The following is a 52145-nucleotide window of genomic DNA, read 5'->3' on the forward strand; positions in this document are numbered from 1 at the left end:
CCACCCCCGAGCAACTCAGCCTGTTCGAGGCCCTCGACCTGCGGTCGCCGTAGGGCTGTAGTGGCATTTTTTGCAGCCCGGGTGTCGGGAAATCAATCACTTGCGCGGTTAAGTGCGGAACTTGGGGGGCAGGAGGCGGCGTCCCCGATCAGGGCCACCCTGCCTTTGAGCCAGCTGTCCATGCGGATCTGGCTGATGCTGTCGAAGTAGACCGTGTCGGTCAGCGCCAGAGAGCCGAGGATGGCATCGGACTCCCAGCCGGTGCCGGTCATGGCGCCGGCCAAGGCGGCCACGCGACCCTCGTGGTTCTCAGGGATTGCACCGCCGAGATACTCGTTGCGCACCAGCACGAAGAACAGCGTGCGGTCGTCGCGCAGCGGGCAGCGGGCGATGTAGCGTCCGGGTGCGGTGTAGGCGACGTAGATGCCCTCCTCGCGCGGGCGATAGCCGCTCACCTCCCACGAGGCGACGTGGGCGCCCAGCGGATACTCGAACTGCGACTGCGGGCCGAAGGCGAGCTGGCGCACTCGCGAGTGCAGGCCGTCGGCGCCGATCACCAGATCCGCCTCGCGCGCGAGCGCGCGCTCGAACTCGACGCGCACGCTCGCGCCCTCGTCGTGGAGCGCGCGGATGCTATCGCCGAACAGGGTCTCGACCTGGTCATCCAGCGCGGAGTACAGCGTGGCAGCGATGTCCGAGCGCGCCAGCGATGCCATGCGCCCCTTGGCCAGTTTCAGCAGCACGCTGGCCGGATAGCCGCCACGGGTGCGCCCGTGGCGATCGACCATGCGCAGCTCGCTGCCGACGTGCTGCAGCGCCAGCAGCTTGGGCAGCAAGCCCATGCGCTCGACTGCGTCGTAGCCGATGCCCCAGAGATTCACCACGAATCCGCCTTCGCGCAGGCGTGGCGCGTGCTCCACCAGCAGCACCTCATGGCCGAGTCGGCGCAGCCAGAATGCCAGTGCGCTACCGGCAATGCCGGCGCCGTTGATGACGATCCTCATCGGGCTTCCTTTCGCGTGTGGGGCCGCGCCTGCGGCTGCGCGATTCTCGCAGCTTCGACATCTCGATCCTTTGCAGAATCGGGTGTGGAACGACAACGCCACTTGATCGTGCGGGTGGCAAAGCTACCTCACGGGGCAGCAGCCCTCGCCGCGCGGTTCGCACACCTGATGCAGCACGGTGATGACGCGAAGCGGCAACCGTGGTCGCTTGTCAGGGCTGCTCCCTCAGCGCTGCTTCTCTGTCGACGGGTGCTGAGCATCGATCTGCAGTGGATGGGTGAAGCGGGATTCAGGCTGCGGCTGGTGGACGCGTTGCGGTTGTGTGTGCTGGATCGCGGCATTTCGCTTCAGGAAGTCTGTTTCGGGCAGGGCAAGGCATCTCGACTCTGGCTCTGCCGGTTGCTGAGCGGGTGGTGCTGCACTGCGAAGTGGCGTAACGGCTCGGATGGTTCAAGGGTGTTCTGTGGGCCTGTATGCCGGAGTGATTGCGCGAGGTGCCGATGTGCGCTCCTTCGCTCAGTCGGCCTGCGGGTGTGATCATGCGGCGAGGGCGATGCGACTCAGGCGGTTCTGCTTGCGGGGCGTGGTGTTTGCCGCGTGCGTCGTTGCGAATGGCGCGCTTTGGTTCTGCGCGATTCTGGGGGCGTAGGCTTCGGTCGCCCCCACTTCCCAACCCCTCTCCCACCAGGGGAGAGGGGCTCTACTGCCAGCGGTGGCGGAGGTTCGGGCGAGATCGCCCTCGCTCCCCGATGCGCCTGTCGTGGGAGGGAAGGGCGCTAGCGCACGTGACGGCGGAGACTGAGGTTCTGGCGATTCGGTCGCTCGCAGCCGTTGCTGGGGCGCCGCGAGCTGCGTGGTGCCGCGGTGTCACTCGCAGCCAGACAGACCCAGCGCGCTGCGCACTTCGCGCCAGTCGAACGCCGCCACGCCCTGGTCGTCGTGCACCGCGTAGAACACGCCTTCGGGGAAGCGTTCGCTCGCAGTCTGGTGCAGCCACACGCCGTCGGTGTTGGCGACGGTGTTGCCGGCGAAGCTGCCACGGTGTTCGAGGCTGCTGCGGTCGAAGATGTGGAACAGCGAGCGGTCTTTGAACTGGTCGGTAGCGATCCACCAGCCGCTGCCGTTGGCGCAGGCGTAGAGGGCGATGCCTTCGGCCTGGGCTTTGAACAGGTCGGCGCCGAGGTCTTTGCCGGTGTAGGCGTGGTCCATGCCGTAGACCTTGATGCGGGTGCCGTCGGCCTGGTCTTCTTCGGAGATCAGCAGGCGGCCGTGGGTGGCGTCGCCCCAGAGGGATTCGGGGATGCGGATGGCGCCGGCGGCATCGGTCGCGCCGAAGCTGCCGAGGTGCTGGGCCTCGATGGCGTCGGCGCTGGCGATGAAGCGGTAGCGCTGGAAGCGCTGGCCGAGTTCGGTCAGCGGCGGCACTGCATCTTCGTCGCTCGGGTCCATGTAGGCATCGCTGACCAGCACCTCGAAGCCGCCGTCGACGCGCTGCAGCCACAGGCCGTAGGGCTGTTTCAGCTGCTCGCTGCCGAAGCTGCCCAGCGGCTTCATGTCGGGCAGGCGCAGCACCTGCACGCGGCGATTGTCGCGTTCCACGGCCAGCACCAGATCATCGATCACGAATACGCCGTTCGGACGGTCGAACTGGCCGGGGCCGGGGCCTTGTTCGCCGACGGTACGCATCGCCGCACCGGTGTCGCCGCGGTAAAGCACCAGCCGGTGAGTGCCTTTGGCGGTGGCGATCAGCCACAGGCTGCCGTCGGGCGCGGTCCAGCTGGCCGGCGAGTCGATGTTGTCGTCCGGCGTCATCGGGGTCAGGAAGGCTTCGTTGACGGTGGTATAGCTCAGCCCGGCTGCGCTCAGCAACGGATCGACTTCGGCCTGCTCATCCGGCTCGCGCGCCTCTTCTTTCACTGCGGTCGGTGCCGGTGCTGCGGTGGCCGCGGGCGGGGCAGGGCTGGCGGCGGGCGGCGGTGCGGAGCTGTTGCAGGCGCTGAGCATGGCGATGCTCAAGGCGAGTGCGGTCGCGCGAGGGGCAAGGGTCTTGGCGGTGGTCCGTAGGTGTGGCGAGGGTGCGGATTCTGCCGATAGCGAATCGCGAAAAGCTGACGCGCAGCAAACCCGTCGCATGTCTGTCATGCGTTTGCCATCGTAGCTGCGTAAACAGGCGGGCTACCTGTTCATGCCCTGGAGTCTCCCGTGATCCGTCGCGCCCGCCTCAGCCGTTCCATCGCCGTCGTGCTTGCTTCTTCTGTTCTGCTGTCGGGCGGTTTGGCCTCTGCCCAGACGACGACAGAGGGCTCCTCGGCCATCCAGCTCGACGAGATCGTGGTCAAGGGCGCGATCGTGTATCGCGACCGCGCCGCGGATGCCGCCACGCTCAGCTACGACCTTGAGTAGTTCCAGCGCTTCGAGCCGCTGACGGTCGGCGACATGTTGAAGCGCGTGCCCAGCGTGGCCTTTCTGGGCGACGTGCTGGAGTACGACGGCGTGCGCCTGCGCGGGCTGGATGCCGCCTATACGCAGATCCTGATCAATGGCGAGCGGGTGCCGGGGGCGGGCTTTGATCGCAGTTTCTTTGTTGATCGCATTCCGGCCGAGCTGGTCGAGCGGATCGAGATCGTGCGTTCGGCCTCGGCGGATCGCAGCGGCGATGCGGTCGCCGGCTCGCTCAACATCGTGCTGCGCGATGGTTACTCGTTGGACGGCGGCTATCTGCGCGTCGGCGGCCTGCAGTACGACGATGAGCTGGAGCCGCTGGCCGGCGCGGTGTGGGGTGGCGAAGCCCTGGGGGGGCGGCTGCTGGCGGGCTTCAATGTGCAGGGGCGACGCAGCCCGAAAGAGAAGTTCAGCCAGCGCTTCGACGCGCCCGGCGGCGAACTCGACAACACCGAAGTGCAGACCGACGTGCGCAGCGGTGAGGACTACGCCTTCAACACCGACTACCTGGTCGATGTCGGCGCCGGGCAGCTGAACCTGAGCGCGTTCTTCGTGCGGACTGACCGCGTGCAGGATGAAGACTCGCTGGAGTATGCCCGCGGCGTCGCGACGCCGCCGAACCTGCTCACCGTCAATGACAACGATCTCGACATCCGCACCGACAACTGGTCGCTGGGCGCCAAGTACGCGCTGCCGATGGCCGGTGGCGAAACCCGCCTGCGCGTGAGCGCGGCGGGCATCGACGATGCCCAGTCGGAGTTCGAATACGAAACCGAGTATCTGCGTGACGCGCTGCCCTTCCCCGACGCCGATCGTTTCACCGGCGACCTGGCCGAACTCGATATCGAAGATCGCGAATACTCCGGTGAGCTGCGGCACGCGCGCGCCACGGCCACCGGCGAGCTGCGCTTCGGCATGGAGTACACCCGCAAGCAGCGCGAGACCTCGGTGTTGGAGGTGCGCAATCGTTTCAACATCCCGAATGCGCCGGCGCCGACGCCGCCGATTCCGGGCAACTTCGGCCCACTGGAGCCGGTGCCGGGCGGCCTGAACACGCTGGATGAGGACCGCATCGAGCCCTTCGTGCGCATCGATGGCCAAAGCGGCCGCGTCGAATGGGAGACCGGCCTGCGCTATCAGTACACCGACCTGTCGATTGAGGATTTCACCGTCGATGCCGAGGATCAGCGCGCCGACACTGACTACGGCATCCTGCTGCCGTCGGCGCACCTGCGCTTCAACCTCGATGAAAGCCAGCGCATCACGGCCTCGGTGGCGCGCACCCTGCGCCGGCCCGACTTCAACCAGCTGTCGCCGGCCCTGCTGACCGCTGAGCTCGGCGACAACGATCTGCTCGGCAATCCAGAGCTGGAGCCCGAGAAGGCCTGGGGCATCGACCTCGGCTGGGAGCGTCGGATCGGGCGCGGTGGCGTGGTCGGCATCAATGCCTTCTATCGCGATATCGCGGATCTGATCGAGATCGCCAACACCGGGCTGGAGGGCGACGAAGGCCCGGGCACGTTTGTTCTGCAGCCGCGCAACAGCGGCGATGGTGAGGTCTGGGGCGTCGAGCTGGATCTGTCGACGCCGCTGACCGCCTTCGGTCTGGACGACACCGGCGTGTTTTTCAATTACTCCTGGCTCGACAGCGAGATCGACGATGTGTTCGGCAGCCGGCGCTTCAATGATCAGTCGGACTTCGTGTTCAACGTCGGCTTCATCCAGGAGCTGTCCTCGCTCGGCGCCTCGTTCGGCGTGACCTACCGCGAGCAGGGCGATGCCTACGGCCGGATCATCGGAGAGGAAGTGCGTACCGTGTATGACGGCGACCTGGAAGCCTTCGTTGAGAAGCGCTTCGGCGAGGCCTGGGTACTGCGCCTGTCGGGCTCGAACCTGCTGGATGCCAGCAAGGACGAGATCTTCGACAAGTTCACCACCATCGAGTCGCAGCTGGAGCGCGACTATGACGAGTACGAGCTTGAGTCCGAAACGGCCGGCCGCGTGTTTCAGGCGGTGCTGCGCTATCAGTTCTAAGCCCGCGGGCTGACGCGCCTACCAAGGCCCCGGTCATTCAGACCGGGGCCTTTTGTTTGGCGCCGCTTGTGACGCCGTGTCATATATCGCTTCATCCGCATGAAGGGATTGACAGTCCAGTTGGTCGCGGGCAGACTGCCGGCCAGCCATCGAGACCGGCAGAGGGACAGGCCCTTTGAAGCCGGGGCAACCTGCACGCGCAGAACGCGCTCAGCAGGTGCCAAATCCTGCGGTGGATGCACCACGCGCTTCGCGTGCTGCATCCGTCGGAAGATGGGCATGTCGCGCCGGGCCTTGCCTGCCGTCATGAACCGCTCCGCGCCGCAGGAAATCACGCTGGTTGCCACCGTCGATTTCTCTGGAGCGTTGCGATGTCACTGGCCACCGTCACCGAAGCCCGCGCCGAGGCGCACAGCGAGCCCGACTGTAGTGGGTTTGAACATCTTCCGGGCTTGCCAACCGGCGGCCGTGACACCTTCGAGTTCGAGCTCGACTTGCGCCACGCAGGCCCTCGCCGTGTGCAGCTGCGGGTGGAGTGGGTCGGTTCGCCGAAGCTGCCGGCGGTGTGGGTGGCTGGCGGCATCTCCGCGCATCGGCATGCCTGTGCGAACACGCTGGATACCAGCATCGGCTGGTGGCAGGAGCTGATCGGCGCCGGGCAAAGCCTGGACCCGAGCAAGTTCTGCTTGCTGGCCTGCGACTGGGTCGGCGCCGATGGCGATCTCGACTTGCCAATCAGCAGCGCCGACCAGGCCGATGCGATCGCGCAGGCAGTCGAACTGCTCGGCATCCGCAGGCTGCATGCGTTTGTCGGCGCGTCCTACGGCGGCATGGTCGGGCAGGCATTCGCGGTGCGGCATCCGCAGCGCATCGAGCGGCTGGTGTGTCTGTCGGCGGCGCATCGCCCGCATCCGTTCGCCAGCGCCTTCCGTGCGCTGCAGCGGCAGGTGGTGGCATTGGGCCAGCTGCAGTGCGCGGACGATATCGGCCTGTCGCTGGCGCGCCAGTTCGCGATGCTGAGCTACCGCAGCCCGGAGGAGTTCGGCGCGCGGTTTGATGCACCTGCAGAACTGTCCGGCGGCCGCGCGCGCTGCGCGTCGGAAGGCTATCTGTCGCGCTGCGGCCAGAGCTATGCCGAGCGCTGGAGCGCGACTGCTTTTCTGCGACTGTCCGAATCGATCGATCTGCACGCCGTCGAGCCGGCGCAGATCATGGTGCCGACCACGCTGCTGGCGGTCGAAGGCGACTGGCTGGCCTCGCCGGCCGATATCGACAGCTTCGCCGCCGGCATCGCCGCGCCGACCGAGGTCGAGTGCATCGCATCGAGCTTCGGCCACGACGCCTTCCTGAAAGAACCCACCCGCATCAACGAACTGCTGGCCCGCGCGTTGCGCAGCGCCAACGTCCCTGCTGGAGTCCACTGATGAGCCGCCCGACCTACGCCCCTGCCACCGTCGCCGCGCGCGCCGGCATTGATCGTGATTCCGCCTTTGGCGCGGTGGTGCCGCCGCTGGTGCTGTCGACCAACTTCAGCTTTGCCGGCTTCAACGACAAGCGCCAGTACGACTACACCCGCAGCGGCAATCCGACCCGCGACCTGCTGGGCGAGGCCTTGGCCGAACTGGAGGGCGGAGCCGGCGCGGTGGTGACCGCCAGCGGCATGGCCGCGATCACCCTGGTGTTGAACCTGCTGGAGCCGGGCGACCGCATTGTGGTGCCGCACGACTGCTACGGCGGCAGCTGGCGGCTGTTCAATGCGCTGGCGAAGAAGGGCCACTTCGAACTGGTGGTGACCGACTTCACCTGCCCGCGCCAGCTGGCTGAAGCCTTGGCGGTGCCGCCCAAGCTGGTGTGGATCGAAACCCCGAGCAATCCGCTGCTGCGCATCACCGACCTGCGCTTCGTGATCGAGGCGGCGCATCGGGTCGGCGCGCTGGCCCTGGTCGACAACACCTTCCTGTCGCCAGCACTGCAGCGGCCGATCGAGTTCGGAGCGGATCTGGTGCTGCACTCGACCACCAAGTACATCAATGGCCACAGCGATGTGGTCGGCGGCGCAGTGGTGGCGGCGACGCCCGAGCTGCATCAGCAGCTGATCTGGTGGGCCAACTGTCTGGGCCTGACCGGCAGCCCCTTCGACAGCTTTCTGACCCTGCGTGGCCTGCGCACCCTGGAGCCACGCCTGCGCTGTCACGTCGAGAACGCGCAGGCGCTGGCCGAGCTGCTGGAAAACCATCGCGCGGTCAAGGCGGTGCACTACCCTGGCCTGAGCAGCCACCCGGGCCACGCGCTGGCGCAGCGCCAGCAGAAGAACGGCGGCGCGATGATCTCGTTCGAGCTTGACGGCGGCGAAGCGGCGGTGCGCGCGTTCCTCGACGGCCTGCAGTGTTTCACCCTGGCGGAATCGCTGGGCGGCGTCGAAAGCCTGATCGCCCACCCGGCCACCATGACCCACGCCGCGATGAGCGCCGAAGCGCGTGCCGTTGCGGGCATCAGCGACGGTCTGCTGCGGTTGTCGGTGGGCATCGAGGCCAGCCACGATCTGGTCGCCGATATCGCGGCGGCACTCAAACGCGCTGAGCGGGCTTTGGCGGCCTGAGGCGCGCTCGACTTTGCGGCCTGAGAGCCGCCCCGGCTGGGATGGTAGCTGGGCCGCACATCAGCGGCAGGGTCTGCGGTTCGCTGATTCAGGACGGCGGGTCGAACCTTTGACCGCGAATCGCCTGTAGAGCCTCGCGCTGCCGAGTGATGGACCGCGGCTGAAAAACTCGCCGAGCTATCCGACACCGCGGCGCCCGTCGCCTGGCGCGGGCCTCAGCACTCCACCACGTTCACCGCCAGCCCGCCGCGCGAGGTTTCCTTGTACTTGTCCTGCATATCGCGGCCGGTGTCGCGCATGGTCTTGATGACCTTGTCCAGCGACACGTAGTGGGTGCCGTCGGAGCGCAAGGCCATGCGTGAGGCATTGATCGCCTTCACCGCGCCCATCGCGTTGCGCTCGATGCAGGGGATCTGCACCAGGCCGGCGATCGGGTCGCAGGTCAGGCCGAGGTTGTGCTCCATGCCGATTTCGGCGGCGTTCTCGACCTGCCAGATCGAGCCGCCAAACGCTGCGGTAAGGCCCGCTGCCGCCATCGAGCAGGCGACCCCGACTTCGCCCTGGCAGCCGACTTCGGCGCCGGAGATCGAGGCGTTCTCCTTGTAGAGAATGCCGATCGCACCGGCGGTGAGCAGGAAGTCGAACACGCCCTGCTCATCGGCGCGCGGGCCGAAGCGTTCGTAGTAGTGCAGCACCGCCGGCACGATGCCAGCCGCGCCATTGGTGGGTGCAGTCACCACTCGGCCGCCAGCGGCGTTTTCCTCGTTCACCGCCAGCGCATACAGGTTCACCCAGTCGAGCACGCTCAGCGGATCGCGCAGTGCGGCCTCGGGACGGTTGCGCAGATCGGCCGCCATCGCCGGTGCGCGGCGGCTGATCTTGAGCCCGCCGGGCAGGATGCCGCTCTCGCGAACGCCGCGCGCGACGCAGGCCTGCATCGCCTGCCAGAGTTCGCGCAGGCCGGCGCGGATCTCGTCGGGCGTGCGCCAGACCTGCTCGTTCTCGAACATCAGCTGGGCGATGGTCAGGCCGTGCTCGTCGCAGCGTTTGAGCAGCTCCTCGCCGCTGTGAAACGGGTGCGCCAGCTCGGTCGTGTCGGCGACGATGCGGTCCTCCGCGGCCTCGTCCTGGTTGACCACGAAACCGCCACCGACCGAGTAGTAATCGCGCGTAGCGATCTCGCTGTCGTCGGCGGCGAACGCGGTGAAGCGCATGCCATTGGTGTGGTAGGGCAGCTTCTGGCGCTTGTTGAACACCAGGTCGCGCTTCTCGACGAAGCTGATCTCATGGCGGCCGTCGAGGCGCAAGCGCTGGCTGTCGCGAATGCGCGCCAGCGTGGCCGGAATGGTGTCGGGGTCAATTCGGTTGGGCAGCTCGCCCTCCAGACCCAGCAACACCGCCTTATCGGTACCGTGGCCGCGGCCGGTGAGTGCCAGCGAGCCGTACAGCTCGACCCGCACCCGGGCCACGCGACCGAGTTCACCGGCCTCGCGCAGCCAGCGCTCGACAAAACGCGCGCCGGCGCGCATCGGCCCCACGGTGTGGGAGGACGACGGCCCGATGCCGATCTTGAACAGGTCGAATACGCTGACGGCCATGGCGGGGGTTCTGGCTTGGCGGGAAGCCCGTTAGTGTACGGGCCCATCCACGCCCGACGATGCAGTACGGACACCCGCATGAATCTGATTCTGTTCCAGCGCGACGAATGCCATCTCTGCGATCAGGCCGTGTTCGTGCTGGCGCAGACCCGCGCCGGCGACTTCGAGCCGCGCTGGATCGATGCCGATACCGTGTTGGAGCACGCCTACGGCCTGCGCGTGCCGGTGCTGCGGCGTGTGGACACCGGAGCCGAGCTGGACTGGCCGTTCGATGCCCGGCGCGTTCGCGCCTTCCTTGAGGAGTAGCGGGGAGGCCTAGCGCCCCAAGCGCCAGCCCAGTGCCAGCGCCGGCAGCAGCCAGAGTGCGTCGTGCCACTGCAGCTGAGCCTGCAGGTACATCCAGCCCAGGCCCGGGCTCATGCGTGCGAAAGCATCCGAGGGCGGCAGGCCCATCGACAGGCCGATCTGGCTGGCCGCGATCAGCACCGCCGCGACCAGCACGGTCAACACGCTCACCACGCCCACCATCAGCAGGCGGCTGCGGCCACCCGGCAGGCCGGCCAGGCGCAGCAGCAGGGCGGCGTCCAGGCTCACCACCACCAGCATCCACATGCACAGTCCGCGGAAATGCACGCTCAGGCCGGTCCACACCGCGGCCAGACCGAGTATCGCCACGATCGAGCTGAGCGCGACGATGGTCCAGGTGCCAAGGGTGATCCGGGGGCTGCTGCTGGGAGTCTTCACGCGATCGTCGAGAGGCTTGAGAGCTGCGGCCCGCTAGAATACGTGCCCCGACGCTCCGTCGAGCCTGACTTCTGTCCCATGGCCTACAGCCGCAGCTCCGAACCGATCCAGTTTTCCCGCGATTGCGATGTGGTGATGGTGCCGCAGGGCGACCGCGTCAACCTGCCGGCCGGCACCGCCGGCTACATCACCCAGGCGCTGGGCGGCAGCTTCACCGTGTTTGTCGACGGCAATCTGTTTCGCGTCGCCGGGCTGGATGCCGATGCGATCGGCAAGGACATCGTGCCGCCCCCGCAGCTGCCCGACAACGCCACCGACGCCGATGTCGAGGCGGCGGTGTGGAATCAACTGCGCACCTGCTTTGACCCCGAGATCCCGGTCAACGTGGTCGACCTCGGTCTGGTCTATCAGTGCGAGCTGGAGCAGGTCGAATCCGGCCAGCGCAGGGTCAGCGTGCGCATGACCCTGACGGCCCCTGGCTGCGGGATGGGCGAAGTGCTGGTCGAAGACGTGCGCGCCAAGGTCGAACTGGTGCCGACCGTGATCGAGGCCGACGTCGAACTGGTGTTCGACCCGCCGTGGAACCAGTCGATGATGACCGAGGGCGCGCGGCTGCAGGTGGGGATGTTTTAGGGGCCGGGATTCGGGATTCGGGATTCGGGATTCGCCCAAGGCAGGGATCTAAAGGGCGTGTCACCCGCCGCGCCACGAAGCACTTCCTGAAATCAACGGCAGCAGCGGTCTCGCAATTCCGATTCCCGATTCCCGATTCCCGATTCCCGGCTTTCACAGCCACCCCCGCTGCCGCGCCAGCCGATAGGCCTCGATGCGGTTCTCCGCGCCCAGCTTGCCGATCGCCTCGCTGAGATAGTTGCGCACGGTGCCCTGGCTCAGCCCGAGCTGCTCGGCGATGTCGGCGCTTTTGCTGCCTTCGCCGGCGAGGCGCAGGACTTGGCGTTCGCGCTCGCTGAGCGGGTCGACTTCGTCCCAGGCCGCCAGCGCCAGCTGCGGATCGATCGCGCGGCCGCCGCGGTGGACTTGGCGCAAAGCTTCGGCGAGTTGTTCGGCCGGTGCATCTTTCAGCAGGTAGCCGCGTACGCCGGCATCCAGCGCGCGTCGCAGGTAGCCGGCGCGCGCGAAGGTGGTGACGATCACCACGCGGGTGGCGAGCCCGGCGGCGCGCACCTTCTCGGCCAGCTCCAGCCCGGTCAGACCGGGCATTTCGATGTCGGTGACCAGCAGGTCGGGCGAGTGCGCCTGCACCGCGCGCCAGCCGGCTCCGCCGTCGGCGCAGGCTTCGAGCACCTGCAGGTCGGGCTCCAGCCCGAGCAGGGCGGCCAGCGCGCCGCGCACCATCGCCTGGTCCTCGGCCAGCACGATGCGGATCGGTTCACGCGCGCTCATGCCCGTGCCGCCGGCGCCTGCTGCGGCAGGTTGCGCGAGGCGGTGAGTTTCAGCCGGGTGCCGCCGCCGGGCGGGCTGTCGAGTTCGAAACGTCCGCCCAGGGCTTCGGCGCGTTCGCGGAAGCCTTCCAGCCCGATGTGGCCGCTGCGCGCTTCGGCACCGCCGCGGCCGTCATCCTGGATGCTCAGCACCCATTCGCCGCTGCCGGGTTCGCCGCGCGCTTCCACTTCGATCTCGACCCGCTGCGCCTCGGCGTGCCGAATCACATTGGTGATTCCCTCGCGCACCGCGAGCGCGAACGCGGCGTCGACCGCTGGCGGCAGCTCCAGCGCCGGCAGGCGTTGGTCCATGCGCACCTCAGCGCTGAGCAGGGCCAGCCGCGCCGCTGCCAGCTCGGCCTGCAGCCCGCTGGCGCGGATGCCGCTGACCGCTTCGCGCACCTGGCCGAGCGCGGCGCGCGCGGCGGTTTCCAGTTCGAGCAGCTGCGCTTCGGCCGCCGCCGTATCGCGGCCGAGCAGGCGCCGCGCCAGCTGGGTCTTCAGCACCACCAGCGACAGGGTGTGGCCGAGTACATCGTGCAGATCGCGGCCGATCCGCTCGCGCTCGGCCAGCGAGGCCAGGCGCTTGATCTCGTCCTGGCTCAAGCGCAGTGCGGCATCGCGGCGGGATTTGGCGCGCCCGGCGAGGATGCCGGTGACCGCGAGGCCGCCGATCAGTGCGATCACCAGGCCCACGCCCAGCGCGATGCGAAGGTCGGGGATGACGAAGGCGAACTGCAGGGTCATCGCCGACCACGCCGCCAGGCTCCAGACGATCGCGCGCCGCGTCGGCCACACTGCGGCGGCGAGCGTCATCGCGTAGATGGTGAAGGTGTTGCCGCCGACGTTGTAGGGGATCAGCGCATGCCCGAGCAGGGCGCAGGCGACGATCAGCGCGGCGCGGGTGCGCGGCGTGGTACTGGCGCGCACAAACCAGAACCACAGCGCCACGAACAGCAGCACCGCCGCCACGCTGGCGAGGATCGACACGGTCGGCGGGTCGCGGGTGAAGATCAGCGGCAGGGCCACAAACACCAGGTAGACGAGGCCCAGCAGCGGATGCTGGCCCGGCATCGAGGCGGCTTCGAGCACGCTGGCATCGGCGCCGCCGCGCGGCAGTGGCGCCGCGCGCGGGTCGTTGTCGGCAAGTTCTGCGGTGGCGCGGTCGTCGACGGTGCGGGGCGTGTTCATGCGCCTAGCGTACTTCGACCGTGTCGATCGCGAAGACGAAGCGGCCTGGGTCGGTGGAGGCGCTCAGCACCACCCCGCGCAGCCGCGCCAGATCGACGCCGGGCAGATCGGCGAAGACGATGCGCGCCTCGGCCCAGTCCGCGCCGGTAGGCAGGCTGACGATGACGGGCATCGCGCGATCCTCGCCGCTGAACACCATCACCCGCACCGGGCGGCCGTCGCCGCGTAGCTGGAACACGATCGCCTCGCGGCCGCGCGCGTCGACCGGCTGCATCGGCGCGCTGCCGACCACCCAGAACGCGCCGGCCCAAGGCGGCGTGCCGCCCGTCGCGGCCACCACCTCGCCGCTGACCTGCAGTGCACCGGCGCTGCCGTCTGCGCCGCCAGCGATCAATTCCAGCGCCGCGTCCGAGCGGCCGCCGGCCATTCGGTCGGTGGTCGCGATCCAGCCTGCGCCCTGGGCGGCATCAAACTCAGCGCCGTCGAAGTGGCTGACCGGGCCTGCAGCCAGCGTCGTGTCGGCGGCAACAACAGCGGCCAGCGCGCGCTCGACCGGGCGACCGTTCTTCCAGATCCGCGTGATCGCGCGAGTGGCGGTGATGTCAGCGGTCGGGTCGCCCTCGACCAGCACCAGATCCGCGCGCAGGCCCGGGGCGATGCGGCCGCGGTCGTCGAGCCCGAACGCGCGCGCCGGCGCCGAGGTCGCGGCCGCCAGCGCCTCAGTCGGGCTCAGCCCGGCCTCGACCAGCAGGGCCAGTTCGCCATGCATCGAGACACCGTGCGCGGTGCCGGCATTGCCAGCGTCGGTGCCGGCCAGGATCACCACTCCACCGGCGTGCAGGCGGCGCACGCTCTCGCGGGCATTGGGCAGCAGCTCGGCCACCGGCGTGGCGCCACCGTGGTCGTGTTCGTGATGCGTTGCGCCGGCTTCTTCGCTGCGCCAACCGATGTCGGCGGTGAGCTGCTGCGTCTGCGCTGGCGACAGCCACTCGGTCAGGCGTGCGTCGCTCTCCAGCCCTTGGCGGCTGTCGCCGAATGCGGCGATCACGCTCAAGGTCGGGATCACCACCGCGCCACGTTCGTGCGCCAGCGCGACGATGGCCTCATCTGCCGGTGCGTCCTGCCATACGTGCACCAGGCCATCGGCCCCGTCACGCAGGGATGCGCGCGCCGCCACCTGCGCCGATACATGGACCCAGGCCTTCAGGCCCTCGTCATGAGCGGCGTCGATCACCGCCTTCGCGGTGGCGTCATCGAGCGTCGGCATCCGGCTGCCGTCGGTGTACACGTGCAGATCTTCGCGGGCCAGCTTGATGAAGGCCGAGCCCTCGGCCCGGCGCGCGGCGACCCAAACCGGTGCTTCGGCCGGTGTGGCAAGGGTTGGCACGGCGAGCCCGAACTGGGTGCCGTGGCCGCCCTCGGCGGTAGCGAGCGTGCCGGCGCCGAGCAGGTCGGCCTGGGTGGCGGCATCGAGCGAGGCGCGTTGACGCGCGGCCTCTGGCAGCTGACGGTGATCACCGAACATGTCGATCACCGTGGTGGTACCGAAGCGCAAGGCGTCGCGGCGGGCCTCGCCCCAAGCGTGGACGTGGGCGTCGATCAGGCCGGGCAGCAGAGTTTGGCCGGCGCCGTCGATCACCGGCAGTGCGGCGTCGTTGCCGGCGGCCCGGCCGAGCGAGGCGATCCGGCCATCGCGCACCACCACATCGGTGGCGGGCTGCAGGCGCTCGCCGTCGAACACGCGCGCACCGCGGATCACGAAAGCCGCGGGGCCTTGGGGTGGCGCCTCTGGAGAGGATTCAGCGGCCGTGGTAGCGGCCGGGCGGGAGGGATCGAGGCCGCCGCCGAGCAGTAGCGCGGCGAGGGTGATGGCGCTGGCAATAGCGATCCAGACAGGGGTGGGAGGCAGGCGCATGGGAATCTCCGCAGGGGGCGCCGCGCGCGGCGGCGAGAAGGTGACGTGTCGGAATCGGGTGACGATCGGGCGCGCTCAGCGCGCCCGCATCCGCCACGCCGCCAGCGAGAGAAACAGCGCGGCGGTCAGCAGCAGCACCGCCGCGTGCAGGCCGAAGCGCACGCCCTGCGTTTGGCCGACCGCGCCGAGCGCCATCTCGGCGAGGTGCCAGGAGGGCCAGATCACCGCCAACTTCTGCAGCGCGGTCGGGAACGCGAACAGCGGCATCCACAGGCCCGACAGCACCGACATCGGCAGGTAGACCAGGTTGACGATCGCGACCGCCGCCTGACCCTTCACCAGGCTGCCGATGAACAGGCCGATCGCGCAGAACGGCAGGCTGCCGAGCAGCAACACGCTGACCAGCTTCAACCAATCGCCGAGGCCGATCTCGACGCCGCCAGCGAACACCGCTACCGCGCTCAGCAGCAGCACCACGCACAGGCCGGTGACCAGGCTCATCGCGATCTTGGCGAAGAAGTAGGCGGCGATCGGCATCGGCGAGACGCGCTTGAGCTCAAGCAGGCCGCTCTCGCGCTCCATCGCCAGGCCAACGCCGAAGCCGAACAGGGCCGGGCCGATCACGCCGAACACGCCATAGGTGGCCAGCAGATAGACGGCCTTGTCGTAGGCGCCCCACTGGCCGGGCAGAACGATCGCGAACATCGCGTAGAACACCACCGGAAACGCGATCGTGGGCAGCGCGAAGGCGGGGGTGCGTGCCATACGCAGGATCTCGCTCCAAGCCTCACGCAGGTACAGCGCTAGCAGGCGGCCGGCGGGCATGGGGGCGGTGGCGGAGGTAGAGGCAGAAGTGGTCATGGCGGCGTCCTTGGAAGTGTCGAGGTGGGCGGCGGTAGCGGCGTGCGGGGCGTGTGCGCTCACCGCGCGACATCCGCGCGGGTCAGGGCGACGAAGGCCTCCTCCAGCGAGAGCGCGCTGACCTCAAGGTCGGCGCAGGTCGGATCGGCGGCGAGCAGGCGGCGCACCAGCGCGTCCGGTGTGCGGCTGCGCATCAGCAGGCGGCCGCCGGCGGACTCCACGGCGTCGACTTCGTCCCAGCTGGCCAGCTCGGCGGCGGCCAGCGAAGTGCGCGCCGCCACGCGGCTGCCGGTGCTGCGCGCCTTCAGGCCCGCGGGCGTGTCCTCCGCCAGCACGCGGCCGCCATTGATCAGCACGATGCGGTCGGCCAGCGCGTCGGCTTCCTCCAGATAGTGGGTGGTCAGCACCAGGCTGGTGCCGGCCTCGCGCAGCCCGCGCAGCACGTCCCAGAAAGCGCGGCGAGCTTCGATGTCGAGCCCGGTGGTGGGTTCGTCGACGAACAGCAGCGGCGCGCGTCCGCAGATCGCCAGCGCGAACTGCACCCGGCGCTGCTGGCCGCCCGACAGCGCCTGGTAGGGCCGTTTGGCGAGATCAACCAGGCCGGCCAGCGACAGGGTTTCGGCGACCGGGCGCGGGTCCGGGTAGTAGCCCGACCACAGCGTCACCAGCTCGGCCACGCGCAGGGTCTCGGGCAGACGGGCCTCCTGCTGCATTACGCCGATGCGGCGGCGAGCGGCGGCATCGCGCGGGTCGAGCCCGAACACCTGGGCCTCGCCGCTATCCGGCGCCAGCCGGCCGGTGAGCAGACCCAGCGCGGTCGACTTGCCGGCGCCGTTCGGGCCGAGCACAGCGAACACTTCGCCGGCGCGGACCTCCAGATCGACGCAGTCCAGCGCGACGATCGGGCCATAGTGTTTGCGTGCGTCGGTGAGGCGGGCGACAGGGCTTGCGGTGCTGGACATGGGCGACTCCGTGGCATGCAGTGGGCGACGGCCACAGCTTCGCGCCCGCCGCCGCCGCCCGGCAGTGGGGGCTGTCAGCTGCCTGGGGTGACAGCTGTCATGTCGGCTACGGTTGTGGGTTGCCAACTGCGGATGGGCTTCGGTGTTGACCTGCGCACAAGGACGAACACCGCAGCACCGCAGCTTGAGCGGCCTGCAGCTTGGCTGAGTTTTTGAAGCCGTCACGCGCGTCGAGGAGCTGGCGACCGTAAGGCGGTCGTGCGCGTGAGCGTTTGGTCGGAATCGCGTAAGCCACCGCGATGACCACATCAAGCGTGGTTCGCGCGCGATCGCGCGCCGAATCGGGGGGCGTGTCCAGAAGGGCGGCGGCTTTGCACCGCCATCTGGCCCGACGCACCGCGAGGTGCGCCGGGCCAGCAGGGCGGCATCAGCCGCCGGGTTGGATCAGTGACGCGGCTTTAGGGTTGTTCGAAGCCGTTGGCGAACACTTCGTTCGGGATCACCAGCGTGGTGGTGATCTGCGCCGCGTTGTTGGCCGGGTTGGCATCCCCACCGACGCCGGTAATGGCGACGCTGGAGGTCTTGGCGCCCGCAGTCGCCCCCGCGGCCACCGTCAACGAGATCTGCACCGGTGCAGCTGCGCCACCGGCCAGCGTGGCGAGGGTGCAGGAATGGGTGGTGGCCGTCGCCGGCGCGCAGGTCCAGCCGGCGCCGGTGACTGCGGTGATCTGGAAGGCCGGGTCGACGCTTACATCCAGCACCACATTGGTTGCGGCGATGCTGGTGCCGTTGCTGGCCTGGGCCACCAGGGTGAACGACTGACCGGGACCCACCTGGGGGCTGGCGCTGGTCATTCCGACCGCCAGATCCGGCTCGGTGGGCACGTTGCAGGCCTGCACGCGGACATCGTCCACATACCAGCCCTCGCGGGCCGCCGAGTCATCCGTACCCACCCGCCAGCGCAGCTGCACATCGCTGCCGGCGTAGGGGCTCAGGTCAACCAGGGTGTCGGCATAGGGGCGGCCCGGGTTCGGTTCGCACCAGGCCTGCACGCCACCCAGCACATTGCCAAACTGGCCGCTGATCGGACCGCGGTAGGGGTCATTCAGCAGCGCACTGCCGGTGATCTGGGTAAAGGCACCACCGTCGACCGAGATCTCCAGGATGCCGCCGTCATAGCAGCCGGTCGTCGCATTGTTTTCCAGATTGCGGAAGTTCTGGAACTTCAGCGTCAGCGGCAGCGTGTCGCTCGGCAGTTCAATGGTCGGCGAGGTCAGTCGCTGATCGGACACGGTGGCGATGCCGGTGGCGAGGAAAGCGTTGCCGCCCGACAGCGGGCTGGGCTTGACGGTCGACAGCGCCCAGGTCTGCGCACCGACGCTGCCGGTGGTGGTGTAGCCAGCCGCACCGGCGGTGAAGTTCTCCGAGTACACGTTGAAGGCCGTGCTGCCCGAGTCGCAGTCACCCGGTGCCGGCTGGGTGCGGAAGCTGAACACCGGCGAGTTCCCGCCAGCGCCACAGACGTTCGATGAGCGCGCCCGCCAGAAGTAGTTGGTGCTGCTCTGCAGGGCCGTTCCGACGCTGACGCTGGTGCCATTGGTGACGTTGCCGGTGAACACGATGTTGGAGAAGCCAGCGTCGGTCGCGACTTCAACCACATAAGCGCTGCCTTGGGTCGCCGCGGCCCAGCTCAGCGTCGGCCGTAGCAGCACATTGGTGGCGGCATTGGCCGGGCTGACCAGGGCAGGTGCGGTCGGCAGGGCGGTCGACACGTTCAGCAGGATGTTGATGCTCTTGCTGATGTTGCCGGTCTCGCCCAGCACGGTGACCGTGTTGGCGCCGATGGCTGTATTGGCGGCCAGGCTAAGCGCCAGGCTGGAGCCATTGCCGGGCACCACGGTGGCTGGGCTCAGGTTGCCGGTGATGCCGGCGGGCAGGGCCGGATCGAAGCTCAAGCTGACCGGCTCGACAAAGCTGTTGACCGAGCCGACATTGATCGCGATCGGGTTCAGCGTGACCGGCGCATTGGCGGTACACACCGCCTGCTGGCTGACGCTGCTCGCGAGGGTGAACGTCGGCGTGCCGCAGGCCTGGTGGCGGAAACTGGCGATGCGAGTGTTGTTGGTGCTGCCGGCCGGGCCCATGTACTCGCCGGTGAACCAGAACGTGCAGCCATCGACCGGGTCGACGCCCATCTGGTGGTAGTCGCCCCAGCGTTCGTTGCCCTGGCTGCGCTCGCCGGTGGCGATCACGCCTTCGGCCGTTGACATCACGCCGAGCGGATCACCCGCAAGGCGACCGACGTAGCGCAGACCCGCGGGAATCGGCGTGGTGCCGGCTTGGCGAACCACGCTGTAGGCCAGGGCGATGTTGCCGGCATCGTCGATACCGGAGCCGCCCATCCAGCGGTCGATCGCGCCGCCGTCGTCGGTCGGTGCATAGGTGCCTTCCTGATGCAGCTGCCAGCCGGTTGCTGCGGTGCCGGTGGCGCGGCGCAATTCGAACCAGCGGATCGCGCCACGCAGTACTGGGTCAGTCTGGGTGTTTGTGGTCAGGTTGCCGACCAGCGACTCATGGCTGCCGAAGTTGCGATACATCAGCACGTTCATGATCGGCTCGCGCAGTGGATCAAGACGCTGTCCGTTCGGCTGCGGGAAGGCGTTGAACGCGGTCAAACCGTTGATGCGCGAGTTGAACTCGGCAATCGGAATCTGGTGCACCGGGGTCAGTGTGCCGACCGGCGTGGCCGGGGCCCAGTCCATGCTGAACTGCCACAGCTCGAGGAAATCCTGGGCGGGGTTGTTGCTGCCGGTGTTGTGCGACTCGTCGTCGCGATGACGCATGAAAACGCCGGGGGCGCCCGCCGGTGGCTGATTGACGCCGACGAAATGCGCCGGGGTCAGCAGCTGGAAACCGAAGCCGCTCAGGTTCGGCACGGTCACGCGGACGAAGCGGGCCGGCAAGCCCTGAAGCATCTGCTGGCGCTCGAAGGTGTAAACCGGCCGAGCGCCGGCAGTGCCGCCCTCGTTGGCGGTCACGTAATAGGCATCCGGCCACACGCCGTACTTCGGGTAGTCCGGGAATGCAGGCATCACGAAGCTGTAGCGCGACCAGTTGCCAGCGCTGGTGTTGGCGGCGTCGTCGTTGGCGCTGACGTACACGCACAGCGCGCGGCCGGCCTGCGGTGAGAACTCGGTGATGACCCAGCGGTTGGCCAGCGCATCGAACAGGACGATCGGATCGCCGAGGCCGGTGTTGCAGGGGCTGGTGCCGGTCAGGGTTGAGGCCAGGGTGAAGTCCGCCTGGATGGCGCCGGAGAGCTTGTTGTAGACGCGGATGCGGCTGCCGCCGGAACCGTTGATCGCCTGCACATACTGAGTGGTGCCGATATCGCCGGTGGGATCGGGCGGCAGGGTGGTGCCAGGCGAGCCCTGGTAGCTCTGCTGGGGAGTGCTGAAGCTGGTGCCACGCAGGCCCGCCGTACGGTCGAACTGCTGCTGCAGGGCCACCAGCGGATCCGCTGCCGGCGCGTTTACGGGCTCGCGTTGCTGAGCATTGAGCACCAGTGGATCGGCCCAGTGCTGGCGCGGGATCTCTCGAATCGGATCGCCAGGCTGCCATTCGCGCCCGCGCATGTTCTGGACATCGACGCTGAGTACTTCCGGGTAGGACATCCCCAGGAACTCGGACGTGGTAGATGTGGCTGACGCCGCAGCGTCAGGTGATTTGTCCGCAGCTACCGCAAGTGGCGATGCGGCGCAGACAGCAGCGGCAATGCCGGCCGCCAGAAGGCATTTCAGTCGTTTCACGTTCTCTCCCCGAGAAATTTCAAAGCAACTCACCAAAGAACGTTGCGTCGCAGCGCTCCCCCTTGCAGATCAGCGAACCGGTGATTTCAATCCCTGCAGCATCACGTCGGCCGCTGTACTTTCAATCAACATCTTGCGCACGCCTCCCCCAAGGCGATGGTTCGCGGTCCAGCGGCCATCGGGCTGCTGGGCGCGCTGGTCCAGTTCAAAATCGGCGCTGATCCCGCTGGCTGCCGTGACCTCAAGATCAAGTTCGATGAAGAGCGGAACGTCGGCCAGCACACCGCCGCCCGTGCGCAGACGAACCGGTTCCGCCCACTCTGCACTCATCGCGAAGGCGCGGATGAGGCCTGTTTCGCTTTCGAGATCCATCGCGCCTCGCGCTGCGACCGTGATGATTCCGCTGCGGCTGCGTGCGAACACAGAGTTGTCCAGGCGGCGCACGACGATCGCGCCGAAGTCGGCGTAGACCTGGACCTTCAGCTTCGACGGCACGAACACGAACAGGTCGACCCGGCCGAGCCGAGGGTCGGCCGGAGTCGCAGGGTCATGCTCGTCGTAGCGAACGCGAATGCCCTGCGTGCCGGGTTCGGAAAACCATTCGCGGCGCGCTTCGCGCGGGCTGGCGCCGATGCGCTGTTCAACGACCTGGATCGAAATCGAACTGCTGCTGCTTTGCCGGATCTGGACCTCGCCGTAGGGATTGTCGACAACGATCGTTGCCACGTCCTGTTCGAGCTTGCGCTCTTCGCGAAACCTCTCCAGCGTGTAGGGCTGCACCGCAGGCGCTTCGGCCGCGACGGCAGGCGCTGATGGGCTGGTCCGGCTTGCCGAGGGCGCCGCGCAGCCGGCGAGGAAGCAGGTACTTGCCAGCAGCAGGCTGAGCAACGGTCGCAGCGAAGCAATCCTCATCAACAGGCCTTTGCATGGGAGAAGGGACTGTGGATTCTAGCAGCGGATTCCGCCCGTGGTTGTGCCGGCAAGTGGGCGCCGAGTGCATTCAGCAACGCCTCCGTGAGCGCTCGGGCGCTCTGTCTGCTTTCAACATGGCGGGCGCCGTCCGCGCCTGCAGCTGCATACTGCGAGGCGCCTCGATCCCGCCGACGCCGATCAGATAACGGAGCCAAGCCATGCGCCTTCCGATGCACGCGGTAGCAATGTTCATCTGGGTGGTCTGCCTGCTGGTGAACCTTGCCTTCTGGGCTGGCGTTGCCGGCTCGGCTGTGCTCGGCCCCAGCCTGCGTGAGCCGCTGCGCATGCAGGCGCCGCTGGCCTACAGCTATCTGCTGATCGGTGAGGCGCTGGCGGCTCCGCTGGGATTGACCGACTCGATGGCGGGTTTCGCCGAGGCCAATGTGGAGCGCCACGCCTATGTCACCGAGATGCCGGCGGTGGCGGTGGATCGTCTGATGGCGGCGCGCAGTGGCTGGCTTGGGACCTTGCACCTCGCGCCGCTGTGGATGCTGCCGGTGGTCGGATTTCTATGGTGGCGTCGGCCGCGCAAGCTGCAGACCTTCGGCAGGCGTTGAGCCTCGCACCGCAGGCTCGGCCAACGGAGAGGCCACTGAAAGGAACAGCCAGCAGTGCGCCCCACTGCAGTGCAGTCGGGTAGGCCGCGTCCTCGAACACACCGACCGCGTGCGGCTCCGGGCCGAAGCGCCAGCTGCCAAACACGTGATCCCACAGCGGAATCGCGGTGCCGAAGTTGCCGGCCTGAGCGCTGTCGGTGCTGTGGTGAAGTCGATGCAGCTCGGCGTTGCCGAGTACCCAACCGAGCCGACCCGGCCTCGTCTCGATGTTGGCGTGCACCAGAACGCTCTGGGTCAAGGCGAATGTGCTGAGCGCGAGGATGGCTTCACCGGAAAATCCAAGCAGCAGCAGTGGCAGCACTCGCGCCAACGTGTCCCATGCCGCATTCAGCGGGTGCGCCGTGAGTGCATTTGCAGCGTTGAGCTTATCGGGCCGATGGTGCAGCAGGTGCGCCTTCCACAACCAGCCGTCACGATGACTCAAGCGGTGCAGCCAGTACGGGCCGAACTCCGCCAGCGGCAGGCCCAACGCCAGCTGCAGCGCCAACGGCCAGCCCAGTGCGTCCCCAGCCAGCGCGACCGCCACGATCGCCAACAGAGCGCTGATCGCGCCGTCGGCGACTGCGTTCAGGCCGAACACGCTGATGTCGCGCTTGAGTTCGGCCGATGTCGGCTGCCAGTCGCGGCGGTGCGTGCACCAGAACTCTGCGGCGAACACCACCAGCATCACCATGCCGAGCCACGGCAGCAGACGGAGCGCCTGTGGCAGACCAGTGCTGGCGTACAGCCAGCAGGGCAGGGCCAGCAGCAGGCCGAGCTGCAGCCCGTTGCAGTTGGGATGACGCGGGCGCCAATCGGTGGTCGAATGCATGCGCTGGGCCGTTTCGGTGGGGGCTGCAGGCTCGTCGCGTTCGCGCAATCGCGCATTAACCCGGGTTTACGGATGCATCAATCACTGCCAGCGGCCCTGCAAACCTTGATCCAGTGCAGCCCCCTGCGTGTACTGGCCAAGGGTGACAGCCTGGTCCGACCCGGCGCCGTGTGCAGCCAGGTCTGGGTGCTTGAGCACGGCCTGCTGCGCACCTATTCGCTGGGTGCCGACGGAGGCGAGTTCAACCACGACTTCCTCGGGCCGCGGGCCTGGGCCTGGGCGCGGCTGGAGCTGCGGGCGAGCGACCGCACCGCGGCATTGCCGTCGGAGGGCCGTCTGGATCTGATGCCCGACGGCACGCAGGCGCCTAGCAACGCGCGGCTGTGCTGCGCCGAATCCGCGCTGGGTATCGAGGCCTTGATGCCAACGGCAGTGCGTGTGCTGGAGGTCGCCAAGCTCGACGCCCTGCGGCGCAGCGATGCTGCCAGCGGGACGTATCTGATGGATCGGCTCATGTGGGCGAGCTCGCAGCGGCTGGGACGCGAGGCTGCGCTGGTACAACTGTCGCCCGCTGAGCGCTATCGGTCGCTGATCGAGGCGCAGCCCACGCTGGAGTCTGCCGTCAGCCAGAAGCAGATCGCGGCCTGGCTGGGCATCACGCCGGTGGCGCTGTCACGCATCCGGCGTCGATTGGCGTCGGCGTGAATCACAGTCGGATGCGAGCGCAGCAGCAGTCGACTCGTCTACCGGCTCTCAACCCGGCGTGCCGCAGTAGATCCTGTGCAGCACGCCGATGATCTCCTGCACCGGGCCGGGCGATAGCGAGTAGTAGATCGTCTGTGCGGAGCGCCGGGTACGCACCAGGCCTTCCTCGCGCAACACCGCCAGATGCTGCGACAGGGCTGACTGCGACAGTTCCAGCCCTGCATTGATGTCGCCGACCGCCTGTTCACCGCCGACCAGCATGCACAGGATCATCAGTCGGCGATCATTGGCCATGGCCTTCAACAGCTGTGCGGCATCGGTGGCATGCGCGCGCATCTCCTCGGCGTCGGTAGGGGCGATCATCTGGGTGTTGGACTTGGATGTGGGCATGTGGTCGCTGTAGCTGGAGTGGCGGGCCCGCTTGGGCGAACCATTCTAGGGCGGGTGACCAGGCGTGCGGATTTGGCAGCATCGCCTGGTCGTGTGGGCTGGGCTCCGTGGCAGTTGGAGCGTGGCCGCGGCTGGGTTGCGCCGCGTTCTCATGTGCCTGTCGCAGCCGCGTCGCCGCTTGAGCTTTGCCCCGGCCTGCCGGCTTCTAGTGCATCGTCACGGGTAGCCCCGCGGCGGTCCAGGCGGTGATGCCGCCGGCCAGCGAGCGCACGTTCTTGAAGCCCAGGTTCTGCAGGCTTTCAGCAGCAAGAGCGGACCGGCCGCCAGTTCGGCAGTACACAACAATGGGCCGCTCGCGCAGGGCCAGCGCAGGCTCGGTCACGCAGGCCACGGCAGGGTTGGCTTCGACCTGGAACTCCAGCACGCCGCGCGGAATCGGCACCGCGCCCGCGAGGTGACCGGTGGCGAACTCGGCGGGTTCGCGCACATCGATCAGCACGTAGCTGCCCGGTGCCTCGGCCGCCAGCGCTTCGGCACTGACTTCGTTGATGCGCGCGCGGGCTTCGGCAACCAGCTCGGATGGGGACTTCGACATGGCACTCTCCAGTAAATATTAGTTTACTCTAATATTAGAGTTATCTAAATTGTCCAATGTCAGGTGCAGCCGCGCAAGTCAGGCGTAGCGTCCCCTCCACAACTGCTGCACTCAGGCGCTGGCCCCCCGGTTCGGGCCGCGCCTGGACCTCTGACGACCGGCATGCGGGAGGTGGCTGTGATGGCCAGGATCATCGTGGTAGGCGGCGGCATCGGCGGCATCAGCGTGGCCTACGAGCTGCGCGCGGGGCTCGGCAAGGGGCACTCGGTCACCGTGGTCGGTGACAGCCCGCGGTTTTCATTCACGCCGTCAAACCCCTGGGTGGCAGTGGGCTGGCGCAAGCCCTCGGACATCCAGATCGAGATCGGCCCCTATCTCGGCAAGAAGGACATCGCGTTCGAAAGCTGCGGCGTTCAGACGCTGCTGCCGACCGAGAATGCGCTGACGCTGGCCGATGGCCGACGCCTTGAATACGACTACCTGGTGCTGACCACCGGCCCGCGGCTCGCCTTCGACGAAATTCCAGGCCTCGGCCCGGAAGCGCACACCCAGTCCATCTGCACCACGCCACATGCGCTGCATGCCTGGCAGGCGTACCAGGAATTCATCAAGGATCCCGGCCCGATCGTGATCGGCGCCGCACAGGGCGCGAGTTGCTTCGGCCCCGCCTACGAGTTCGCGATGATCCTGGATGCCGACCTGCGCAAGCGCAAACTGCGCGATCGGGTGCCGATCACCTATGTCAGCAGCGAGCCCTACGTCGGCCACATGGGCCTGGGCGGCGTCGGCGACTCCAAGGGTTTGCTCGAAGGCGAGTTCCGCCAGCGTCATATCAAGTGGATCGTCAACGCGCGGATCGCCGAAGTGCGCGCGGGCGAAATGGAAGTTCACGAGATGAACGAGGCCGGCGAGAAGGCGCGCGAGCACCGGCTGCCGTTCAAGTACTCGATGGTGCTGCCGGCGTTCACCGGGGTGGACGCGTTGCGTGCGGTCAAGGAGATGTGCAATCCGCGCGGCTTCGTGCTGATCGATCGCCACCAGCGCAACCCGACCTATTCGAACGTGTTCTCGGCCGGCGTCTGCGTGGCGATTCCGCCGGTGGAAGTCACGCCGGTGCCGACCGGCGCACCCAAGACCGGCTTCATGATCGAATCGATGGTCAGCGCGATCGTCGAGAACATCCGTGCCGACCTCGACGGCCGACCCGCTGAAGCGGTAGCGACCTGGAATGCGATCTGCCTCGCCGACATGGGCGACACCGGCGCCGCATTCGTGGCGATCCCGCAGATCCCGCCGCGCAATGTCACCTGGGCCAAGGTCGGCCGCTGGGTGCATCTCGCCAAGATCGCGTTCGAGAAGTACTTCCTGTCGAAGATGAAGTCCGGCAACACCGAGCCGCTGTACGAAAAGTACTTGCTGAAAGCGCTCGGTATCGACCGGCTGAAGTAGAGCAGAACTCATCGCAGGCCCGGAGCCCGCCCACCACTCCGCGCCAACCTGCTTCCAACGAATCCCGAATCCCGAATCTCGAATCCCCAACCAAAGGAACACCCCATGAACCTCGACCGTGCCATCTTCGCCTTCGCTGGCGTGCTGATCCTGCTCAGCGTCGCCCTCTCTCACTATGTGTCGCCGTGGTGGCTGCTGTTGACGTTGTTCGTCGGCGCCAACCTGTTGCAGGCTTCGTTTACAGGCTTCTGCCCCGCGGCGATGGTGTTCTCGAAGCTCGGCGTAAAGTCGGGCTGCGCGTTCAAGTAAGGAAAAACGATGCGTACCGTCCCGCACCTGCGTGTCATCGCGCTGCCCCTGCTGCTGGCCCTGTCGGCATGCGGTGGTTCAGAGCCCGAACTGAAGCCGGCCGCGGCCGCCGCGCCACCGCTGGCCCTGATCGAAGCGCGCGCCGAAACCGCGGCGCGTGAGCGGATCTGGGACGGCGTGGTCGAGGCGGTGCACCAGGCCACGCTGTCGGCACAGACCGGCGGCCGCGTGCTCGAGCTGCCCTATGACGTGAACGACTTCGTCAACGCCGGTGATGTGGTGGTGCGATTCACTGCGGTGGAGCAGCAGTCCGCGCAGCGGCAGGCGCAGGCGGCGCTCTCCGCGGCACAGGCGGCGGCCAGCGAGGCCGAAGCGGAGTTCAAGCGCGTATCGGAGATCTACGAGCGGCGGCTGGTCGCGCGTGCCCAGCTGGATCAGGCCACCGCCCGCCGCGATGCCACGCGCGCCCAGCTCGAATCGGCACGAGCCGCATTGAGCGCGGCCGGTGAGCGGGTCGACTACACGGTCGTGCGCGCGCCGTACTCGGGCATCGTCACGCGTCGCTTCGTCGAGGTCGGTGAAACCGTCGGGCCCGGCCAGCCGCTGATCGAAGGCTTGTCCTTGGATCGGCTGCGGCTGGCGGTGCAGGTGCCGCAGTCGGACGTGGCCGCGATTCGCGCCAGCGGGCGCGCCTTTCTGCTGCTGGCCGACGGGCGCCGAATCGCCGCGGAATCGGTGACCGTGTTTCCGTATGCCGACGCTGGCACCCACAGCTTCAGCGTGCGGGTCGACTTGCCCGAGGCCGATACCGACTTGGCACCGGGCATGACTGCGAAGGTCGCGTTCGTGATCGGCGAAGCCGAGCGCCTGCTGCTGCCGGCGACCAGCCTGGTCAGACGCAGCGAGGTTACCGCCGCCTACGTGCTGGCCGAGTCGGGGCTCAGCCTGCGCCAGCTGCGCCTTGGGCATCGTTACGGCGATGCATTCGAGGTGCTTTCAGGCCTGAGCACCGGTGAACGCGTCGCCGCCGATCCGGTCGCTGCCGGCGTCTGGCTGGAGCAGCAGCGCAAGGCCCGCGGCGATGACTGAGCAGGGCGCACGCATGGGCATTTCCGGCCGACTGGCCGCGGCCTTCCAGAACAATCCGCTGACGCCGATCCTCGCCATCGCCGGCCTGCTGCTGGGCCTGATCGCGGTGATGATCACACCACGCGAGGAAGAGCCGCAGATCGACGTCACCATGGCCAATGTGTTCGTGCCCTTCGCGGGCGCGCCGGCCGAGGACGTCGAGAATCTGATCAGTTACCCGCTGGAACAGGTGCTGTCGGAGATCGAGGGCGTCAAGCACGTCTACTCGATCAGCCGGCCCGGTATCGCCGTATTGACGGTCGAGTTCACCGTCGGTGTGCCGCGCGCAGACGCGATCCTGCGGCTGTACAACCAGGTCTACTCGAATGCCGACTGGGCGCCGCCGGGCCTCGGCGTCGGCCAGCCGCTGGTGCGGCCGATGGGCATCGATGATGTGCCGGTGATGAGCCTCACCGTGTGGACGGACGACCCCGCCCGCGGCGGCGTGGAGCTGGCTGAAGTCGCGCACACGCTGGAGACCGAGTTGAAGCGCGTGCCCGGCACCCGCGATGTGTACAGCATCGGTGCACCGGACCGTGCCGTGGTGGTGGAGCTGGACCCGGTACGCCTCGCCACCTATGGCATGGACATGAACGACCTGTCCGCTGCCTTGGCCGCCAGCAATGTGGTCAGCCAGGCCGGCGAGCGGATCAGCGCTGGCGTGCAGGTGCCGGTCACCGCGGGCACCTATCTGGCCGATGCCCAGCAGGTGGCCGAGCTGGTGATCGGCCTGCGCGAGGGCCGCCCGCTGCTGCTGTCGGATGTCGCCGATATCCGCCGCGGCGCCGATCTGCCGATCCAATACGTCTGGCATGCACCAACGGTTGACGGCGCCCTGCAGGGCATGGCCCCCGCAGTGACCATCGCGATCGCCAAGAAGCCGGGCGCGAACGCGGCTGACATCACCACGGCCGTTGAACGTCGCATCGGCGAGCTGCGCGGCAGCCTGATTCCGGAAGGCATTACGGTCAGCATCACCCGTGACTATGGCAAGACCGCCAACGACAAGGCGATCCAACTGATCCAGAAGCTGGTCTTCGCGACGATGGCCGTGGTCCTGCTGGTGCTGTTCGCGCTGGGCTGGCGCGAGGCGGTAGTGGTCGGCAGCGCCGTGATCATCACACTGGCGCTGACCTTGTTCGCCAGTTGGGCGATGGGTTTCACCATCAACCGAGTCTCGCTGTTCGCGCTGATCTTCTCGATCGGCATCCTGGTGGATGATGCGATCGTGGTGGTTGAGAACATTCACCGCCACATGGCGCGCGGCGGCAAGTCGCTGATCGAGGCGATTCCACCCGCGGTCGACGAGGTCGGCAGCCCGACGATTCTGGCGACCTTCACCGTGATCGCCGCGCTGCTGCCGATGGCCTTCGTCAGTGGCCTGATGGGGCCGTACATGCGGCCGATTCCGATCAATGCCTCGGTCGGCATGCTGCTGTCGCTGGCGGTGGCGCTGATCGTCACGCCCTGGCTGTCGCTGAAGCTGCTGTCGAAGCAGCACACGACGCATAGGGTGGGTCTCGACCCACCGGGCCCCGACCCGTTCGACAACTCGCAATCGTCGCGCGTGGGCGATGTGCAGGTTGAAGGGGGGCGCACAGTTGAGGCCCTGGTGGGTCAAGATCCACCCCATTCAACGGTGGCGACCGACACGGCGGCGAAGGGAGAAGCCCACGGCAGCGGCATCGCGGCCCGCCTGCACGCAGTCTTCGAGCGTCTGCTACGGCCGTTCCTGCATCGCGAGCGTGGCGCGCGCCGGCGCTGGTTGTTGTTCGCCGGCATTGCTGCGGCGGTGGTGCTGTCAGCCGGGCTGGCGGTGGTGCAGCTGGTGGTGCTGAAGATGCTGCCCTTCGACAACAAGTCGGAGTTCCAGGTGGTGGTCGACCTGCCCGAGGGCAGTCCGCTGGAGCGCACCAATGCGCTGCTGCAAGAGCTCGCGATGACGCTTGCTCAAGTGCCCGAAGTGGCCGACATGCAGGGCTATGCCGGCACCTCGGCGCCGGTCAACTTCAACGGGTTGGTGCGCCAGTACTACCTGCGCGAAGGCGCCAACGTGGGCGACCTGCAGGTCAATCTGGTCGACAAGTCGCAGCGCGCGCGCAAGAGCCACGACATCGCCCGCGCGGTGCGGCCGGCGCTGCAGCAGATCGCCGCGCGCTACGGTGCGGCCCTGAAAGTGGTCGAGGTGCCGCCGGGCCCGCCGGTGCTGTCGCCGCTGGTGGCCGAGATCTACGGCCCCGATGCGGCCAGCGCACGGCGGATTGCGCTCGATCTGGCCGAGACCTTTCGCACGACGCCGGGCCTGGTCGACATCGACAGCACGGTTGAAGCCACTGCTGCGCGTGAGGTGCTGGTGGTCGATCGCGAGCGTGCGGCGCGGTTGGGCCTGTCGCAGGCGCAGATCGCCCAGGCGCTGCAGGCGGCGGTCTCCGGTGTCGATGCCACCTATCTGCGCGACGGCGCCTCCAAGTACCCGGTGCCGGTGCGGCTGCGTCTGCCCAGCGGCGATCAAGCCAGCCTGGACGCGTTGCTCGGTCTGCGCGTGCGTGCGGCGGATGGCCGCATGCTGCCGCTGTCCGAAGTGGTGCGGGTACAGGCGGCCGAGTGGGAGCACGCGATCTTCCACAAGGACATGCGGCCAGTGGTGTACGTCATGGCCGATGAAGCGAGTGCGGTCGACAGCCCGCTGTATGGCATGTTCGCCGTGGTCGGCGCATTGGCCGATGCGCGGCCCGGCGGGTTCGAGCTGGAGCAGCATTTCTTCTCACCGCCGGAGAGCACCGCCGGTTTCAGCCTCAAGTGGGACGGCGAATGGCAGATCACCTTCGAGACCTTCCGCGATATGGGTATCGCCTACGGCGCCGGCATGCTGCTGATCTATCTGCTGGTGGTGGCGCAGTTCCGCAGCTATGTGGTGCCGCTGATCATCATGGCGCCGATCCCGTTGACGGTCATTGGTGTGATGCCCGGGCACGCCCTGCTGGGGGCACAGTTCACCGCCACCAGCATGATCGGCATGATCGCCCTGGCCGGCATCATCGTGCGCAACTCGATCCTGCTGGTGGACTTCATCAACCACGAGCTGGCCCACGGTCGACGGCTTGAAGACGCCGTGATCGAAGCCTGCGCCGTACGTGCGCAACCGATCGCCCTGACCGCGCTGGCGGCGATGGCCGGCGCGCTGTTCATCCTCGACGATCCGATCTTCAACGGTCTCGCCATCGCGCTGATCTTCGGCATCCTGGTGTCGACGGTGCTGACCCTGGTGGTGATCCCGCTGCTGTACTACGCGTGGTTGAATCTGCGAGCCGAAAAGGAGACTGCTGCATGAGCGACGACACCATTGTGCTGGCCTGCCCGCACTGCCACGGACTCAACCGCGTGCCACAGGCGCGCCTGTACGACCGGCCGAACTGTGGGCGCTGCGGCGGTGCGATTTTTGCCGGCCGCCCGTTTGAGCTGGGCAGCGAGAACTTCGAGGCCCATGCAGGCCGCGCCCAACTGCCGGTACTGGTCGACTTCTGGGCGCCCTGGTGTGGCCCGTGCAGGCTGATGGCTCCGGCCTTCGCCCAGGCGGCGGCCGAGCTTGAGCCGCAGTTTCATTTGGCCAAGGTCGACACCGAGGCGCAGCCCGCCCTCGGCCAGCAGTTCGGCATCCGCAGCATTCCCACCCTGGCGCTGTTCCACGCCGGTCGGGAAGTCGCCCGTCAGTCCGGCGCGTTGCCGGCCGGCGAGATCGTGCGCTTCGCGCGCACTGCCTTCATGCAGTACGCCCAAGGGAACTGAGCCATGGCCGAGACTGAAACCTTCAGCATCGTCGTCGAGCAGGAGCAGGACTACGTCTTTCGCATCAGCTTCGAGGGCACCGAAATCCCCGATCTGCTCAGCGACGAGCCGGCGCCTCTGGGCGGCGGCAGCGGGCCCAATCCATCGCGCATGCTGGTCGCGGCCGTCGCCAACTGCATGGGCGCGAGCCTGCTGTTCGCGCTGCGCAAGTACAAGAACGAGCCCACCTCGCTGCGTGTGCAGGCCACGGCCCACATGGGCCGCAACGAGGCCGGGCGCATGCGCGTCGCCAAGGTCGATGCGCAGATCACCCTGCCGGAGATGGCCGGCAGCTATCAGCAGATCGATCGGATTCTGGCCCAGTTCGAGCAGTTCTGCGTGGTGACAGAAAGCGTGCGCAGCGGCGTCGAGGTGAATGTCAGCGTGGTCGATGTCACCGGCGCGCTGCTGCATGGCACCGCAGCGCAAGGGTCGACGGGCTGAACGCCCGGCCCCGGCGCTGCAAAAAACGCCGCCAATGAGCGATAGCGTACCGTCTTGCCAGCGCGTTCAGGCTTAGGCTGCGGCTCTCGGCCCGGCCGTCGCGTTGCGACCGGCACCCGACTTTCGAGTCCAACCCGCGAGGAGTTCGAATGCGGCCCACCTACCGCCTGCTGTGCTTGAGTCTTCCGTGTGCGCTCGCCGTCACCGACCCGCTGTGGGCTGCCTGTCCGGCAAGCGGCTCGCTGATCCCGGCTGAGCTGGAGGCCGCGGGAGCCGTGGTCGGCGACATCCATATCCAGCGCAACAACGTGTTCGACACCTCTATCAAGGAGGAGGACCGCGCGCTGTTCCGCGCCGCCAACCGCCTGCATCGAGTCACCCGTGACGAGGTGGTGCGGCGCCAGTTGCTGGTGGCGCCCGGGGATCCCTATCGACAGCGCTTGCTGGACGAAAGTGCGCGCGTGCTGCGTGCCACCGAGTATCTGCGCGAGGCCGAGCTGCGTCCGGTCGCCTGTGTCGACGGGCGCGTGGCGATCGCGGTCGAGACCCGCGATGTGTGGTCACTGAATCCCGGGATCTCGGGCGGCCGCAAGGGCGGCGAATCTTCGTACGGTCTGGATCTGGAAGAAAGCAATCTGCTCGGCACCGGCGCGCAGCTGTCGCTTTCCCGGCGTTCGGATGCCGATCGCAGCGAAACCGCGCTCAGCTATCGCAATGATCACCAGTTCCGGCCCTGGACCCGGCTCGACCTGCGCGCCACCGACAACAGCGACGGCAGCGGCTGGGCGGTCGGTGTGCAGCAGCCGTTCTACGCCCTCGACACGCGGCGTAGCTGGGGCGTGCGGATCGATCATCTGACCCTTGAGGAGTCGTTGTACTCACGCGGCGAGGAGGTCGCCGAATTCCGCCAGCGCAATCGCGATTTCGATGCGTGGTGGGGCGTGTCGAGCGGCCTGCAGGGCGATCGCGTGACCCGCTACACCGTCGGCCTGCGTGATCTGCAGCGTGACTTCCTGCCCTCGGTCGACCCCGAACTCAGCGGCCCGCTGCCTGAAGACCGGCACCTCACCGGCCCGTGGGTGGGCGTCGAGTCGATCCGCAACGATTGGGCGGTGCTGCGCAACTACGACCAGATCGACGTCAGCGAAGACGCTCTGCTCGGTCAGCGCTGGCTGGCGCGGCTGGGTCGCTCCGACACCGTGCTCGGTGCCGATCGCGACGCCTGGTGGCTGGAAGTCGAGGCAAGCCGCGGCCTGCGCCTGCCGAAGGCGTCGCTGCTGCGGCTGCAGACGGAGTTCTCGACCCGGGTGGAGGACGGCAACGCGCGTGATCTGAGCCTGTCGGGCAGCGCACGCTACTACCGTGAAAATGGCAAAAACCGGCTGTTCTTCGCCACCCTGGAGGCGCAGTACGGGCACAAGCTGGACCTCGATGGCCGCGAGTATCTGGGCGGCGATACGGGCCTGCGCGCCTACCCCCTGCGTTGGGCCGGCGGTGAGAGCTTCGCCCGTTTCAGCGTCGAGCAGCGCTACTTCACCGATTGGTACCCGTGGCGGTTGTTTCGTGTCGGTGGTGCGGTGTTTGCTGATGTCGGCCGCAGCTGGGGCGACGATGGTCTCGGCAATGCCAACCCGGGATTGATGGCGGACGTCGGCGTGGGCCTGCGGCTGTCGAACACGCGCAGCGCGTTCGCGCGGGTGATCCACATCGATCTGGCGATTCCGGTCGACAGCGATCCGTCGTTGAAGACGGTTGAATTCGTGATCGAGGCGCGGCGCGCATTCTGAGGGTCTGGAGCGGTTGGCGTTCCGCGCGCGTTGTGCTGAGGTGCGGCAGCATCGCGCGCCCGCCTCGACAGAAATCCACGCCATGTCCAAAGTTCGTCTCTCGCGCCTGCTCGCCGCAGTCGGGTTTCTGTGGTGTTCGACCTCGCTGATGGCGGCGGTGCCCGAAGCCGAGGCGTTTGATGCTCACTTTCGACAGGTGCTGGTGGAGTCCGGTGTACCGGGCGGCGCGTATGCCGTGGTGGTGGGCGGCGCGGTGGCGCGGGTGCAGGGGCACGGCCGGCGCAGCGGCACCGGTCGATGCCGACACCGTGTTCCGATTGGCCTCGGTCTCGAAGACCTTTGCGGCGGTGGCGACCGGCCTGACGGTGCGCGATGGTCAGCTCGGCTGGCAGGACTCGCTGGCCGATCGCTTGCCGGGCTTTGCGCTGAAGCGCGCTGAAGACACCCGGCGCTTACGCATCGAAGATTTGTTGGGTCAGTCGACCGGACTGGTGCCAAACGCCTACGACAACCTGCTCGATGCCGACCAGTTGCTGGCCAACATCCTGCCGCACTTCCGTGAACTCACACCGATCTGCGCGCCGCGCAGCTGCTACAGCTACCAGAACATCGCGTTCTCACTGATCGACCCGGTGCTGGAACAGGCCAGCGGCGAGCCCTACACGGCGCTGGTGCAGCGGCGGCTGTTCACCCCGCTGGGGATGCGGCGGGCCTCGTTCGGTCTGGACGCGCTGCAGGCTGATTCCAATCACGCGCTGCCGCACGAAAAACGCGCGGGGGTGTGGCGGCAAGCGGTGTTGAAACCGGCCTACTACCAGGTCGCGCCGGCCGCCGGTATCAATGCCAGCGCGCGTGATCTTGGCCAATGGCTGCTGGCCCAGCTCGGGCATTTCCCCGCCGCGCTGCCGGCCGAGGTGATCACCGCCGCCACTCGCAAACGCGTGCGTACGCCGCGCGAGCTGCGCCGGCGCGGCTGGAGCGAACTGCTGGACGACGCCCACTACGGGCTGGGCTGGCGGATCTATCGGATCGGCGAAGACGAGCTTTACCTGCACAGTGGCTGGGTCAAGGGCTATGTGGCCGAAGTCGCCTACTCGCCGCGCCATGGCGTCGGCCTCGCCGTGGTCTTGAACGCCGAGAGCTCGGCGCTGAACCGGATCACCACCGCATTCTGGGCGCAGGTGTTCGAACGGCCGGTTCCCGTAATTCGATAGGCCTCAGCGCTGCAGTGGCGCGCAGGGCAGGGCGAAATCGACGTGGTAGTGCTCGTCGTGGCGGACCCAGGCCTGGCGCGGCAGAAAGTTCAGCTGCTGACGCAGTACGCGGCCCCGGCGCGTTGCATACAGAGCGGGCAGATAGCGGGTGTCGAGGATCACCAGTGCGATGCCGGCGTCACGCTTGTGGCCGCCTGCTGCAGCTGGAACAGGTGCTCTGCCAGCGCCTCGAAGTCGATCTGCAGCTCGCCCAGGTGGCCGAGTTGGTCGAACTCCAGGTCATTGCCGAAGCGGGTGAAGGGGCTGGTCGGAATCGGCACCGAGTGGCCAGCGGCATCGCGCACCGGCACGAAGAAGTCGATCGACAGGCCGTTCTGGTGGGTACGGTGCGGACGCAGGCGCCCGCCCTGCGGCCAGCTCGCTTCGCCGTAGACGAAGCGCAGCTCAGGCTGCTGTGCGGCGATCACGGCATACGCGTCCAGCGCGATGGCCCGCACCACCGAATGCGTATGCGTGCGACCGAGCGCCGCCGCGGCACCGCTGAAGGCCTGGAAGTTGGCGCCGGTCACTGGAAGCTTGCTGGCGTTCTCGAGTCGGCCCTGCGAGACGCTGCCGAAACAGCGGCTGCGGTCGTGTTGCGGTGTGTCCGCATGCGCCGATTCGGCCAGCAGTGCTGCCGCCAGCAGCAGGACTCGGATGTTTCGAATCATCATCAGTCCGCGCTCTTTGATGCCGGGCTTCGATAGGGGGCCATGATCGTGGCGTCCGGCCGACAGGTCCAGCGCGCCGGATACCGTGTGTTCGCCGGCCTGGCACTCCTGTCGAGGTGAGCTCCGGGAGCGATCCCGACCTACGTCGGTCCACCCGGAAATGCATTCAGTCGGAGCTTCAGATGGCTCAGGCCGTTGCCCTCAGGCTCGGGCAGCTGACCAGCGCGGATATTGATCTGCACGCTTCGCAGGATCAGTCGCGGCATCGGCAGGGTGGCACCACGGGATTCCCGCATCGCGACCAAGCTGTCGATATCGCGGCCGTCGCCGACATGGGTGTTGGCCCCACGTCGCGCAGTGGGTAGAAGCGTCCAATTGATCGGAACTCGGTGGGCCGATCTGGTTCTCAGACCACTGCGCCGGTTCGCCGGCTTGGTTTTTCCGCTGCTCTGACAGACACTTGCCCAATGCCGATCCGCCCCGCCCGTTGTGTCCCCATGCTGCTCGCTGCCAGCGTCCTGTTTGCGCAGGGGGCCCAAGCCTCGTCGCTGTTTCGCTGCACCGGCGCGGAGGGTGAGACCGTATTCACCTCTGACGCGACCGGCTACAACGGCTGCAAGCGGTTGCAGGTGCCGGTCACTTTGAACTCCGGTACGGTGGCAGCGCCTGCGACGCCTCCGACTCCAACGCCTGCGCCCGTGGCGACTGGAGAGCCCGTGACCGCTCCGGCTCTGGCCGCCGTGCCGCCCCCCGCGGCGGCCGTTCCCACCACCGCTTCGGTGGAGTTCCGCACCCGCAGCGATGGTGCGGTGATCGACGCCCCGGCCGCCGCCGCGGACGCGCGGGTCAGCCGCGGCGCGGTGTATCGCTACATGAAGGACGGTGTCGTCCACTACACCAACCGGCGCCCGGCCGGCCAGCCCGCGCAAGTGCTCTTCAGCTACATCGAAACCTGCTTCGCCTGCAGCGTGCGCAGCAGCGTCGATTTCAACGCAGTCGGCTTGAACGTCACCGCCTTCGCAGAAGAAGTCCGCACCGCGGCACTGGCGCACGGGGTTGAAGAGGCTTTCGTGCGCGCGGTGATCCACGCCGAGTCGGCGTTCCAGACCGCGGCGCTGTCCAACAAGGGCGCCCAGGGCCTGATGCAGCTGATGCCTGCCACTGCGGCACGCTTCGGCGTGGTGGACCCGTTCTCGCCGCGCGACAACATCTACGGCGGCACTGCGTATCTGGCCTGGCTGCTGAAGCGCTTCGACGGCGACACGCGGCTGGCGGCAGCGGGCTACAACGCCGGTGAGGGCGCGGTAGATCGCTTCGACGGTGTCCCGCCTTACGCCGAAACGCAGGTGTTTGTCGAACGCGTCGCGACCCTGCTCGGCCGCTACCGGGTCGAACTGGCGCAGGCTCCGGCGGCTGCGTCAGCCTCGCCTGCGCCCGGTGCGCTGTAGCGATCAGGCGCCAGCGGGCGGCCGCTGCATCAGATCGAGATCGGTCTGGAATGGAACCCCGGCACGCAGACCGGCGACACGTACGCGCGAACCCGGAGGCAGCTCCGCCTCGCGCTGGCGCAGACTGGCAGCATCTTCAACCGGCACGCCGTTGAACTCCAACAGGATATCGCCGGCGCGCAGCCCCACGCCCTGGGCGGGCCCACCGCTGTAGACGCCGGTCAGGGCTACGCCGCGTGGGCCCTCAAGCGCATGCGCGCCCGGCAACACCGGGGCATCGCCGTATTCCGCACCCAGCCAGCCCCGAGTCACCACGCCCTTCTCGCGGATCTCGCGAAACACCTCGCTGGCGATCTTCATCGGAATCGCAAAGCCAATCCCCTCGGCGCCATTCAGCCGTCCCAGCACGAAGGTGTTGATGCCGATCAGCTGGCCGCTCGCGTTGACCAGGGCGCCGCCGCTGTTGCCCTCGTTGATCGCCGCGTCGGTCTGGATGAAGTCCTCCGAGAACGCCTGATTCAAGGGGGTGCGGCCAAGCCCGGACACGATGCCTTGGGTGACCGTCTGGCTGAGGCCGAACGGATTGCCGATCGCCAGCACCACATCACCGACCCGCATCGGCAGTTCGGGGTCCAGCACCAGAGCCGGCAAGCTGCTGCCGTCCATTTTCAGCACTGCGATGTCGGTTTCGGCATCGCTGCCCACGATCTGGGCCTGGGTGACCCGGCCATCCCACAGTGCGACGCGGATCTGCTCGGCGCCGGAGATCACGTGGTGGTTGGTCAACACGTAGCCGTCCTCACTGACGATCACGCCAGAGCCGAGCGCGCGCGCAAGTCGGGTCCGGGTCGGGCCGACGGTGACGCCCGAGAATCTTTGCGTAGTGGGGTCCGGACGGATCAGCAGGCGCTCGGTCACCACCCGGTCCGCATAGATGCTGACCACCGCCGGCGCCGCGCGCTGTACCGCATCCGCGTAGCTGTGCAGCGGTGCCGCCGCACTGGCTGCAGCGCCGCCGCGCAGCCAACCGGCGACGCCCGGCACGAGCTGCAGGATCACAAAAGCAGCAGCCAGCCCGAACACGGCGCTCTGCAGCAGGAACATCAATGGACGGAAAGGGCGCTGCATGGCGTCATCGGTGGCGCGGGCGGCCCGCATTGTGCCCTGTGAAGGGCCTCGCCGCAGCCAGCGTCGAGCCCGCTTGCGTTGTCGATGGGTTCAGCCATCCGCTACACTACGCCGCTTCGCAAGGCCCGCATTTCGGCCCTGCTCCAATTCCCAATTGCGCAAGTGCGGAGAGCCGAATGGCTAACCAAGGCGTCAACCCAGGCCGCCGCCGCTTCCTGACTGCCACCACGGCCGTGGTGGGTGGTGCCGGAGCGATCATGGCCGCCGTGCCTTTCATCAGTTCCTGGCAGCCCAGCGCACGCGCCGAGCTGGCCGGAGCGCCGACTACCGAAAACATCTCCAAGATCGAACCCGGTCAGCGGCTGACGGTCACCTGGCGCGGGCAACCGGTGTTCATCATCCGGCGCACGCCCGAGCAACTGGCCGAGCTGCCGGCGCTGGCCGGTCGCTTGAAGGACCCGCAGTCGACCAACCTCGACCAGCAGCCCGACTACGCCAAGAACGAGCAGCGCTCGGTCAAGCCCGAGTATCTGGTGCTGGTTGGCCTGTGCACCCATCTGGGTTGCGTGCCACTGTTCAAGCCTGAAGTGCAGGCCGAGCCCTTCGACGGCGACTGGAGAGGCGGGTTCTATTGTCCGTGCCACAACTCGCGCTTCGACCTGGCGGGTCGTGTGTTCGATGGCGTGCCGGCACCGACCAACCTCAAGGTGCCACCGCATCGTTTTGTCGACGAAGGTACCCTCATCATTGGCGTCCATCCTGAGGGAGCCGCCTGATGTCCAGCATGATCGATCGCACTGTCGCGAGTGTCACCCAGTGGGTGGACGACCGCGCGCCCGGGCTCAAGGGCGCTTACAACAAGCATGTCGGCCAGTACTACACGCCGAAAAACTTCAACGTCTGGTACTACTTCGGCTCGCTGGCGTTGCTGGTGCTGGTCAATCAGATCGTCACCGGCATCTGGCTGACGATGAATTACAAGCCGTCTGCCGCCGAGGCCTTCGCCTCAGTCGAATACATCATGCGCGACGTCGAGTGGGGCTGGCTGATCCGCTACATGCACTCCACCGGCGCGTCGCTGTTCTTCGTGGTGGTGTATCTGCACATGTTCCGCGGCCTGGTGTACGGCAGCTCGCAGAAACCGCGTGAGCTGGTCTGGGTGATTGGTGTCGCGATCTTCCTCGTGCTGATGGCCGAGGCCTTTCTGGGCTATGTGCTGCCCTGGGGCCAGATGAGCTACCACGGTGCGCAGGTGATCATCAACCTGTTTGGCGCCGTGCCATTTGTCGGCAACGAGCTGACCGAGTGGATCCGCGGTGATTTCCTGGTCTCCGATGCCACCCTCAACCGCTTCTTCGCCCTGCACGTGATCGCGCTGCCGCTGGTGCTGCTGCTGCTGGTGGTGCTGCATCTGGGCGCGCTGCACGAGGTCGGCTCGAACAATCCCGACGGCGTCGACATCAAGAAGAAGAAGGGCCCAGACGGCAAGCCGCTGGACGGCATCCCGTTCCACCCCTATTACACGGTCAAGGACCTGTTCGGCGCCGGTTTCTTCCTGACCATCGCAGCGTTCATCGTGTTCTTCGCGCCGACCTTTGGTGACCTGTTCCTTGAGTACGACAACTTTATCCCTGCTGACCCGATGGTCACGCCCACGCACATCAAGCCGGTGTGGTACTTCACGCCGTACTACGCGATGTTGCGCGCGGTGCCGGACAAACTGTTCGGCGTAATAATCATGGGCGGCGCGGTGATGATCCTGTTCCTCCTGCCCTGGCTGGACCGCAGCCCGGTGCGCTCGATCCGCTATCGCGGCCCGCTGTCGAAGCTGCTGATCGCCATCTTCGCGGTCGGCTTCGTCAGCTTGGCCTGGCTCGGCCTGCAGGCCGGCAGCGAGACGCAGACCCTGATGGCTCGCATCTTCACCGTGTACTACTTCGCGTTCTTCCTCTTGATGCCGTTCTGGACCCGCTGGGATTCCGTGCGGCCGGTGCCGGACCGGGTGACCACCCATGATTAAGCGACTGATTGCGCTTGCCTTCGCAGCCGCAGCCACCCTGTGCTCAAGCGTTGCCTTGGCGGCTGGCGGTGGCCCCCTGCTCGACAGCCAGGTCAACATCAACGACAAAAGTTCGCTGCAGCGTGGCGCCGCTCTGTTCATGAGCTACTGCGCGGGCTGCCACTCGCTGGGCTATCAGCGCTACTCGCGCACCGCCAAGGATCTTGGTCTGTCCGAAGAGCAGGTGATGTCCTACCTGAACTTCACCGGCGCCAAGTTCGGCGAGCATATGAAGGCCTCGATGGACCCTGCTGACGGTGCGGTCTGGTTCGGCAAGGCCCCGCCGGATCTGTCCCTGGTCGCGCGCGCCAAGCCGGGCGGCCCGAACTGGACCTACACCTTCCTGAAGTCGTTCTACGTCGACGAAACCCGTCCGGCCGGCTGGAACAACACGGTATTGGCGGGCGCCTCGATGCCGAACGTGTTGTGGGGGCTGCAGGGCATTCAGCGCCCGACCTACGGCGAGCACGGTGAGATCGCGGGCTTCGAGCTGGCTCCGGCTGGCAGCCAGACACCTGAGGAATTCGACCGCACCATCCGCGACATCACCGCCTTCCTCACCTATGTCGGTGAGCCCGCGGCACTGAAGCGCGAAGCCTATGGCGTGTGGGTTATTCTCTTCCTCGCGGTCTTCACCTTCCTCGCCTGGCTGCTCAAGACCGAGTACTGGCGAGACGTCCACTGACAGACCGTATGGCGGCCGGTGCTCTTGCGGGCACCGGCCGAACCCTGATCTTGTGGGATGGGGAGATACGGGATGGCTGCGAGTCCACGTCTGCGCAACGCGCTGACCCTGTTTTCGGCGCGCGACTGCGTGACCTGTCACCGAATTCGTCTGGTGCTGGCGGCGAAAGGCGTCGTGTATGAGCTCGTGGCGGTCGATCCCGACCAGCCTCCCGAGGATCTGCTCGATATCAACCCGACCTTGAGCCTGCCGACCCTGGCTGATCGCGATCTGGTGCTCTACTCGGCCGCCGTACTCAGCGAGTACATCGACGAGCGCTATCCGCACCCACCACTGATGCCGATCGATCCGTTGTCTCGCGCGCGCCTGCGCCTGGCGATGTCGAGGCTGGAGCAGGAGTGGATCCCCGAGCTCGATGCCATCGCCGCGGGCAGCAGGGCCGAATCCGAAGCCGCGCGCAAACGCATGCGTGAGCTGGTGCAGGCATCGTTGCCGTTGTTCAAGGCCTCGCGCTTTTTCCTCAATACCGAGCTCTCGCTGGCCGACTGCGCGCTTGCCCCGATCCTGTGGAGGCTGCCGGCTCTCGGAATCGACCTTGCCCGCGACGCGAAGCCCATCGAAGACTACGCCCAGCGCATTTTCCGCAGCCCGATCTTCGTCCGCAGCCTGCTGCCCGAAGAGCGGCACTACCGTGAACTACCTGCATGACCGAGCCGACGCCACCGCGCATGACTTCCAATCGCCCTTACCTGTTGCGGGCGATCTACGACTGGATCAACGACAACGGCCTGACGCCGTATCTGTTGGTCAATGCGGCGGTGCCGGGCGTGCAGGTGCCGTCTTTCGCGGTGAAGGACGGCAAAGTGGTGCTCAACATCGCCATGCGTGCGGTGGAAGCGTTGGAGCTGGGCAACGAGCGGATACGCTTCCACGCGCGCTTCTCCGGCAGCAGCCACTCGCTTTCGATCCCGCTTGATGCGGTGGAGGCGATCTACTCGCAGGAAACCGGGCAGGGCATGATGCTGCCGCCCGACGACCCGCAGCTGACGGCGCCGGCAGTCGAACGTGAACCGCCAGCGCCGACGCCCAGCGGCGACGAACCGCCGAAGCGTTCGCACCTGCGTGTCATCAAATAGGCCGCAACGGACGGACGATGTGGTCAGCAGCGCGGCGGCCGATCCTTCCCCACGTTCACGCGCGACGTGCGTCGAACCATCGCCCAGCTGAGCCAATAAGCACCGCTCGGGTCGACATCATCCCTGTAGTGGGTCTGTTGATCGTGCGCGGGTGCCGCTTGGCGCCAGTCCTGGCGCCAACTTCAGCGCCTAGCCCCAGTTGCCGAAGCTGCGCCCCGGCAGCAGTGGAGCTGCTGGCTGGGGTTCCGATAGCGGCTCGGGAGCGGTGATCCAAAGCAGCTTCAGGCCCAGCAGGGCCAGCCCCCCGCTGGCGCGATCACTGCCTTCACGGGAATAGTCAAAGCGGTATTGCCGCACGACGCCCAGTCGGCCGCTGTCGTTGCGCTTCAGCCCGAGCTTGACCAGGGCGACGGAGTGGTCGAGCAACTGCACGCCGGCACGTTCGCAGGCTTCGGCGCCAAGGCGGCGCGCCTCTTCAGCGGCGTCGCGGGCGCGTATCCAAGCATGCAGGCCGATGCCGAACAGCACGAGCAGAATCAGGGAAGTTTCCATCGCATCAGTCTGGGGGCGCTAACGAGCGGCCGCAAGACGTGCGCTGATGGAAAGGCCGACGCGCGCGCCAGTTGCAACGAAACGCAAGCTGCTGCAGTGCTTCGCATTTGATCGAACGCATCTGCGGCGTCTCTTCACGGCTGGCGGCCTTGCTCCTCCTCGCCAGAGCGCTGTTATGACTCGTCGCCGCGCCTTGCCAGTCACGCAAAGCCACTCGCAGTTGCGGTCCGGTCAGTACGAATCACTAAACTAGCGCGAGCGGCGGCCACCCACGCGGCTGCAAACCTGCACATCCGCTGGCGGACGCCGCCCAAACCGGGAAGGCCCGACTCGGCGCCCCGGCACCTGCTGGCGGCGAGGGGGCTGCAACGACACCGACACGGCGGCGATGCCGCCAATTGAATGGCTAGAAGAGACAGCGTTGTTTGGGCCGGGCGCTGACCCGCTCGGCCGGGGGACCAGATTGGGGGAGTCGGTGGCGTCTTGGGTGATCGAGGGGTATGGGATCGAATCTGAGCTGGGCGTACAGCCCGGCTTGGTGTTGTTGCGTGCGCGTCAGTTGATGCAGGACGCGCAGGTGCTGCTGCAGATCTGGAGTGACGCCGATACGCGCGTGCGCGACGGCGTCCGGCAATTGGCAGGGCTGCGCCATCCTGGTCTTGCCACCGTGCTCGACATCGGAGAAACCGTCGATGGCCGCCTCTATGTGGCCTTGGCCGGACTGCCTGGCCCAAGTCTGGCGACCCGGCTGCGCGAGGGCATCGACCTGGAACAGGCCTGCACCCTGCTGCGCCGGCTGGCCTTGGTGGTCAACCATCTTGAGCAGCGTTCTCCCCATCGGCCGGAACTGCACGCCGAATCGATCCTGTTCGAGGCAACGGGACGACCGGTGATCACCCGGCTGGCGCCGCCGGCTCAGGATGAGGGCGCCCGCGCCACGCTCAGCGAGATCGGGGCGCTGTTCTACGAAGCGCTGACCGGTTTCGCGCCGACCGCCAGCGGCGCAACGCTGCCGGATTATCTGCAGCGCTGGCAGCCGATCGTTGACGGCTGCAGCGCGGGTGGGTTCAAGTCGGCGAGCGAGCTGCTGTCCTGCCTGGACGGGCTGGAGGGCCGGATGCAAGGGTCAGCATTGACGGTGCCCAAGACCGAACCCGCAGCGACCAGCCCTTCAGCCGAGCCGGCGACCCTGCGCGGCGCCATCGTGGCTGCTCCACTGCAAGAGGCGGCGACCTCGCCCGGCGCCCAGCGAACGCTCTCCGCTTCGGCGGCGGCGCAAACTGCGCTTGCGGAGGCCGCTGGGGCTGCGCCGCCAGACGGAACGGCGCCGTCACCGGAACCTGCAGTCAAGCAGCGTCCCGACCCACCCACGGCGTGGTCGGCCAAGCTGCTCGGGCCGCCCGCTCTTGCCGTCGCAGAGCGGGCCCCGGCGCCGGCAGAGCCGCTCCATGCGCGGCCGGAGCCCCAGCACGCTGAGCGTCCCGCGACAGTCAAGACCCGGACAGCGCCGGATCCTGAAGCTGCCGCACTCGCTCCACCCGCACCCGCAGATACCACTCGCGTCACTGCACCCTCGCGCCGAATGCCGGCCGACCTTGGGGATAGTCGCGCCGAAACGGTCATTCCGTCGCGCCCGCGCACTCAACTGCCCGGCAGCACGCCCGAACCGCCGCCGCCCTCGGTGGTGCCTCTCTATGCCGCCAGCGCCGTGGCCGTGCTGGTGTTGTTCGCGGGCCTGTGGTGGTGGCTGGCAGATGGCACGAACTCCATGCCTGCGCCGCTCGCGAGCGTGCCGGCTGCTGCCTCAAGTGCTGTGGCCGACGCCCGTCCGGCGATGACGCTGCAGGCGCGCGCGCCGCTCGCGAGCGGCGACCTCACGGCGGACGAAATGGACGCCGCTTTGGAATTCCCGCCCACAGGCGGCATTGAGCTTGATCTGGCCGCCCTTCCCACGGTGGAAGATCCGGTCGCGCGCTTCATTCTGTTTGGCCGCGCCAATATCGAAGCCGGTCGTCTGATCGCCCCACCCGGGCGCAACGCACTGGAGCGCTATCTGCTCGCGCTGCGCATCGAGCCCTCCAATCGCGAGGCGCAGGCGGGCGTTGCCGAAGTCGGCAGGCGCTGTCTGCAGACTGCCGTCGCCGCGGCCGACCTGGATGGTCAACTGCAGGCGCTTGAGTGCGTTGAACAGGTGGCCGCCGCACACGCGGCCGGAGAGGCCGTGCTGGCCGAGGCCATGGATCTGCGTGCACGCGAGCACGACCGCAGGATCGTCGCCGGCGCGGAGGCGTTGCGGGCCTGGCGCAGCGACGAGGCGCAGGCGCTGTATGCCGAAGCCTTGCGGCTGGATCCCCAATCCGGCGCCGCGCGTTCGGGCAGCGAGGAAAGCGCGCGTCAAGGCAAGCCGGGCCATATGTTCCGCGACCGCCTGCGCGATGGCAGTGATGGCCCTGAACTGCGAATCGTTGCGCGCTTGGGCTGGGCGCGCAACGAGGTCAGCGTGGACGAGTTCCGGCGCTACTGGGTTGCCGCGGGTCAGACCAAGTTCGGTCAAAGCCTGCCAAGTTGCCGCGACCGCGAATCGCTGTTGCGCAGCTCGCGGCGCCGCAGCTGGCAGGCGCCGGACTTCGCCCAGGACGGCGGCCACCCGGTGGTCTGCGTCAACTTTGCGATGGCCGAGGCCTACGCCGGATGGTTGAGCGAACAGACCGGTGCGCGTTACCGGATGCCGACGCAGGCCGAATGGCAGTCGGTGGCCGGCTCGCCCCAACCGGGTTGTGCCGCCAACTTCCGCGACCAGAGCGCCGCGCAGGCCTGGAACGCCCGCGAAGCCAGTGAATGCAGCGACGGCCATGACCACACCGGATCTGCAGGCGGCGCCTTTGAGACCGCCGGTTTGCGCGGGCTGTGGGGCAATGTGGCCGAATGGCTCAGCGACTGCGACGGCAACAGCTGCCGCCAACGTGTCGCCGCGGGCGGCAGTTGGTTCAGTCCGGCCAACGAGGCTGGGCCGCGCGGCTTTGCAGCGGAGCCGGGCTTCACTACCATCGGCATTCGCGTTGTTCGCGAATTGCCGGCTCGCGACTGATCCAGAGCTTGAACGGCCGGCGGCCGAAGTGCACCGTTTCGATCCGGCGGCTTCAGATGTCCCGTCGGACACAACACCCTTGAGATGCCGCCCGTCCCGGCGCGGCATCGCTTCGAGAATCTCCAGCGAGGACACCGATGAAGCTCATCTTTCCGAATGGCGAACACGGCGCGGTCCAGCTCGGACCCGGTCGCAACCGAATCGGTGCGGCCCCCGAGGCGCTGATCCGCCTGGATGCCGAAGGCGTGCTGCATGCGCACTGCGAGTTGGAGCTGGCCGGCGAACGCGTGCTGCTGCGCTTCGCCGCGGGTGAAGCCCAGGTTGTCGTCAATGGTCAGCCCGGCGAGGAAGGCCAGCATCTGCGCGCCGGTGATTCACTCAGCATCGGCAGCGTCGCCGCGCGGCTGGTGGCGGTAGAGCGCCTTCCCGGCAGCCCGGGCGGCAAAGCCGCCCAGGTGGACGACGCGGGCGCGACCCGGGTGCGTGCGGCTCTGCCCAAGTACGTGCTGCGCGGCGTGTCCGGTGCCGCTTTCGGCAAGACCTTTCCGATCGCTTCGTCGCAGGTAATCGGCCGCCACCATGAATGCGATATCTCGGTGCCCAGCGAAGAGATCTCGCGCCGCCATGCGCAGGTCAAGCCCACGCCGGACGGCCTGCTGGTCGAAGACCTAGGTTCCTCGAACGGCACCTTCATCAACGGCACCCGTGTGCAGACCGGGATCCTCAAGAACGGCGACGAGCTCCGCCTGGATGCGATCCGCTTCCTGCTGGTCGTGCCCGGCCAGGAAATGCCCAAGGCGGCTCCGGCCCCGGCGCCCGCCCCTGCCAAGAGCGGCGGCACTGCCCTGGTGTTCGGCGTGATCACCGCGATCGTCGTGATCGCGGTGGCGGCGGCCTTCCTGCTGCGCTGAGAGTTCGCGCACGCCACTGCCCGCGAACCGCCATCAGCGGTCAGCGCGGGCGCCGATAGCGGCCCGGGTGCGGGCCGCTGCTGAGCATCAACTAAGGCGGCCTGTCCAGAAGGAGGCCGCCTTGAACACATCCACTGCTTACCCGCGCCAACGCTCCGCGCTGTTGCCACTTGCGCGCTCTGCTGCCGCGTTGCTGACCCTCTCACTCTGCACCTCGACCGCACTCGCGGATGGCCTCGAATTCCGCCCCGCCGCAGGCGGTGAATGGAGCCAGGCCTTCGCCCTCGACACCGCCGTCGAGATGCGCGTGCACGGCCTGATGGCGGAAGTCAGCGTGCGTCAGCGCTATACCAACAGCAGTGCCGAATGGCTGGAAGGCCGCTACCTGCTGCCGCTTCCTGATCTGGCTGCCGTGGGCCGGTTACGCATGCAGGTCGGCGGGCGGGTGATCGAAGGCGAGGTGCAGGAAAAGGCCGCCGCCGCGGCAGCCTATCGCCAGGCCGCCGCCGCGGGCCGCACCGCCAGCCTGGTCGAGCGCGAGCGCGCCAATCTGTTCCGCACCCGCGTCGCCAACATCGGCCCCGGTGAAACGGTCGAAATCGAGATCGGGTATTGGCAGGCGGTGGGCTGGCAGGACGGCGCGTTCCGGCTGGCGCTGCCGTTGACCTTCGTGCCGCCTTACAGCGGCGGCGGTAGCGATGCCCCAGCTGGCCTTGATCGCGGGCCGCAGGCGCCTGCGGCGGATCCCAGCGCGGTTGATCTCGGCCTCGCGGCGGCGCCGGGTTTCCGTATCGGTGTGGATCTTGATGCCGGCGTGGAACTGGCCGAGGTCAGCAGCTCGACCCATCAGCTCAGCGTGCGCAGCGAAGGGCGTAGCCGCCGGATCGAACTCGCAGCAGGCGAAGCTGCGTCCGATCGTGATTTCGAGCTGGTGTGGCGGCCGCAGCCCAGTGCGGTGCCGCAGCAGGCGGTGTTCGTCGAGCAGCAGGGCGACACGCAGTACGCGCTGATCAATGTGATTCCGCCGACCCTGCCGGTCCCGACCGTGCCGCGCGAGTTGATCCTAGTGATCGACAATTCGGGCTCGATGCACGGTGAGTCCATGACTCAGGCCAAGGCGGCAGTCGACCGCGCGCTGAGCCGGCTGAAACCTGGCGATCGCTTCAACGTGATCCGCTTCGATCACAGCTACGACTCGGTGTTTCCGCAGCCGGTTGAAGCGAGCCCGGCCCAGATCACCCAAGCGCGCGCCTTCGTGCAGGCGCTCGCAGCCGATGGTGGTACCGAGATGCTGGCACCGCTGGTCGAGGCCTTCGCGATGCCGGCCACCGCCAGCCATCTGCGCCAGGTGGTGTTGATCACCGATGGCGCGATCACCGATGAGGCCCAGCTGCTGAACCACATCGAGCACGGCCGCGGCGATGCGCGCCTGTTCGCGGTCGGTATCGGCAGCGCGCCCAATGCGCACGTGCTGCGGCGGGCGGCTGAAGTAGGGCGTGGCGCGGTGGTGATGATCCGCAACGCCGAAGACCTGGCCGAGCGCACGGATGCGCTGCTGGCCAAGCTCGATCAGCCGGCCCTGCGCGATCTGAAAACGCTGTGGCCGACCGGAGCCGAAGCCTATCCCAGCCAGTTGCCCGATCTGTACGTGGGTGAACCTCTGCAGCTGCTGGCGCGGCTGCCGCAGGGCGGCGCCGAGCTGCAGGTCGATGGCCTCAGCCCGCAGATGCCGTGGCGGGCCAAGCTCAGCCTGGACCCCGCCAAAGTCAGCAGTGCCGAGGGCGTGGCGCGCCTGTGGGCCAGTGCGCGCATCGCCGAGCTGGAGGATCAACTGCGCGGTGGGGTCGATGAGGCGTCGATCCGCGAGGCCGTGCTCAAGCTCGCCCTGCAGCATCAGCTGTCCAGCCGCTACACAAGCCTGGTGGCGGTCGATCGCACACCGCGTCGCCCGCTCGATGCCGATCTGGCCTCGGTGCAGTTCGCCAATGCCGATCCCGCCGGGGCAATGGAGTTCGCCGCCACTGCTACGCCGACCGAACTGAAGCTGCGGCTGGCGCTGCTGCTGGCGGTGCTCGCCGGACTGCTGGCGGTCTGGAACCGCGAGGGCCCGCCCGGACGTGCGCGGCTGGCGCTGGAACATGCGTGAGCAAGACGTCGACCCTGGGAAGGTCCTGCGGCGATGTCGAGTATCGAGCTTCTGAGTTCGGAGAGTGCAGTCACATGCAGCTGAGTCGTTCCATCGTGTCACCGGCCTTGGCAGGGATGCCGCACATTCGGAGCAGGGATGCTCCGGGCCGTTCGCGGCCATGGATGCGCCGAACGATCGCTGTCCTGTTGCTGGCAGCGTTGGCGCTGGGCCTCGATGGCCTGTACATCCCACTCAAGGCGGCGCTGGCCCAACAGCTGCTGGAGCGCGCCTGGCAGCGCAGCCTGCAGGACGGCGAGGCCCATCCACCCTGGCCTTGGGCGGATACGCGGCCGGTGGCGCGTCTGCTGCGGGTCGACGGCGGTGACAGCCAGATCGTGCTGGCCGGCGACAGCGGCCGCGTGCTCGCGTTCGGACCGGGCTGGAGCGAGACCTCGGCGCCGCTGCTGTCAGCCGGCACAGCGGTGATCAGCGCGCACCGCGACACTCACTTCGCCTGGCTGCGCGAGATCACCGATGGCGAGCTGATCGAGTTGTCAACGGCGACCGGCGCCCGCCGCTATCGGCTCGCCGGGCGCGAAATCGTCGATGTGCGTCACCAGCGCCTGCAGGCCAGTGCCGATGACGAAGCCCTGCTGCTGGTGACCTGCTGGCCTTTCGGTGCAGTCGATCCGCGCGGACCGCTGCGCCTGCTGCTGCGCTTCGAGCCGCTGCCCGGCGATGCGGCAAATGACGCCACGCTGGCTCAGCGCGGTGCGGTTTCAGTCAGTGCCGGTGGATAGGGCGGCGCGCCGACAAAGCCTAGACCCATGAACAAACTCCAGCCGTCGCGGCTCAAGGCGCGCTGCGCCAGCATGCTGACCTGTCCGCTGACCACTAGGCTGCGCTGCGTGTGATCCCACAGCCCCGCTTGGCCGAACCAGCGCGCGGTGTCGCCGGTCCAGCTCAGCAGGTCGACCGGCAAAGCGAACACGCGCTCGCCATCTACGCTGTCATAGGCCAGCAGTGCGCCGAGGCCCACGATACTGCCGCCGCGGCAACGCTCGCCGAGATGCGCCTGCACCAGTTTCAGCGTATTGACCACGAAGCGTGCCTCGACCTCGTTCTGCGCCATCAGTGCGATTTCCAGCAAGGCATCGATGCCGTCGGCGGGGACGAGCGCTTCAAGCGTGAGCACGAGTTCGGTCTGCAGGGTGGGCGAGAAGCGTCCGAACTGCAGGAAGGTGTAGCGCAGGTCCTCATCGGCGCCCAGCGCTTCAAGTCGCTCGTTGTTGCGGGCACGCAGATCCTCCGGCGGCAACTCCAGCACCAGCCGGTTGACGTCGCTTGAGGTTGACAGCACGGCGCTGCTGACCGGGTCGAGCAGGCCCAGCGTCTGCTCGATGCCGAGCTTGCCGGCGGTTGCGGCCCAGGCCAGTTTGTCCAGACGCTCGCGGATCAGGGCATTGCCGGTATACGCGTCGACCCCCAGCCGTGCCGCCAGCTGTCGCCGCGCGGAGCCGTAGCCGACCTCCCGCTTGGCCAGCCGAGTGACTTCATCGCCCACATCGCCGAACCAGCTGTCCTCAGGCTTTTCGCGCGCTCGCCGCGAGGCCGCCAGCGGCGCATCGGCATTGTCGAACGGCGAGCCCTGGTGGCTGATGCGCTGATCCGCGCGCGCGCCCAGCCGCTTGGCGCGCTGACCGAGCCGAGTAACGCGCTCGCTGAAATAGCGCCAGACGCCACGCGGCAAACCGCTGAGGCTTTCGCCGGGACGCTGTACCACCGCCGCCACCGCGCGCAGTGGCGACATCGCCGCCTCCGCGCCTGACTTCAGCACGGCAGAGGTGACTGACTCCGACTGCAGCGCCTTCAGCGCCGGCATCTCGCCGATCCGGATCGCAAGGATCTCAACGCTCTCGGCTTCGAGTTCGCCGTACTCGGTGTCGAGTACGAAGTGCGCCTGGAATCCGTGCAGCTGCGCGCTCGGCTGAACCTGAAAACCCGGGCCCGCCAGCAGCGCCGGCAGGATCAGTTCGGCCGCCGGCAGCGCGGGCTCTTCCTCGATCTCAGCGTCCGCCGTGTCGTCGGCAAGGGCCGGTGCCGCCGTCACCGGGCGCAGTTCGATTTCAGGCTCCGGCAGCTGGAATGGATCGATGAAGTCGTCGGCGGCGGCCGCGGTGCCGAGCCACAGCAGGCCAGCGACAACCGCGACGACGTGTCTCAGTTCCAACTGCAGACGACCTTGCCGCAGCCGCCGGCTTCCATCAGATCGAAGCCGCGTTGGAAATCGTCGATATGGATCTGGTGGGTCAGCACCTTCTGTAGCGGAAACCCGGTCAGCACCATCTGGGTCATCTTGTACCAGGTCTCGTACATCTTGCGGCCGTAGATCCCCTGGATGGTCAGGCCCTTGAAAATGATCCGATCCCAGTCGACGCCGGCACCTTTCGGAAGGATACCCAGCAGAGCGATCTTGCCGCCGTGGTACATGCAATCGAGCATGTCGTTGAAGGCGCGTGGGTTGCCGCTCATCTCCAGGCCGACGTCGAAGCCTTCCATGTGCAGGTCGGACATCACGTCTTTCAGCGAGGTGTTGGTAACGTTGACCACCCGCGTGGCGCCCATGTCGGCGGCCAGCTTCAAGCGGTAATCGTTGACGTCGGTGACTACCACGTTGCGCGCACCGACGTGCTTGCAGATACCGGCGGCGATGATGCCGATCGGGCCGGCGCCGGTGATCAGCACATCCTCGCCGATCACATCGAACTCCAGCGCGCAGTGCGCGGCATTGCCGTAGGGGTCGAAGAAGGCCGCCAGCTCGCTTGAGATCTGGTCGGGAATCGGCCACAGGTTGGAGGCCGGCACCGCGATGTACTCGGCGAAGGCGCCGTTGCGATTCACGCCGATGCCCACCGTATGCGGGCACAGGTGCTGGCGACCGGCGCGGCAGTTGCGACACACGCCACAGACGATATGACCTTCGGCCGACACGCGCTGACCGACCGCGTAGCCGGTGACCGCATTGCCCAGCTCGTGGATGCGGCCGACAAACTCATGACCGATCACGAGACCCGGCTTGATCGTGCGCTGGCTCCACTCGTCCCACTTGTAGATGTGCAAGTCGGTACCGCATATCGCGGTTTTCTCCAGCTTGACCAGCACTTCGTTGGGGCCGATCTGCGGCACCGGCACCTCTTCCATCCAGATGCCCTTGGCGGCTTCGCGTTTGACCAGGGCCTTCATCATCATGGACATCGGGGGCGCCTCGGGGTGGATGGACGGGCGCAAAGTATAAATCGCAGCGTCGATGCGCTGAGGGCGGCTATGTGTCGCATCCCGGACGAATGCATCCTGCATAATCGGTCAGCGCTGCTGGTCGGACGAGAGGTCTTGGTTGGCCTGCTGACCGAGCTTTCCGCTCCGAGGACTGCATGAACATTCGCCTGCACAAGA

47 protein-coding genes and 1 riboswitch are annotated in these 52145 nt (G+C 67.5%); of the genes, 26 read left to right on the forward strand and 21 right to left on the reverse strand.

The features are described 5' to 3' along the window. Positions 1–92 precede the first annotated feature (92 nt). The gene (locus ACIQ7H_RS11655; RefSeq protein WP_395791593.1) at positions 93–1004 is read right to left on the reverse strand and encodes an FAD-dependent monooxygenase; all 912 of its coding nucleotides are present in this window, start codon (positions 1002–1004) and stop codon (positions 93–95) included. Between the two features lie 867 nt (positions 1005–1871). Then, positions 1872–3008 carry a phytase gene (locus ACIQ7H_RS11660; RefSeq protein ID WP_395791595.1) on the reverse strand — a complete coding sequence of 379 codons (1137 nt, stop codon included), beginning with the start codon at positions 3006–3008 and terminating at the stop codon, positions 1872–1874. A 198-nt stretch (positions 3009–3206) separates the two neighbouring features. Here ACIQ7H_RS11660 and ACIQ7H_RS11665 point away from each other — a divergent pair, with 198 nt between their 5' ends. The 4 genes from ACIQ7H_RS11665 to metB all read left to right on the forward strand — a co-directional run bounded on the left by ACIQ7H_RS11665 (position 3207) and on the right by metB (position 8079). Then, positions 3207–3407 (forward strand): hypothetical protein, encoded by a 201-nt coding sequence (locus ACIQ7H_RS11665; RefSeq protein WP_395791597.1) that lies wholly within the window; start codon positions 3207–3209, stop codon positions 3405–3407. 18 nt (positions 3408–3425) lie between these two features. Beyond that, positions 3426–5480 carry a TonB-dependent receptor plug domain-containing protein gene (locus ACIQ7H_RS11670; RefSeq protein ID WP_395791686.1) on the forward strand — a complete coding sequence of 685 codons (2055 nt, stop codon included), beginning with the start codon at positions 3426–3428 and terminating at the stop codon, positions 5478–5480. A 143-nt stretch (positions 5481–5623) separates the two neighbouring features. Continuing rightward, positions 5624–5760: riboswitch (SAM riboswitch) on the forward strand. Between the two features lie 91 nt (positions 5761–5851). Next, entirely contained in the window at positions 5852–6904 is a 1053-nt protein-coding gene (locus ACIQ7H_RS11675) for a homoserine O-succinyltransferase (protein WP_395791599.1), read from the forward strand. Next, positions 6904–8079, forward strand: coding sequence for a cystathionine gamma-synthase (gene metB, locus ACIQ7H_RS11680; RefSeq protein ID WP_395791601.1), 1176 nt, complete (start codon positions 6904–6906; stop codon positions 8077–8079). The genes ACIQ7H_RS11675 and metB overlap by 1 nt, the downstream gene beginning before the upstream one ends. Positions 8080–8294: 215 nt before the next feature. On the opposite strand, the gene ACIQ7H_RS11685 is transcribed toward metB, so the two are convergent. After that, positions 8295–9677, reverse strand: a complete 1383-nt coding sequence (locus ACIQ7H_RS11685) for an L-serine ammonia-lyase (protein ID WP_395791603.1) — start codon at positions 9675–9677, stop codon at positions 8295–8297. Between the two features lie 78 nt (positions 9678–9755). On the opposite strand from ACIQ7H_RS11685, the gene ACIQ7H_RS11690 reads away from it, so the two are divergent. After that, positions 9756–9983 (forward strand): glutaredoxin family protein, encoded by a 228-nt coding sequence (locus ACIQ7H_RS11690; RefSeq protein ID WP_395791605.1) that lies wholly within the window; start codon positions 9756–9758, stop codon positions 9981–9983. Positions 9984–9992: 9 nt separating this feature from the next. Here the strand turns inward: ACIQ7H_RS11690 and ACIQ7H_RS11695 are convergent, their stop codons facing one another. Next, a complete protein-coding gene (locus tag ACIQ7H_RS11695; protein ID WP_395791607.1) occupies positions 9993–10421 on the reverse strand; it encodes a hypothetical protein in 429 nt (142 codons plus the stop codon). A gap of 78 nt (positions 10422–10499) precedes the next feature. Here ACIQ7H_RS11695 and sufT point away from each other — a divergent pair, with 78 nt between their 5' ends. Further along, positions 10500–11054, forward strand: a complete 555-nt coding sequence (gene sufT / locus ACIQ7H_RS11700) for a putative Fe-S cluster assembly protein SufT (RefSeq protein ID WP_395791609.1) — start codon at positions 10500–10502, stop codon at positions 11052–11054. Positions 11055–11207: 153 nt separating this feature from the next. Here the strand turns inward: sufT and ACIQ7H_RS11705 are convergent, their stop codons facing one another. The 7 genes from ACIQ7H_RS11705 to ACIQ7H_RS11735 all read right to left on the reverse strand — a co-directional run bounded on the left by ACIQ7H_RS11705 (position 11208) and on the right by ACIQ7H_RS11735 (position 21102). Beyond that, complete coding sequence (locus tag ACIQ7H_RS11705) at positions 11208–11825, reverse strand: response regulator transcription factor (RefSeq protein ID WP_395791611.1); 618 nt, start codon at positions 11823–11825, stop codon at positions 11208–11210. Continuing rightward, positions 11822–13054, reverse strand: coding sequence for a sensor histidine kinase (locus tag ACIQ7H_RS11710; RefSeq protein ID WP_395791613.1), 1233 nt, complete (start codon positions 13052–13054; stop codon positions 11822–11824). Before ACIQ7H_RS11710 ends, ACIQ7H_RS11705 begins: the two co-directional genes overlap by 4 nt. A gap of 4 nt (positions 13055–13058) precedes the next feature. Next, a complete protein-coding gene (locus ACIQ7H_RS11715) occupies positions 13059–14969 on the reverse strand; it encodes an amidohydrolase family protein (protein ID WP_395791615.1) in 1911 nt (636 codons plus the stop codon). Between the two features lie 75 nt (positions 14970–15044). After that, entirely contained in the window at positions 15045–15830 is a 786-nt protein-coding gene (locus ACIQ7H_RS11720) for an ABC transporter permease (protein WP_395791617.1), read from the reverse strand. Between the two features lie 59 nt (positions 15831–15889). Next, on the reverse strand, positions 15890–16792 hold the full coding sequence (locus tag ACIQ7H_RS11725) for an ABC transporter ATP-binding protein (RefSeq protein ID WP_395791619.1): 903 nt from the start codon (positions 16790–16792) through the stop codon (positions 15890–15892). 458 nt (positions 16793–17250) lie between these two features. After that, positions 17251–20466 carry a hypothetical protein gene (locus ACIQ7H_RS11730; RefSeq protein ID WP_395791621.1) on the reverse strand — a complete coding sequence of 1072 codons (3216 nt, stop codon included), beginning with the start codon at positions 20464–20466 and terminating at the stop codon, positions 17251–17253. A gap of 204 nt (positions 20467–20670) precedes the next feature. Further along, positions 20671–21102: a hypothetical protein gene (locus tag ACIQ7H_RS11735; protein ID WP_395791623.1), complete on the reverse strand. Its 432-nt coding sequence runs from the start codon at positions 21100–21102 to the stop codon at positions 20671–20673. Positions 21103–21150: 48 nt separating this feature from the next. Between ACIQ7H_RS11735 and ACIQ7H_RS11740 the strand changes: the two genes are divergently transcribed. After that, positions 21151–21414: a hypothetical protein gene (locus tag ACIQ7H_RS11740; RefSeq protein WP_395791625.1), complete on the forward strand. Its 264-nt coding sequence runs from the start codon at positions 21151–21153 to the stop codon at positions 21412–21414. A 561-nt stretch (positions 21415–21975) separates the two neighbouring features. Here the strand turns inward: ACIQ7H_RS11740 and ACIQ7H_RS11745 are convergent. After that, positions 21976–23001, reverse strand: a complete 1026-nt coding sequence (locus tag ACIQ7H_RS11745) for a sterol desaturase family protein (RefSeq protein ID WP_395791627.1) — start codon at positions 22999–23001, stop codon at positions 21976–21978. A gap of 72 nt (positions 23002–23073) precedes the next feature. Between ACIQ7H_RS11745 and ACIQ7H_RS11750 the strand changes: the two genes are divergently transcribed. Beyond that, on the forward strand, positions 23074–23706 hold the full coding sequence (locus tag ACIQ7H_RS11750) for a Crp/Fnr family transcriptional regulator (RefSeq protein WP_395791629.1): 633 nt from the start codon (positions 23074–23076) through the stop codon (positions 23704–23706). Between the two features lie 48 nt (positions 23707–23754). On the opposite strand, the gene ACIQ7H_RS11755 is transcribed toward ACIQ7H_RS11750, so the two are convergent. Continuing rightward, positions 23755–24096: an ArsR/SmtB family transcription factor gene (locus ACIQ7H_RS11755; RefSeq protein ID WP_395791631.1), complete on the reverse strand. Its 342-nt coding sequence runs from the start codon at positions 24094–24096 to the stop codon at positions 23755–23757. A 205-nt stretch (positions 24097–24301) separates the two neighbouring features. Continuing rightward, entirely contained in the window at positions 24302–24691 is a 390-nt protein-coding gene (locus ACIQ7H_RS11760) for a rhodanese-like domain-containing protein (RefSeq protein ID WP_395791633.1), read from the reverse strand. Positions 24692–24871: 180 nt separating this feature from the next. On the opposite strand from ACIQ7H_RS11760, the gene ACIQ7H_RS11765 reads away from it, so the two are divergent. From ACIQ7H_RS11765 to ACIQ7H_RS11800, 8 genes are all read left to right on the forward strand, one after another. Continuing rightward, a complete protein-coding gene (locus tag ACIQ7H_RS11765) occupies positions 24872–26140 on the forward strand; it encodes an NAD(P)/FAD-dependent oxidoreductase (RefSeq protein ID WP_395791635.1) in 1269 nt (422 codons plus the stop codon). 105 nt (positions 26141–26245) lie between these two features. After that, positions 26246–26449 (forward strand): DUF2892 domain-containing protein, encoded by a 204-nt coding sequence (locus tag ACIQ7H_RS11770; protein WP_395791637.1) that lies wholly within the window; start codon positions 26246–26248, stop codon positions 26447–26449. A gap of 9 nt (positions 26450–26458) precedes the next feature. After that, on the forward strand, positions 26459–27538 hold the full coding sequence (locus tag ACIQ7H_RS11775; protein ID WP_395791639.1) for an efflux RND transporter periplasmic adaptor subunit: 1080 nt from the start codon (positions 26459–26461) through the stop codon (positions 27536–27538). Further along, positions 27531–30908, forward strand: a complete 3378-nt coding sequence (locus ACIQ7H_RS11780) for an efflux RND transporter permease subunit (RefSeq protein ID WP_395791641.1) — start codon at positions 27531–27533, stop codon at positions 30906–30908. Before ACIQ7H_RS11775 ends, ACIQ7H_RS11780 begins: the two co-directional genes overlap by 8 nt. Then, positions 30905–31363, forward strand: a complete 459-nt coding sequence (gene trxC / locus ACIQ7H_RS11785) for a thioredoxin TrxC (protein WP_395791643.1) — start codon at positions 30905–30907, stop codon at positions 31361–31363. Before ACIQ7H_RS11780 ends, trxC begins: the two co-directional genes overlap by 4 nt. A 3-nt stretch (positions 31364–31366) precedes the next feature. Next, positions 31367–31846, forward strand: coding sequence for an OsmC family protein (locus ACIQ7H_RS11790; RefSeq protein WP_395791645.1), 480 nt, complete (start codon positions 31367–31369; stop codon positions 31844–31846). Between the two features lie 149 nt (positions 31847–31995). Beyond that, positions 31996–33633, forward strand: a complete 1638-nt coding sequence (locus ACIQ7H_RS11795; protein ID WP_395791647.1) for a BamA/TamA family outer membrane protein — start codon at positions 31996–31998, stop codon at positions 33631–33633. 179 nt (positions 33634–33812) lie between these two features. Continuing rightward, positions 33813–34847, forward strand: a complete 1035-nt coding sequence (locus ACIQ7H_RS11800) for a serine hydrolase domain-containing protein (RefSeq protein WP_395791649.1) — start codon at positions 33813–33815, stop codon at positions 34845–34847. 3 nt (positions 34848–34850) lie between these two features. Here ACIQ7H_RS11800 and ACIQ7H_RS11805 read toward each other — a convergent pair whose 3' ends face one another. The 3 genes from ACIQ7H_RS11805 to ACIQ7H_RS11815 all read right to left on the reverse strand — a co-directional run bounded on the left by ACIQ7H_RS11805 (position 34851) and on the right by ACIQ7H_RS11815 (position 35853). Next, a complete protein-coding gene (locus ACIQ7H_RS11805) occupies positions 34851–35009 on the reverse strand; it encodes a hypothetical protein (protein ID WP_395791651.1) in 159 nt (52 codons plus the stop codon). After that, positions 35006–35560: a penicillin-insensitive murein endopeptidase gene (locus ACIQ7H_RS11810; RefSeq protein WP_395791653.1), complete on the reverse strand. Its 555-nt coding sequence runs from the start codon at positions 35558–35560 to the stop codon at positions 35006–35008. The genes ACIQ7H_RS11805 and ACIQ7H_RS11810 overlap by 4 nt, the downstream gene beginning before the upstream one ends. A gap of 137 nt (positions 35561–35697) precedes the next feature. Beyond that, on the reverse strand, positions 35698–35853 hold the full coding sequence (locus ACIQ7H_RS11815; RefSeq protein WP_395791655.1) for a hypothetical protein: 156 nt from the start codon (positions 35851–35853) through the stop codon (positions 35698–35700). Positions 35854–36273: 420 nt separating this feature from the next. Between ACIQ7H_RS11815 and ACIQ7H_RS11820 the strand changes: the two genes are divergently transcribed. Beyond that, on the forward strand, positions 36274–37005 hold the full coding sequence (locus tag ACIQ7H_RS11820) for a lytic transglycosylase domain-containing protein (RefSeq protein WP_395791657.1): 732 nt from the start codon (positions 36274–36276) through the stop codon (positions 37003–37005). A gap of 3 nt (positions 37006–37008) precedes the next feature. On the opposite strand, the gene ACIQ7H_RS11825 is transcribed toward ACIQ7H_RS11820, so the two are convergent. Continuing rightward, positions 37009–38133, reverse strand: coding sequence for a S1C family serine protease (locus ACIQ7H_RS11825; RefSeq protein ID WP_395791659.1), 1125 nt, complete (start codon positions 38131–38133; stop codon positions 37009–37011). Between the two features lie 176 nt (positions 38134–38309). On the opposite strand from ACIQ7H_RS11825, the gene petA reads away from it, so the two are divergent. The 5 genes from petA to ACIQ7H_RS11850 all read left to right on the forward strand — a co-directional run bounded on the left by petA (position 38310) and on the right by ACIQ7H_RS11850 (position 42013). Next, entirely contained in the window at positions 38310–38909 is a 600-nt protein-coding gene (gene petA, locus ACIQ7H_RS11830) for a ubiquinol-cytochrome c reductase iron-sulfur subunit (RefSeq protein WP_395791661.1), read from the forward strand. After that, positions 38909–40153, forward strand: coding sequence for a cytochrome bc complex cytochrome b subunit (locus ACIQ7H_RS11835; protein WP_395791663.1), 1245 nt, complete (start codon positions 38909–38911; stop codon positions 40151–40153). The genes petA and ACIQ7H_RS11835 overlap by 1 nt, the downstream gene beginning before the upstream one ends. Beyond that, complete coding sequence (locus ACIQ7H_RS11840) at positions 40146–40877, forward strand: cytochrome c1 (RefSeq protein WP_395791665.1); 732 nt, start codon at positions 40146–40148, stop codon at positions 40875–40877. The genes ACIQ7H_RS11835 and ACIQ7H_RS11840 overlap by 8 nt, the downstream gene beginning before the upstream one ends. Before the next feature lie 72 nt (positions 40878–40949). Next, the gene (locus ACIQ7H_RS11845; protein ID WP_395791667.1) at positions 40950–41585 is read left to right on the forward strand and encodes a glutathione S-transferase N-terminal domain-containing protein; all 636 of its coding nucleotides are present in this window, start codon (positions 40950–40952) and stop codon (positions 41583–41585) included. Continuing rightward, a complete protein-coding gene (locus ACIQ7H_RS11850; RefSeq protein WP_395791669.1) occupies positions 41582–42013 on the forward strand; it encodes a ClpXP protease specificity-enhancing factor in 432 nt (143 codons plus the stop codon). The genes ACIQ7H_RS11845 and ACIQ7H_RS11850 overlap by 4 nt, the downstream gene beginning before the upstream one ends. 189 nt (positions 42014–42202) lie before the next feature. On the opposite strand, the gene ACIQ7H_RS11855 is transcribed toward ACIQ7H_RS11850, so the two are convergent. Beyond that, positions 42203–42565, reverse strand: a complete 363-nt coding sequence (locus ACIQ7H_RS11855) for a DUF3301 domain-containing protein (protein WP_395791671.1) — start codon at positions 42563–42565, stop codon at positions 42203–42205. Between the two features lie 487 nt (positions 42566–43052). Between ACIQ7H_RS11855 and ACIQ7H_RS11860 the strand changes: the two genes are divergently transcribed. From ACIQ7H_RS11860 to ACIQ7H_RS11875, 4 genes are all read left to right on the forward strand, one after another. Then, positions 43053–45653: an SUMF1/EgtB/PvdO family nonheme iron enzyme gene (locus ACIQ7H_RS11860; RefSeq protein ID WP_395791673.1), complete on the forward strand. Its 2601-nt coding sequence runs from the start codon at positions 43053–43055 to the stop codon at positions 45651–45653. A 137-nt stretch (positions 45654–45790) separates the two neighbouring features. Next, positions 45791–46564, forward strand: coding sequence for an FHA domain-containing protein (locus ACIQ7H_RS11865; protein ID WP_395791676.1), 774 nt, complete (start codon positions 45791–45793; stop codon positions 46562–46564). A gap of 121 nt (positions 46565–46685) precedes the next feature. Continuing rightward, the gene (locus ACIQ7H_RS11870; RefSeq protein WP_395791678.1) at positions 46686–48710 is read left to right on the forward strand and encodes a marine proteobacterial sortase target protein; all 2025 of its coding nucleotides are present in this window, start codon (positions 46686–46688) and stop codon (positions 48708–48710) included. A gap of 164 nt (positions 48711–48874) precedes the next feature. Then, the gene (locus ACIQ7H_RS11875) at positions 48875–49492 is read left to right on the forward strand and encodes a class GN sortase (protein WP_395791680.1); all 618 of its coding nucleotides are present in this window, start codon (positions 48875–48877) and stop codon (positions 49490–49492) included. Here the strand turns inward: ACIQ7H_RS11875 and ACIQ7H_RS11880 are convergent. Together ACIQ7H_RS11880 and tdh are read right to left on the reverse strand one after the other, a co-directional pair. Further along, entirely contained in the window at positions 49456–50922 is a 1467-nt protein-coding gene (locus ACIQ7H_RS11880) for a hypothetical protein (protein ID WP_395791682.1), read from the reverse strand. The genes ACIQ7H_RS11875 and ACIQ7H_RS11880 overlap by 37 nt on opposite strands. Next, complete coding sequence (gene tdh, locus ACIQ7H_RS11885; RefSeq protein ID WP_395791684.1) at positions 50913–51947, reverse strand: L-threonine 3-dehydrogenase; 1035 nt, start codon at positions 51945–51947, stop codon at positions 50913–50915. Before tdh ends, ACIQ7H_RS11880 begins: the two co-directional genes overlap by 10 nt. Positions 51948–52145 lie beyond the last annotated feature (198 nt).

The organism is Aquimonas sp., assembly GCF_044377145.1.
Taxonomy (GTDB): domain Bacteria; phylum Pseudomonadota; class Gammaproteobacteria; order Xanthomonadales; family Xanthomonadaceae; genus Aquimonas.

Excerpts from the sequence above, each read along its gene's own strand:
- ACIQ7H_RS11685 (WP_395791603.1), bottom strand. The coding sequence starts at position 9,677 with ATGGCCGTCAGCGTATTCGACCTGTTCAAGATCGGCATCGGGCCGTCG.
- ACIQ7H_RS11845 (WP_395791667.1), top strand. The coding sequence starts at position 40,950 with ATGGCTGCGAGTCCACGTCTGCGCAACGCGCTGACCCTGTTTTCGGCG.
- ACIQ7H_RS11655 (WP_395791593.1), bottom strand. The coding sequence starts at position 1,004 with ATGAGGATCGTCATCAACGGCGCCGGCATTGCCGGTAGCGCACTGGCA.
- ACIQ7H_RS11770 (WP_395791637.1), top strand. The coding sequence starts at position 26,246 with ATGAACCTCGACCGTGCCATCTTCGCCTTCGCTGGCGTGCTGATCCTG.
- ACIQ7H_RS11660 (WP_395791595.1), bottom strand. The coding sequence starts at position 3,008 with ATGCTCAGCGCCTGCAACAGCTCCGCACCGCCGCCCGCCGCCAGCCCT.
- ACIQ7H_RS11835 (WP_395791663.1), top strand. The coding sequence starts at position 38,909 with ATGTCCAGCATGATCGATCGCACTGTCGCGAGTGTCACCCAGTGGGTG.
- ACIQ7H_RS11725 (WP_395791619.1), bottom strand. The coding sequence starts at position 16,792 with ATGTCCAGCACCGCAAGCCCTGTCGCCCGCCTCACCGACGCACGCAAA.
- ACIQ7H_RS11840 (WP_395791665.1), top strand. The coding sequence starts at position 40,146 with ATGATTAAGCGACTGATTGCGCTTGCCTTCGCAGCCGCAGCCACCCTG.
- ACIQ7H_RS11765 (WP_395791635.1), top strand. The coding sequence starts at position 24,872 with ATGGCCAGGATCATCGTGGTAGGCGGCGGCATCGGCGGCATCAGCGTG.
- ACIQ7H_RS11740 (WP_395791625.1), top strand. The coding sequence starts at position 21,151 with ATGCTCGTCGTAGCGAACGCGAATGCCCTGCGTGCCGGGTTCGGAAAA.
- ACIQ7H_RS11755 (WP_395791631.1), bottom strand. The coding sequence starts at position 24,096 with ATGCCCACATCCAAGTCCAACACCCAGATGATCGCCCCTACCGACGCC.
- trxC (WP_395791643.1), top strand. The coding sequence starts at position 30,905 with ATGAGCGACGACACCATTGTGCTGGCCTGCCCGCACTGCCACGGACTC.
- ACIQ7H_RS11760 (WP_395791633.1), bottom strand. The coding sequence starts at position 24,691 with ATGTCGAAGTCCCCATCCGAGCTGGTTGCCGAAGCCCGCGCGCGCATC.
- ACIQ7H_RS11780 (WP_395791641.1), top strand. The coding sequence starts at position 27,531 with ATGACTGAGCAGGGCGCACGCATGGGCATTTCCGGCCGACTGGCCGCG.
- ACIQ7H_RS11855 (WP_395791671.1), bottom strand. The coding sequence starts at position 42,565 with ATGGAAACTTCCCTGATTCTGCTCGTGCTGTTCGGCATCGGCCTGCAT.
- tdh (WP_395791684.1), bottom strand. The coding sequence starts at position 51,947 with ATGTCCATGATGATGAAGGCCCTGGTCAAACGCGAAGCCGCCAAGGGC.
- ACIQ7H_RS11850 (WP_395791669.1), top strand. The coding sequence starts at position 41,582 with ATGACCGAGCCGACGCCACCGCGCATGACTTCCAATCGCCCTTACCTG.
- ACIQ7H_RS11730 (WP_395791621.1), bottom strand. The coding sequence starts at position 20,466 with ATGTCCTACCCGGAAGTACTCAGCGTCGATGTCCAGAACATGCGCGGG.
- ACIQ7H_RS11875 (WP_395791680.1), top strand. The coding sequence starts at position 48,875 with ATGCGCCGAACGATCGCTGTCCTGTTGCTGGCAGCGTTGGCGCTGGGC.
- ACIQ7H_RS11690 (WP_395791605.1), top strand. The coding sequence starts at position 9,756 with ATGAATCTGATTCTGTTCCAGCGCGACGAATGCCATCTCTGCGATCAG.
- ACIQ7H_RS11710 (WP_395791613.1), bottom strand. The coding sequence starts at position 13,054 with ATGAACACGCCCCGCACCGTCGACGACCGCGCCACCGCAGAACTTGCC.
- ACIQ7H_RS11815 (WP_395791655.1), bottom strand. The coding sequence starts at position 35,853 with ATGCGGGAATCCCGTGGTGCCACCCTGCCGATGCCGCGACTGATCCTG.
- metB (WP_395791601.1), top strand. The coding sequence starts at position 6,904 with ATGAGCCGCCCGACCTACGCCCCTGCCACCGTCGCCGCGCGCGCCGGC.
- ACIQ7H_RS11720 (WP_395791617.1), bottom strand. The coding sequence starts at position 15,830 with ATGACCACTTCTGCCTCTACCTCCGCCACCGCCCCCATGCCCGCCGGC.
- ACIQ7H_RS11675 (WP_395791599.1), top strand. The coding sequence starts at position 5,852 with ATGTCACTGGCCACCGTCACCGAAGCCCGCGCCGAGGCGCACAGCGAG.
- ACIQ7H_RS11715 (WP_395791615.1), bottom strand. The coding sequence starts at position 14,969 with ATGCGCCTGCCTCCCACCCCTGTCTGGATCGCTATTGCCAGCGCCATC.
- sufT (WP_395791609.1), top strand. The coding sequence starts at position 10,500 with ATGGCCTACAGCCGCAGCTCCGAACCGATCCAGTTTTCCCGCGATTGC.
- ACIQ7H_RS11825 (WP_395791659.1), bottom strand. The coding sequence starts at position 38,133 with ATGCAGCGCCCTTTCCGTCCATTGATGTTCCTGCTGCAGAGCGCCGTG.
- petA (WP_395791661.1), top strand. The coding sequence starts at position 38,310 with ATGGCTAACCAAGGCGTCAACCCAGGCCGCCGCCGCTTCCTGACTGCC.
- ACIQ7H_RS11745 (WP_395791627.1), bottom strand. The coding sequence starts at position 23,001 with ATGCATTCGACCACCGATTGGCGCCCGCGTCATCCCAACTGCAACGGG.
- ACIQ7H_RS11800 (WP_395791649.1), top strand. The coding sequence starts at position 33,813 with ATGCTCACTTTCGACAGGTGCTGGTGGAGTCCGGTGTACCGGGCGGCG.
- ACIQ7H_RS11750 (WP_395791629.1), top strand. The coding sequence starts at position 23,074 with ATGCATCAATCACTGCCAGCGGCCCTGCAAACCTTGATCCAGTGCAGC.
- ACIQ7H_RS11810 (WP_395791653.1), bottom strand. The coding sequence starts at position 35,560 with ATGATGATTCGAAACATCCGAGTCCTGCTGCTGGCGGCAGCACTGCTG.
- ACIQ7H_RS11705 (WP_395791611.1), bottom strand. The coding sequence starts at position 11,825 with ATGAGCGCGCGTGAACCGATCCGCATCGTGCTGGCCGAGGACCAGGCG.
- ACIQ7H_RS11865 (WP_395791676.1), top strand. The coding sequence starts at position 45,791 with ATGAAGCTCATCTTTCCGAATGGCGAACACGGCGCGGTCCAGCTCGGA.
- ACIQ7H_RS11775 (WP_395791639.1), top strand. The coding sequence starts at position 26,459 with ATGCGTACCGTCCCGCACCTGCGTGTCATCGCGCTGCCCCTGCTGCTG.
- ACIQ7H_RS11795 (WP_395791647.1), top strand. The coding sequence starts at position 31,996 with ATGCGGCCCACCTACCGCCTGCTGTGCTTGAGTCTTCCGTGTGCGCTC.
- ACIQ7H_RS11790 (WP_395791645.1), top strand. The coding sequence starts at position 31,367 with ATGGCCGAGACTGAAACCTTCAGCATCGTCGTCGAGCAGGAGCAGGAC.